The organism is Empedobacter stercoris, from assembly GCF_025244765.1.
GTDB classification, from domain to species: Bacteria; Bacteroidota; Bacteroidia; order Flavobacteriales; family Weeksellaceae; genus Empedobacter; species Empedobacter stercoris.
In genome coordinates this window covers 2953598-3011268 of sequence record NZ_CP104209.1, presented here as the reverse complement: position 1 = coordinate 3011268, position 57671 = coordinate 2953598, and the positions used below count along the sequence as shown (strand labels likewise).

Here is a 57671-nt window from a genome sequence, read left to right as displayed (position 1 = left end):
ACACCTTGATTATTATCGCCAAAACTAATGTGCGACATTAGATTAATATCCAAATGACGTTCTGAATTTGAATTTAAATTATAAACCACCGATGGCTCTAAAGCAATACCTTCAGCAACATTCCATTTGTATCCTAAATTAATGTAATACCACGTTGGTAAAGGCTCTACATTATTCACATAATACACATTTTGACTCAATGGAATATCCAAAATTGAAACTCCTGCAAAGAAACCTGCGTATTTGAAAGATAGTCCTAAATTGGCGAAATAGGTCGAATATTTATCTTCTTGCAAAGCTGGATCATAAGGATCTTCTGCAATGATTTTAGAATAATCAAAACGTTGCGAAACATTCGACGCTCCTACTCCAAAAGAAAACACATTGATTTCATCACCGTCATAACCTCTGTCATCAATTGGAATGTGATAAGCTGCATTAATTCCAAATCCAGTCATTTTAACTGCTCCATTTCTATCGTTAAAAAACTGCATTCCCACCGCCAAACGATCGACAATAATTCCGTGTGCGCTTACCGTTTGTGTACTTGGACTTTCAGGTAAATCGTCCCACTGATTGCGATGTGTCCCTGTAATCGAAATAACATTTGGATCTTGTCCTGCATAAGAAGAGTTGATTAACATTCTATCACTCACTAAATAATGGTTATAAAATGGTAAACCTTGTTGTGCTTCTACTTTAGCAAGTGAAAATAGCGTTAATATGAATAGTGTTATTTTTTTCATAAATATGTTTCAATCAATTAATTGATTTTACGTTTAACTAATATACTACCAGAATACAAAACTTGCAAATCCTCTGATTGTTTAGAGAATTCTAACAAATACCAATAAGTTCCGTCTGCAACTGGTTTTCCGTTATGCGTTCCGTCCCATTCTATTATACCAATTCCTTCTTGTGATAAAATATGTTTTCCGTAACGGTCAAAAATAATCAATTTATACGAATTTGAGGTATCGTTAACTTTACCATTCTTGGTCATTGGTTGCCAAACATTATTAAACCTATCATTATTTGGCGTCACAACATTTGGTAACGCAAGGTAAATAACTTCTTTTCTTTCAGAAACGCCACAATTATTCAGCTTTACTCTTACGGTAAAATTATTATCTTTAATTTCATTTGGGATAATTAACTCGTTGTTCGTTTGCCAATCTACAATTACATTTCCAGTAGAATCAAACAATGCATATTCTAATTTACCATTTCCTTTTGCCGAAACAATTATACTTTTTTCGTTAATAGTTATTTTGTTGATTGTTGGAGGTATTGTATTTTTAATCTCTAAAGTTTTTACAACTGAACAACCAGAATTTTTATCTTCAATTGTAATTTTATAATTTTCTGCATCAAGATCAAAAGTATATATTCCTGAAACTCCGGTTCCATCTTCTTTTTCTACATGATAGTTATAATTCTCATAACCTGTTTGTGTTGTAAAATCTAACTTATATATTTCTCCTGCACACAATGGATCTGGATTTTTAACCTCAATATTAGGTAAAGCATTTTTCTGATAGTTTAATTGAAAAGTAATTAAACCACAATAACTCGAATTATAAAAATCAACATCAACTGAACTTTGAGCTGAATTAAATTCAGCAAAAATTTCTTCTTTTCTTTTAGAACTTATTAAAGAATAATTAGTTTGAATATAATCTAAAATAGCTTGTATTTGATTTTTCGCATCTTCATCTTCTCCTTCGCAAAAAACAATTGGATTCGCTTGAATATATGCCTCTAATGAAGGATCATTAACATTTAAATCATCTTTTTTATTAACAGTTAAATCTACAATCGTTGAACACGTATCACTCAATCTGTTTTTAAACTCAATCGGAATATTCAAAGAAGGATTACCTTCAAAACCTAATACTTTTGGGATTGGATTTCCTTGAATATATTCTGTTCCATCAATAAAAATTTTATAATCAGATACATTTGCCCCGAAATAATCTCTCAATAAATGATCATCAATTGTTAAGGTTTCCCCTTCACAGAATTTATCTGAATAGGTTGCAGACGAAACATTTGGTTGATTAATAGTTTGAAAATCTAAAGTCATCAATTCTGAAAAACAGCTTTCACCAACTTTTTTTACTTTAAATATTAACGTTTCATTCGAATTCGCTAATATATTTACAGGTTGAATCGGCGATTTATCTAAGTTAAAAATATCAAAATCAGCAATATTTACAAATCCTAACTCTCCTTTGATGTGTTCTTTTATTTCGTTTACTGAAAAAGTATAATCTTCATTAACACCTAAACAACCCGGATTGAATAAAACATCAAAAGATTCTGTAGGAACAGAAGAATTATTTAACGTTATTTTTAAAGGCACTGTAGTTTCACAAAAACCCGCTTTATTTCCTGTAATGGAAAAGTCAAAATCTCTTTGTGTAGTCGTACTTATAATTAAATCATATAAACTTTGCAATTGACTGTATGCATAGTTTGTTCCATTATAATTAATCTCTAAAGTAATGTCATTATCATTTTTTACTTCATCTATCTTATGTCTAAAATCCTCAAAAGTAAATTCATTACGACAATCAACAAAATCTGGTAAAGTATTAAGCGAAACATTAGATTTCTTTTTAACTGTAAATTCAACTTCATTACTTACACAAGTATCATCTGTTCTATCTACAATTTGAACGTTGAATTTAGCTTCATTTCCAACAAAAACGTAAGGAGTAGCTGGCATATTAACTAATTTAAAATTAGTCATATCAACTCCTAAAGCAGCTAGAATTTGTGCTTCAGTTAAAGTTTCATCATTACAAACTTCTCCAAATTTTCCATCTGGTAGAGTAGGATTAGAACTAATTAATTTTAAATCAACTTCATCAGAAAATTGAGTTGTTGCACAAAATTCTGTTCCAATATATTCTAATTTCACTTTATATGTTGTAGAATTTTGTAAATCGACGAATCCATTAACCTTTACATCATCAACATATACTTCGTAATCTGCATATTTAGCTGGATCAACATTACTGGAAGATATTTTTGAAATCAAATAGTCTTTTATAAATCTTTTTTGAGGTGCACAAAATTGTTCTATAGCATTTTGAATTGTATAAATCAATTCAGGAATAAACTTGAATTTTATAGGTTTATAGATATAAACTAATTTACCAGAATTGTCATAAACTCTTGCATACAAAATTTGCTCTACTCCGTTAGCATAACTTATATTATCGTTTGTAGATGTATTGTCTGGTTTATAAAACTGTATATTTCCTACATTTATACTTGGATCTGAAACTCTAATATCATTTATAATTTTGGTCTTCACATCTGATAATAAATAATCATCTGTATAACAATGATCGTCAAAGACAAGGTTATCTACTGTTTTTGCTATTTTCAAATGTAGATTAAAGAGAGGGGTAGTCCCTGCTATCGGACTTGCCTGTATTGCAATTACCACATAATTATTTGCTTCAAACTCTAAACTTTTTACTTTTCCATCAGAAGTGCCATAATCTCCATAAAACTCACACAAATCTGTGCTATTTTCTTCTAAACTTTTTGTTGTATGTGTAGAATAAATAGATCGTAAAGCTGTAATTGTTGTATTAGTTTGAAAAACTTCATTTGGAATTCCATCTCCATTTGTATCTTTAACCTTATAAACTATTATTGCATAATCACTACTTAATTGACCTATTAAATCAAACTTTAAATCCAAATCGTAATCTGCTTTAAAATATAACATAGCGGCATGAGTTCTCCCATCATTTCTCCCTCCACAACTTGTTGTTGTTTTTAAGTCAACAGTTTTAAGAGTTAATGGAATATTATAAAAATTCAATTCATTAGGATCTATTCGAGTTAATGGATGTTGCCCCCAAACAAACCCACTTAACATCAACAGTAAAAAGTAAAATATCTTTTTCATAATTCTTTCGTCAACTATTTTTAGAATAACGCAATTTAGGTTAGAATATTCTATTGTTCATAATGTTTCTAATTTTCGCGAGATAAACTATCTTTGCAACCTGAAAATTTGATTAAGATGTCTTTAGAACAAGAAATAAATAAAAGAAAAACCTTTGGTATTATTGCCCATCCCGATGCTGGTAAAACGACTTTAACAGAAAAACTGTTGTTATTTGGTGGAGCTATTCAGGAAGCTGGGGCTGTAAAAAGTAACAAAATTAAAAAGGGAGCTACATCCGATTTCATGGAAATTGAGCGTCAACGTGGGATTTCTGTCGCTACTTCGGTTTTAGCATTCGAGTACAAAGGAAAAAAAATTAATATCTTAGATACGCCTGGTCACAAGGATTTCGCTGAAGACACTTTCCGTACCTTAACTGCCGTAGATTCTGCAATTGTTGTAATTGACGTTGCAAAAGGGGTTGAGGAACAGACAATCAAATTGGTAGAAGTTTGTCGTATGCGTAAAATTCCGTTATTGGTTTTCATTAATAAAATGGACCGTGAAGGAAAAGATGCGTTTGATTTGATGGACGAAGTAGAACAAAAATTAGATCTACAAGTAACACCACTTTCATGGCCAATTGGTATTGGAGCAACATTTAAAGGAATTTATAATATTTGGGAGAAAAACATCAATATTTTCTCTGGAGATAATAAACAAAAAGTTTCTGAAACAACGAAAGTTGAAGACTTATCAAGTCCAGAATTAGACACATTAATCGGAACAACTTACGCCGAGAATCTTCGTAATGAAATCGATTTAATAGACGGTGTTTACCCAGAATTTGATATGCAAGAATATATGGACGGAAATTTACAACCTGTATTTTTTGGTTCAGCTTTAAATAATTTTGGTGTCCGCGAATTGTTAGATGCTTTCGTTGATATTGCACCTACTCCACAATCAAAAGAAACAGATTTGAGAATTGTTGAGCCTTATGAAAACAAGTTTTCTGGTTTCGTTTTCAAAATTCACGCAAATATGGATCCAAAACACCGCGACCGTTTAGCGTTTATTAAAATTGTATCTGGAAAATTTGAGCGTAACAAAAACTATTTTCACGTACGTCAAGGTAAAAACATGAAGTTTGCCGCACCAAACGCATTCTTTGCAGATAAAAAAGAAATTGTTGACGAATCGTTCGCAGGAGATATTGTCGGTTTACACGATACAGGAAATTTCAGAATTGGAGATACGTTAACAGAAGGAGAAAAATTCAGTTTCAAAGGAATTCCTTCATTCTCACCAGAACATTTCCGTTACATTAACAATGATGATCCAATGAAAGCAAAACAATTGGAAAAAGGAATTGATCAATTAATGGACGAAGGTGTTGCGCAATTATTTACGTTAGAAATGAACAACCGTAAAGTAATTGGAACTGTTGGTGCATTACAATACGAGGTTATTCAATATCGTTTGGAACACGAATATGGAGCAAAAGCAACTTACGAAAATTTCTCTGTACACAAAGCATGTTGGGTAGAAGTTGAAAACGATAAATCAGAAGAATTCTTAGAATTTAAACGCGTTAAACAACGTTATTTAGCAAGAGATAAATTTAATCAATTGGTATTCTTAGCGGATTCTGCTTTTACAATTCAAATGACACAAGAAAAATTCCCATCAGTAAAATTACATTTTGTAAGTGAATTTTAAAGTTTGGTCAGAAAATTGAATAACGACTGAGATAATATAGAAAAACCAAATGAAAAAAATCATTTTAAGCGTAACACTGATTTCTGCTTTTACTGTACAAGCAAGTGCTCAAGATTTGAAATCAATTTTTGGAACTTTAAAGAAAGAGGTCGAAAAAACGAACTCTCAAACTACGTCGAAAGAGAATAACTCAACTGTAAAAGTTGACTCAATAAAAGTGGTAAATGGACCAACAGAAACAAAAACTATTTCTGCTGAATCCTTGACAAAATTAAATGGTTTATCAAACTCAACCGTAGCTTCTGGATTAAAAGAAGCCTTATCGATTGGGTTAACGGATGGAATTAAATCGTTGAGTTAAAAGAATGGTTTCTATAATAATTCAGTTGCAAAAATTTTGATGCCAGAAGAATTACAAAACGTAGAAAAAACATTGCGTTCATTGGGAATGGGAAGTTTAGCGGACAAAGGAATCAAATTATTGAATTCAGCCGCTGAAGATGCTGTTTCTGAAGCAGCGCCTATCTTTGTAAATGCTTTAACATCGATGACAATTACCGATGCAAAAGATATTTTGTTGGGTGGAAATAATTCGGCTACAAATTATTTAAAACTGAAAACAAATACCGATTTAACAAACGCTTTTCAACCAAAAGTAGAAGCGTCTTTAGGTAAAGTTGGTGCGGATAAAGTTTGGAACAATTTGATCACAAAATACAATACCTTAACAGGAAACGAGATAGAACCAAACCTGAATGCGTATGTTACACAACAAACATTAAATGGTGTATTTAATATGGTTGCTGAAAAAGAAAATGAAATTAGAAATAATTCAGCTTTGCAAACAACCTCTATCTTACAGCAGGTTTTCGGATCTCTTTCTAAAAAAATAACACACAAAAAAATCGCTACAATTTGTAGCGATTTTTTTGTGTGTTATTGTATTAACAAATGTTTTTATAAGTTTAAAAATAATAATTTTATAAAGAATGTCGAGCTCCATAAGACTCCACAGTACTTTGAAAAAAAAAGCTGAGATTACTCACAGCTCTTTTAAAATTATTGATTGAATTGATTATTTAATTTCAACACGAATCCCTTCGCTTTGCGCACTCAATTCTGGTGCATACATATTTTGCATTGATGTAATTCCGTTCGAGAAATTACCAGCATTATTCGCTTTCAAATCATATTCGAAAACATACGTTCCTTTGCGCATATAATCCGAAAAGAAATTAGTTGCCGCATCGCGCGTACTTTCATAATACCCAAATTCACCTTTCCATTTGTATCCAGAAAGCACATTCACCGGCTCGAAACCACTTGCTCGCATATCTTTGATGTGAACAAATTGCATATTACGATCGATAGAAATTTCTAAACGAACTGTTACAATATCGCCTACTTTTATCGGTGTAGACGTTGTAATTTCTTTTAGAACTGGACCATTTGCTGAATTTGTTTTAACGAATAATTTCTTATTAAACTGAATTCCAGTTTCAGCAGATTTTATTTTATCCAAATCTTCAAAATATTGCCAATACATCGCTCCCCAAGCTACACCTGGAGAAGTTTTAGCAACTTCAACTTTACCCATTTCTGGTTTAATCTCTTCTTTGTTCCAAGAAGTTTTCACATAACCAGAACCAGCTTGCGAGTTTTTGTCTAAATCGAAATTTGTATTACCAATTTTTACAGTAATTCCTTTGTCAGCATCTATCCATGATTTTCCGAAATTCATTAATGCATAAACTGCTTTTGTTGTTGCTTTTGTTGAATTCCACTGATTTGTTTGACGATTTTTCAATAACCAAACTTTCATTTCTTCGACTGATTTTTCATCTTTCGAAACTTCATCAAATGCTTCAATCAAAAAAGCTTGCGTTTCTACAGGTGCTTGATACCAAAACCAACCCGGTTGATTTTCTTTCCAATACATACCCATTTCATCTGATTCCACCGCTTTTTCTTTGATTGAATTGACCACAATTTTAGCCGCAGATTGCATTCCAAAACGATTCATTACAATTGCAGCCATTGCTTTTTGTTGCAACGACAACTCTAATTTTGTATCATTTAAATTCTTTAACATCGCTGTTTTCATTTCTTCTAAATTTTTCGACATCGGATAATCTTCTAAGAAAAACGAACGCGCATATAAATAATGTAAACCGTCTGAATAAACGATATTCTTGAATGATTTTTGATCTTTCTTGAATTCTTTGAAACGATTTAAATTCTCGTTATCAATATACTGAATTGCTTTTTTGATTAATGGATTTACATCAATTTCAAATGCTTTGAAGTTTACATCCATTTTCTTCATATTCCCGAATCCTGAAACGATATGAGTTGTAATATATTCGTTTGGACGGCCTCCATCAAACCAAGCAAAACCTCCATTTGATTGTTGTTTATCTGATAATTTTTGGAAAGCCGATTTCATTTCCGTTTGCATTTGATTCAATTGAAATAAAACCGCAATTTGTTTCCTTTGCTCTTCTTCGCTTTCCGCATTTTTTACCCAAGGTGTTTCTTCTAAAATGATATTTTTCAATTCTTGGTTCAATTGTAATTTTGATTTCAATTCACCCTTTTTGTTCCAATCATCAAAAACAGCTTTAATCTTTGGATTCGAATTAATCACTTTTTCCGAAATCATATTCCCATATAAACGTGAGAACACTTGCTCTGCACATTCGTAAGGATATTCGCGCAAATAAGGCAACGAGAAAACGGCATACCAAATTGGATTGGTTGTCATCTCAAACGTTAATTTGAAATGATCCAACGAAGTCGATTTATTGTTGATCATATTCTCAAATTGGAACGATTTATTTTGACCTTCTTTGACGTAAATTGGTAACGTTTCTGTTACCATCATACGATTTGTTAAAATTGGTAAAGCCGATTCTTCTCCATCCGAGAAATCTCCAGCAGAAGCAACCACACGATAAACAACCGCTTGTACATTTTTCGGAACATCAATTGTCCATGTCACTTGATCCGAACTTCCTTTTGCAACAGAGAAATTCTGAGTAGCATTTGTCAACTTAAATTGCGCATCTATTGGTTGATTGGTAAACGCATCAAATAACATCAATTTCGCAGAACCGTTTAATACCTTATCTGATAAATTATTGATTTTTGATGAAACCGAAATTTTATCTCCTTCTCGTAAAAAACGAGGCATATTTGGTACCACCATCAAATCTTTTTGCGTACGAACATTTTGTTCTAAATAACCTGTTTTTAGATCTGGTGTATGTGCAATCGCCATAAACTTCCATTCTGTTAAACTTTCTGGCGTTGTAAATTCTATAATTACACTTCCTTTTGCATCCGTTTTTAAGTTTGGATAAAAGAAGGCTGTTTCATTTAGGTTTGTACGTGCTTTTACTTGATCTAAAGCTGCGTTTGCTCCTTTTTTCGTCGTAATAATTATTACTCCATTTGCTCCTCTTGCGCCATACAAAGCTGTTGCTTGTTCACCTTTCAACACATTGATTGATTGAACATCATCTGAATTAAGCTCTGGAGCTTTATCATAAACAACTCCATCTACAACGTAAAGTGCGTTTGGATTATCAGAAGATGAAATTCCTCTGATTGAAATTGAATCAGAAGATGCATATCCCAAAGATTTTTTATCTCTTGTAATTCCTAAAGCTGTTACAACAGAACCTTCTAAACTTACATCAGCAGCAGGTTCCATTTGAATTCCTTCAACTCTTTCTGTGATTGTAGAAGGCTGATTTGGTGCAGCAGATTTTCTCATCATTCGATTCATTCGGTATTGATTGAAACCAAAATCAAATAAATTAAGATCTAATCCTGCATATCCTCTTGCATAAAAATCATAATTTGTACGATAATAAATTGCTCGAGAAGGATTTGTTGAATAAAATTGATAGAGATTAAATGGATTATTTCTTCTTGAATTTGTGAAATTATATACATTAAAATCTAAAGAATTCGACGCAAATTGATCCAACGAAGCATCGTACATACTTGCTAAAACTTCAGCCGAAACTTTGTCTTTATTTGGACCTTCGATTTTTAATTGCCATTTTTCTTTTGCGCCTGGCGTCAATTTATCACGTAAAACTTCAGCCGAAACTTTCAGTTGTTTATTGGTAAACGGAACTGCCAAATTAAGACTTCCTGTTCGTACATCATTGAATTTCGTCATCGCATAATTCACATAAATTCCGCCACGATATTCTTCTTTAATCGGAATTTCTACCACTGATTTTTCACTTAAATCCAAGAAACCTTTCTCAATAATTGTTTGATTCGCTTCTACTTCATAATACACATACGTATCTTTTGAACCAGATTTAAATTCAATTTTTGCAACATCTTTTGGAGCATAAGTCGATTTATTAGGCGAAACAGCTAAAAGTGTTTTAATTTCATTTGCTTTCTTTTCATTCGAAACATAAATCAATTTATCCACCTCAACTTTTTGTGTTCCATCCATCACAAAACCTTTGATGACATAATAACCTTCTTCTAAATTTGAAGCTTGATTGAATTTAATTTCATCTGAAATTTTTGTATCAAAATCACTTTCGAAAACCTTTTGGTTTGTTGTCCATGTTTTTGGATTCATTTCGTCACCGTAAGGTTCATTCGGAAAGATTTTTTTGAATTCTTCTTTCGAATAAAAATTGTAATCTGTTGTAAATTTTTGACGACGAACTATTTCTTTTGGCGCGTTTAACGAATAAATTTCGATATGTCCTTTACCATCTAATTTTTCATCATTCAAATTCTTCACTTCAACGTTGAACGAATTTAATTCATCTGCTTTCGTTTTCTCAGAAATAGCAATAGTTAAAGTCATTCTTGTGTCACCAACTTTAACAGAAGAAGATTCTGATTGCGTTTCTCCATTGATATCCGTAGCATTAACTTCGATAAAATAATTGTAGGTTCTTACCTCATCTTTCTTTTTCTCCGAAGCTGGTTTTGCGACAAACTCAAAGTTAAATTTCCCTTCTGCGTCGGTTGTTGTATCTCCAAATGTCATTTCTTCGCGTTCGCCACGACCAACTGGAATTGAACGATACCAAGGCCAAAATGTAAAAATTTCTTGTCTATAAACGCGGTACGAAACTTTAGCATTATCGATAGTTGCTCCCGAGAAAGCAATTGCTTTTCCTTCTACTTTTACCTTGTCATTTAAACTATAAACACCTTTATTTTTCTCAATTTCTACTTTAAATTTTGGACGTTTATATTCTTCAACTTTGAATGAATGAGAACCAAGTTCATCTACATCATCATTTTCTGCATAAATTCTGAAATCTCCTGTTAATCCATTGGCAGGTAAAACGAAATTTCCATTTACAGAACCAAATTCGTTCGTTGTTAATTCTATTTCTGTAATATCTTTCCCATTAACATCTTCTAAGAAAATTGTAACTTTTTTCTTCGGTAAAACTTGGCGTTCTTTTCCTTTGTTCGTAAAATAAATTCCTTTGAAATAAACTGTTTGCCCAGGACGATAAATCGCGCGATCAGTAAAAATTTGAACTGAAAAATCTTCGTCGTCCTCATCATAACGATCATAATCGTAATAATAAGTCGAATAAATGGTATGCTCATCTTTTACTCGATACTGAAAATTTCTCCAACCAGATGGAATTTGAATCATTCCATTTTTGTCAGAAACCAATGTTTTGAATTCCTTTTTATTGTAATTTGTTAAATTAGAAAACTCTACAGAAATAGTACTTTCTGGTTTTCCAGTTTCGCGATTGACAACTGATAGTTTATCATTCAACGAATTAATCGCATATTTAGAAACCATGATATCTAAATAGTCGATGTCATCTTTTGTGTTAATTTTGAATTCAGAATTATTCGAAAAAAGGACAATATAACGAGCAGATTTTAGTGGATTTAATTTAACAATTGTCGAATGATTTTGAAAATCCTCAAACGATTTGACATCAATTGTATAATGATCAACAACTTTTAGACTATTTAGAAAATTCTGGGCTTCTGTAATTCGATTTTCGTTGTAAACATTTAATATTTGCGATTTTTGTTTATCATCAAAACCTGCATTATAAGCCAATACTTTTACATAAACTTTGTCTATATTTTTATGCGTTAATTGAATGGGCGTATTCTGATTATCGTTGATATATTTCTCTGCTAACACATTTAATTCTTGCGCTTTTATCTTCGAAACCAAATTGTCAACAACTCTTTTTTCTTCAGAATTAGGATATTGTTTTGCAATCTTTTCCTGTACATCAAATATCTTTTTAACATTCGCCAATTTATCTTCTTCCAAACCATAATAATCTGTCGCTAAAGTTGCGTACACATAAGATGAATACCACGCTTTTGGATATTTAGTTGCTAAAATTTCTTTTTGTTTAATAATTTCTTGAACCGAAGTCGAACCACGTTTTGAATCAATTAAAATCAATTCATTATACAAAACTGCATTTTCGTTATTTTTTTGTGTATTCAATTGAACCAAATCATTAAGCAATTGATTTGCTTTGTCTTTTTCATCATTTTGATTCAGATAATTGATGTATTTTTTGACTAAAATATCATACAATGTTGGCGTTAAATCCAATTGTTCTTGTGCATTTTTCTTGTCATCTGCAAGGTTCAAAATCATTTTATACTCTTGCGATTTTGCATTGATTAATTCATTTTTTGGTTGAATTGATTTCGAAAAATAATTATTAATCGTTTTATTGAACGTTTCTTCTGTCCAAAATCTAACATCATTTGTTGCTTGATTTTCGATAGTTGTACGACTATTGATTTTCCAACGGTTTTCGTTGAAATACAATTGATACAAATCGGCCAAATACGAATTGGTAATGGCATTATTAACGTTTGATTTTTCGTTTAATTCTTTCTTAAACAAATCAAAAACGAAGTTAACATCGTCTTTTTCATCAGAAGTTGCAACTTTAATTTTTGATTCGTAAAACAAGGCTTTCAAATAACTTTGTTGATTGTTCCCCTTTTTTGATAAAGTTTTTAATTCATCAATTTTTTGTTGGAGAGATTTGAATTGACCATTCTGCATTTGTTGATCAATTTCTTTCCACTTTTGATCAATCGTTGGGGATTGAGCCATAAGCATCGAGTTGGTTAAAATTAATAGTAAAAACAAGAATTGTTTCATAGAGTTTTTCTTTTATGAGTAGATGCAAGTTACGGAAAAATGGTTGGTTGAAGAAGTAAAATAATCAGCAATCGTTTGATAGATAGCACAAAAAAAAATCTGAATGTTTCCATTCAGATTTTTTGATATATAAGTCGATTTATTACTTTTTATAAATCGTCTACGTCTAAATCATCGTCGATTTGTAAATCATTCAATTCAGCATCCTCTGCAAAATCAATCTCATCTTCGTCATCTAAATCAACTAACATGTCTTTTTTAGGCGCTTTAAGAGGCATTGACCCAAAACGGTAAACAGTTAATGGGTAATTAAGTACAGCTGGTTTTTCTTCTACTGAAATTAATTCTGCAACAAATGTCCACATTTCCATAAAATCATATACAAAAGCCATACGATCACCTTGATTAATAAAAGCTTCTTTGATATAGAAATCTGCCATTGTTTCGTCTGTCCCATCATCAGACATATCCTCTAAAGGAATTTCTTTTGTTTGGTTTCCATCTTCATCTAATTCATAGAATGATGCCAACTCCTCACCTTGTAAACTAAAGGCACTTATGATCCCTTTGTACAATGTAAATAATGTTTGCTTCTCCTTAATTTCTATGTCTCTAAAAACATCCTCTTTTGAATCAAGGAATACTCGAATTTTATATATCACTTTCTAAATATTTTTCGGTTCCAAATTTAAATCTTTTCCCATATTAATTACAAATTCTAAGGCAGAATTATAATTATTTTCGACTTCGCCTTCTAAGATTGCTTCTTTGATGGCATTTTTAAGTATTCCAATTTCTTTTCCTGGCTGAATATTAAATATTTCCATGATTTGCTCTCCAGAAATTGGCGGTTGAAAATTACGAACTCTATCGCGTTCTTCAACATCTTTAATTTTTTGTTCTACAACTTCAAAATTTTGTTTAAAACGTTTTTGTTTACGTTCATTTTTTGTTGTAATGTCTGCTTTGCAAAGCGTTATTAAATCGTCAAAATCTTCTCCTGCATCAAACAATAATCTGCGCAATGCTGAATCTGTTGCGTCATCTGTTACAACTGCAATTGGTCGAGAGCTCATCATGACCAATTTTTGAACATATTTAACTTGTGGTCCTAATGGTAATTTTAATCGTCTGAATAATTTTAGGACCATTTTAGAGCCAACAAATTCGTGTGAATGAAATGTCCAACCTACATTCTTATCAAAACGTTTTGTAACTGCTTTTCCAATATCATGCAATAAAGCTGCCCAACGCAACCAGACATTGTCGGTGTGTATAGAAATATTATCTACCACTTCTAACGTATGGTAAAAATTATCTTTATGTTTTTGTCCTTCTACTTCTTCAATTCCTTTTAACGCAACCAATTCTGGTAAAATATGTTGCATTAAACCTGATTGTTCCAATAACAATAATCCAACAGATGGTTTCTCTGTCATCATAATTTTCTGAAACTCATCCATCACACGCTCAAAAGACACGATACTAATACGTTCAGCATTATCAATTATTGCCTGAAAAGATTTTTTTTCTATTTCGAACCCTAACTGTGCAGCAAAACGAATTGCACGCATCATACGCAATGGGTCATCAGAATAGGTAATATTAGGTTCTAATGGAGTCTTGATTATTTTGTTATTCAAATCTTCTACTCCATTAAAGGGATCAATCAATTCGCCAAAGTTTTCTTTGTTCATTGAAATTGCCAGCGTATTAATTGTAAAATCACGACGTTTTTGATCATCTTCTAATGTACCATCCTCCACATGAGGTTTACGGCTATCTTCAGAATAACTCTCTTTACGCGCACCTACAAATTCTAAATCAATTTCTTTGTATTTGAACATTGCTGTTCCAAATCGTTTAAAAACTGAAACGGGTGATGTATTTCCTAATGCTTTGGCCAATTCTTTGGCTAATAGTATTCCGTTTCCAACAGTAACAAAATCGATGTCTTTTTTTTGACCACGATTCAACAAATAATCGCGTACAAATCCTCCTACAACATAAGTTTCTTGATTAATTTCATCAGCAACTTCTGCTACATTTTTAAAAATAGGATTGGATACGGCTTCTAAGATTTTCATTTTGCAAAAGTATAAGTTTTGAAATAAAAAACTACTCTCTAATAACTTTTACTTCGTTATCTAGACCTAATTTAATTATTGTTGACGCAGTAAACTGAGGCACAAAGGTTTTGGTTTCTTCGGGATAAAAGTCAACCTGTTCTAAAATTGTTGGATTCACTTCTGAAAAGACTTTTGGCGAAGGTTCACTTGATAAATTAGCAGATGTAGACACAATTGGCCCACCTAATTTTCCGATTATTTTTTTACAAAACAAGTCTTCTGTCAAACGAATAGCAATTGTATTGTCTTCTGCAATTAATGACTGAGGTAAACCTTTTGGATTATCGTAAATAATGGTAATTGGTTTTTCATTCAAATCAATCAAATCCCACGCTAATTCAGGCACCTCCACAATTTCTTGTAACATTTTAGGCGAATCAACCAAAATGATCAATGATTTTGAAGAAGGACGATTTTTTATCTGATAAATCTTTTCGATTGCAGCTTCATTCTTCGCATCACAACCTAATCCAAGAATCGTATCCGTTGGATAAAGCATTGTTTCTCCTTGTTTTAGCTTCGCTACAATTTCGTTTATATCTGACATATTAATTGTTTTATAAATTTGTTTGCAAAGGTATTGTAGGAATTTATAATTAGGAACTATTCTATAAATTTTTTCCAAAACTGATAAGGTATTGGTTGGTTAAATCTATGACAAGCCATTGGTAAACGTCCTATATTCAATTTCATTGCCTTTTTAGGCTTTCTATCCATACAGAAATCCAATGCTTCTTTCCAATTAGGAATTTTAAAGTTTGGATATTTTTTAGGCACATATAACGACCAAAATACGTCTTCTATATGATAATCTGAGTCAGATTTTGTATCTAAAAATAAATGTATTTGTTTGGATTCTTCTTTTGAAATTTCTACAAATTTTTGCACTTTTCTCAGAGAAAAACCTCCATTCCCTACTTTAAAAAGACGTTCGGTATTTTTAAGTTTTTTACCCTTTAAAGAACGAATTATTTCATTTATTTTTTCGAATGTTAAATTTATAAAATTGCGTTCACTACCAATCCATGGGGCTCCTACATAATCATAATTTTTATTACACCATTCAATTAAACTATTTTTAAAAACATAAACATCTAGCTGGCAAATTAAAATAAATTCAAATGCAGTAAATACTTGGTAAAATTTTTCGTCTAATAATAATTGATTATAAGCATCGATTGATTTAAAACAATCAGATCCAAAATAGATAAAACTGTAATGATTTATTCTATTTAAATAAGGAGAATAACTTGAAATAGTCATTCCTTCAGGAGCAGCAAAAATTATTTCAAAATCATTGAAATGACGAAGAATACTTTCTAAAGATTTTTTCTCGAATTCATCCAAAAAATCTCTATAAATTGGAATAACCACTGCTACTTTCTTCAAATTATTCATAGTATTAAAAACACTTTTCAACAAAATTAAACATATCTTTGACAGATTAAAATGAAATATAGTTTTATTCTATATTAATTACAAGATTTTATAAAATGACACAAAAAATTGTCGTAAATAATAATTATCAAACCACATCAAAAGAAATCAAATCTATTATAAACAGTTATGATTTGATTGATGATTATATTGCAAAAGGAACACGAAATTCTATCAAAAAAACCAGATTAGAATCGGGAAAAATTGCCACTATAAAATCTTTCAAAATTCCGAATATTGTCAACAAATTTGTCTATCGTTTTTTTAGAGAATCAAAAGCAAAACGTTCGTACGACTATGCGAATAAATTAATCGATTTAGGTTTTTTGACGCCCTACCCAATTGCGTTTATTGAGAATACATCAACACTTAGTTTTAGAGAAAGTTATTATTTTTGTGAATTAGTTGATGCGGATTTAACTTATCGCGAATTGGTACATGACGAAAAATGGCCAAATAGAACAGAAATTCTAAAACAATTTACTCGTTTTACGTTCAAATTACACGAAGCTGGAATTGAATTTTTGGATCATTCGCCTGGAAATACATTAATTAAACAAATCGGAGATAATCAATACGAATTTTATTTAGTTGATTTGAATCGAATGAATTTTCATGATTCAATGAATTTTGAAACAAGAATGAAAAACTTTTCTCGCCTTACACCACACAAAGAAATGGTTGAAATAATGGCGAAAGAATATGCAATACTCGTTCATAAACCAGAACAGAAGGTAATAAATGCGATGTGGAGCAAAACGGAAGAGTTTCAATTTAAATTTCATCGAAAACAAGCTCGAAAAAAGAAATTAAAAGCCTTAATAGGCAAATAATACAGATAAAAAATATAATCTTGTTCATCTTTTTTGGTCAGGTTTTGTCCACTTCTGTCCTTCATTTTTATAACAAAAAACACTTAAATCAAAATTTACAGAATAACATCAGCTAATAACTAAGCTTTCGTCATGTCTGGAAGACAAAAGATATATTAAAAAGCATTGAAGTAAAGCTTGTTGAACCCTTCCATAAACTCAGGACAGGCTCACCGAAGTTTTTTTTTTATTCCTAATAAAGTTATCGAAGTTTAGTTTTAAGCTACACAAGCAGTATTTTATATGATTACTATATAATTAAAAATAAGTAACATTTCCCCACAAGTTATATTATACTGTATTTTTTCTTAAATTTACTAAAAGCTCTTAACTATTTAAATAATAAAAAATCAAGAATTATGGACAATTTAAACAATCAAATAATTATTGTAACAGGTGGTGCTGCTGGCATTGGTGGTGGAATTACCAGTGAACTTGTAAAAAGAGGTGCATCTGTTATCGCAGTTGATGTTAATGAAGAAGCTGGGTTAGCGATTGAAAAGAAAAACGAAGGAAAGGTGATGTTTCTCAAGAAGCTGTTGCACAGAAAGCTGTTGAATTAGCTTTAACTAAATTTGGTAAACTTACGGGTTTAGTGAATAATGCCCATGTTTCGAGACAGAAACCATTGATGGAACTTACTGAAGATGATTGGTCAATTTCGTTTGATACAGGTTTTAGAGCCACACTTAATTTTATGAAAGCTGCCTACAACGAATTAAAGAAATCAGAAGGTGCTATCGTTAATTTTGGTTCTGGTGCCGCTTTGCAAGGAAGTAGATTTCAAGCAAGTTATGCAGCTGCAAAAGAAGCTATTCGAGGATTAAGTCGTGTTGCAGCAAATGAATGGGCTGCTGATAATATTCGTGTCAATGTAGTTTGTCCTCTTGCCTTAACTGCAGGCGTTGAGAAATGGAAAGAGAACTTCCCTGAAGATTATAATCACGTAGTAGAAAAAATTCCTTTAGGACGTTTTGGTGATCCTCAAAGTGATGTTGCTCCAATCGTGGCTTTTTTACTTAGTGAAGACAGCAAATATATGACTGGACAGACCTTAATGGCAGATGGTGGCGACATTAAACTTCGCTAAAAACTGTTTAAGTTAAATAAATAATAAAGGAGAAATAATTTAATTTCTCCTTTATTTTTATACTGTATTTTAGAAATATTAAAAAAATAATTTTAAGAATTCTGAATCATTTCAGAAAATGGAATAATCGTGTCATATCCTTTTTCTTTAAAATACTCTTTCATCCCTTCTCTATAAGTAACCAAAACAAAATCGCCACCCCAAGCTCCAAGACTTTTTACAATTCCTTCGTAGTCCGAGAAATACAATTCTTTCGCTTTTGGAATTTGCATAAAAGCACCTAATCGATCTTGATATTCAACCATAATAGATTCTAAATCTGTTAAATTATCAACCTTTGTCGCCTGAACAACCAAATCAGAAAGCTCATTAATCATTTGCCAGTCTTTTGGTTTATTCTTGTAATGGTTTCCTACAACCGCCTGTGTATCTTGTTTTTGATTTAGATAAACAAAATATAATTTATCTTTAAAATCCCAATTCAGCTCCAATTCTTCCACCTCTATTCGGGGTTTATTCTGAAACAAAATTGGTTTATTATGATGTGCACAAGCGATATCATAACCACTTGTATTGAAAGTCAACTTATTCAATTCAAACGGATTAACATCTATCCATTGACTAATTAAATCGATTAAAGTAGAGCTACTTCCTAAACCCCATTCTTGCGGATATTCTAACTTTGTTAAACATTGATAACTTTTATTAGAATTAAAAAAATCAGAATTTAATGTTTGCGCTTGCTTGAGAATTGTTTGCAAAGATTGACTTAATTGATCATTTGTTGAAGAAATAATATCTAAGTGATCTAAACTCAATTCAGCTTCAAACCATAACGAGTCATCGTATTTAGTTGCTTTCCAACTTATCGTATTTGTATTTTTAGCCGAATCTTCTACAAACAAACATTGCCCATATTTTGTGGGCAATGCAAATGCTTTCGCTCCATCTATTACAATATATTCCCCGATAAGGAATAATTTTCCATTGGAACGGTATGTTTTCATTTTTATTAGATTTGTGCAGAAGAAGTTGACACCTCTCTATTAATTTTCTTCACTAAACCTTGTAAAGTGTTACCTGGTCCTACCTCAATAAACTCAGTTGCACCGTCAGCTATCATCTGTTGAACAGATTGAGTCCATTTTACAGGGGCTGTTAATTGAGCAATTAAATTTTTCTTAATTGCTGCTGGATCGGTAATTGCTGTTGTTGTCACATTTTGATAAACTGGACAAATAGGCGTATTGAATGTCGTTTCCTCAATTGCCTTTGCTAATTCTTCTTCTGCAGATTTCATTAAAGGTGAATGAAAAGCTCCACCAACAGGTAAAACCAAAGCACGCTTAGCACCTAATTCTTTTAATTTTTCACAAGCTAAATTAACTGCTTCAATCTCTCCAGAAATCACTAATTGACCTGGACAATTGTAATTTGCTGCTACCACTACTCCTTCGATTTCTTTACAAGTATCTTCGACAATTTTATCTTCTAAACCTAAAATTGCAGCCATTGTAGAAGGATTTGCTTCACAAGCATCTTGCATGGCTAATGCACGTTTGTACACTAATTTTAATCCCGATTCAAAATCTAAGGTTTCATTAGCAACTAATGCAGAAATTTCACCTAAAGAATGACCTGCAACCATTTCTGGTTTAAAATCAGTTAAGGTTTTTGCTAAAATTACAGAATGTAAAAATACTGCTGGTTGAGTAACTTTTGTTTGTTTTAGATCTTCAGCAGAACCTTCGAACATGATCATTTTTATATCAAATCCTAAGATTTCATTTGCTTGGTCAAATAATTCTTTTGCTATTTCAGAATTTTCGTACAAGTCTTTACCCATTCCAGAGAATTGAGCACCTTGTCCTGGAAAAACATATGCTTTCATTGTGTTATTTTATAATCTATCGCAAATGTATAATAAAATCTTCAACTTCTTTGCTGAACTACGCTTTATAGCTTCTCATTTCTATAAATTTCGTCTAAATATTTGTATCGATTCGCAACAGAAATTGCGTGTAGTTTTGCAATTGTATAACCATCTTTTCCATCTAAAAAACCAAATCTCATCACGAAATAATTAAAAAAACGATAAGCTGGTTTTATTTTGTAATGAAAAAAATTAGGTTTGAGTTCTTTTTTTCTTAATTCTTGCGCTCTTAATCTTGAATAGCTATTTAATTTAACAAGATATTCCTTTTCATTATCATAAGTAAAATGATCCAATTTATTCTTAAAACAACCAACATTTCCTTGACATTCAATTATTTCATGTACCATGCGCTCAGATTTGTACTGCGATTTCGACTTTCTGAATAAGCGTATCACTTTATCATTTTGCATTCCAGAATATTTGATGTGTTTATTTCTAAAAAAGAATTTTCTATAAACATAATACGCATCAAATTTTGGCTGATTTTTAATAGTAGAAACCATCTCTTTTATCAATTCTGAAGGAATCCCTTCGTCGGCATCAAAAAAGGTAACCCATTCGTTATTTGCCAGTGAAATGGAATAGTTTCGTTGACTCGTAAAATTATCAAACTTACGTTTTACAAATTTTACTTTAGGATTTTGCAACGCTATTTCCTCTGTTTTATCAGTGCTATAAGAATCTACTATAATTATTTCTTCAGCATATTGTCCAACATGATTTAAATATCGTTGGATGTTTTTCTCTTCATTATAAGTTATTAGTAAAGCTGTAATTTTAGTAGACATTGATTCTATAGAATAATCTTTTTGAGTTTCTAATTCAACGCTTTTATCTGATTTAAATTGTCGTTCAATTTCATTCTGATTAAGAAATTTTTGTAATTTGTCTTTAAACAATTCAAAATCAAAGAATGAATAGAATTCATTAACTCGTTTTTTTATTCTTCGGTTATTTAGATCTGCAAACTTTTCGGGAAAATAATCTTTCAGATGAACACTTGTATGATTTATTCCATCTTCAAAAGTTGCCCATACATTTTTATCAATCCAAGGAGAAAAAATAATAAATGATTTTTTTCCTACCGCTTTTGTCATGTTTATGGCACCTCCATCATTTCCTACAATCAAATCACATTGATTTGTAATCGCAATAAACTCGCGCAAATCATTACCCAATAGTTCAAAATAAACTTTTGATTGTGTTTCTTTAGACAATTGATTATAAACTTCTTTGGCTTGATCTATTTGTTTTGGAAAATAATTGAATAATAGATTAACATTGAAATGTTGACCAATAAAATCAACCATTTTTGCCATTTTATTCAATGGAAAGGTTTTGGAAGGATCAGAGCCAAGCAAACTAATCATCATTGTTTTTCGAGAAGAATCTACTCCATGTTTTAGGAACAATGATTTCGCGTTCTGAATTTCTGCTTCTGTTAAGTACAACGTTGGTGCCGTAGCCAAAGGAGTTTCAATACCAAGAGGTTTTAACAATGACAAACGATGTTCTATTGCCAAACCAAGATATGATTTTGGTTCGTTGTGTTTGACCACATTATCGGTATACAAAAATGTTCGACCTGGTTTTTTGTAGGATATTTTTTTGGGTGCGTTGTTAATGAACACATTTATCCAACTTTGTAGTTTTGAATAAGCGTCTATGACAACGTCATATTTATTTTGATTAATTTTTTTAGAAAATCGAATCAATTTCTTTAATCCTTTGTTTTCTTTCTCGTCAAAAATAATTTTATGATCGATGTAAGGATTGTTTTCTAAAACTGGTAATGTGTTACTGTTAATTAAATAATCAATAGTTGCGTGTGGATAAGCTTTTTTGATATTTTCGCACAACAATGAAGTGATTAAAACATCGCCAATCATTTTGTGTTGGATAATCAAAACTTTCATAAAACATAGTTATACAGCAAAACTACTAAATAATGTTTGATTGAAATAAAAAAATCCTCATCAAACTGATGAGGATTGCTATTTTTTTTAAAAAATTGCTTTTAAATTATACTGCTACATTGTGCTCACGTAAAGCATCATTTAGAGAAGTCTTTTTATCCGTAGATTCTTTACGTTGTCCGATGATTAATGCACAAGGAACTTGGTATTCGCCTGCAGCAAATTTTTTCGTGTAAGAACCAGGAATAACCACAGAACGTGCAGGAACAAATCCTTTCATTTCTACTGGCTGATCACCTGTAACATCAATAATTTTTGTAGATGCAGTTAACACTACATTTGCACCTAAAACCGCTTCTTTACCAACATGTACACCTTCTACGACTATACAACGAGAACCGATAAATGCATTATCTTCGATAATTACAGGAGCGGCTTGCAATGGCTCTAAAACACCTCCAATACCAACACCACCAGATAAGTGTACATTTTTACCAATTTGTGCACAAGAACCTACAGTTGCCCATGTATCCACCATTGTTCCTTCGTCAACATACGCTCCAATATTTACATAAGAAGGCATTAAAATAACTCCAGAAGAAATATACGCACCATAGCGAGCAACAGCATTTGGCACAACACGAATTCCTTTTTCAGCATAGTTACGTTTCAATTCCATTTTATCATGGTATTCAAAAATTCCTGCTTCTAACGTTTCCATTTTTTGAATAGGGAAATACATAACAACTGCTTTTTTCACCCATTCATTCACTTGCCAACCATCTGCTACTGGTTCTGCACAACGCAATTGTCCATTATCAATCAACTCAATTACCTCTCTAATTGCTGCTTGTGTTGCATCTTCTTGTAACAATTCTCTATTGTCCCAAGCTTTCTCTATGATTTGTTTTAAATTCTCCATCTTTATTAATAATAGCCACAAATATAAAAATTATAATCAAGGGATTTCATAGAGATTATTTATTATTGAATCGTTTTTATAAATTTGCCAAATGTCAAGAATATTAGCGTTAGATTACGGAGGAAAAAGAACAGGCGTTGCCGTAACCGATGAATTGCAAATTATAGCTTCGCCTTTGGATACCATTGAAACCTCAAAATTGATGGATTTCTTGAAACAATATATCGAGAAAGAAAACGTTTCTGACCTTGTCGTTGGATTATCTGTTCGCTTTTCAGGAGAATTAAATGAGATTGAAAATCAAATACAACCTTTTTTAAAAAAGTTTTCAGCACAATTTCCATTGATTAAAATTCATCGTGAAAATGAGATGTTTACTTCTAAAATGGCTTCGCGAGCTATGTTCGAAGGTGGAATGAAAAAGAAAAAACGTCAAGAAAAGGGTATGGTAGATAAAGTGAGTGCTGTAATAATTTTACAATCATTTTTATCACATAAACTATAACAAATCGTATCTTTGCCGATAAATTAATAAAAAAAGATCAGAAAATGGTATTACCAGTTGTAGCTTACGGAGATCCTGTCTTACGTAAAGTTTCACAAGATATAGATCAAGATTATAAAAATCTACACGAACTGATCGAAAACATGTTCGATACAATGTACGACTCGAATGGAGTTGGTATCGCAGCACCGCAGATCGGAAAAAATATACGTTTATTTGTCGTTGATTGTTCACCTTTCGAAGAGGATGAAGATTATGATGATGTAAAAGAAGAATTGAAAAATTTTAAACGCGTTTTCATCAATCCTAAAAAAATCAGCAGTTCTGAAGGAGATGAATGGGCATTTACAGAAGGATGTTTGAGTATTCCTCACATCCATGAAGATGTTACACGTCCAGAATCGGTAACATTAGAATTTTTTGATGAAAATTGGGTAAAACATACCGAAACTTTTTCGGATATTCGTGCTCGTGTTATTCAACATGAATACGACCATTTGGAAGGAAAGCTTTTTATTGACTATATTTCGAGCTTTAAAAAGAAATTAATAAGTAATAAATTAAAAAATATAACAAAAGGGAAAGTAAACACGAGTTACAAAATGAAATTCCCTTCATAGACCCTTAAACATAATAGAATATGGATTTATCAAGAGTTATCGCAATTTCAGGAAAACCAGGATTATACCGTTTAATTTCTCAAACAAGAGGAGGTTTCGTTGTTGAAGATTTAGAAAAAGGTAAAAAAATCTCAATCGCATCTAACTACAATGTTAGTTTATTAGACAATGTAGCAATTTACGGTGTATCACAAGAGTTTCCTTTAGCAGAAGTTTTCTTCAGAATTTACAAGAAAGAAAACGGTGGAGAAACAATCGATCACAAATCTTCTGGAACAGAATTGCGTAAATATATGGAAGAAGTTTTACCAGAATATGACGATTCAAGAGTTTATGATTCTGATTTGAAAAAATTATTTCAATGGTATAATATCTTACACAAAAATGGATTATTAAACATCGACTTAGCTGCTGTAGAAGCTGCAATGGCTGCTCAACAAGCACAAGAAGCTCCTGTTGCTGAAGTAATAGAAGAAGCTAAAGAAGAAGTTGCTGTTGAAGAAAAACCAAAAAAGAAAGCTCCTGCTAAAAAGGCTGCTGACAAAAAAGACGCTGAAGAAAAACCAGCTAAAAAAACTGCTGCTAAAAAAACAACAGCTAAAAAAGATAAAGACGCTGAATAATTAGAAATGAATACACGTAAAGATCAATTACGAGCTTTCGAAAGATTGTTAGATATAATGGATAAATTACGTGAAAAGTGTCCATGGGATCGTAAACAAACGATGGAAACGTTGCGTACGTTATCTATAGAAGAAATTTATGAGCTTTCGGATGCCATTATCGAAAAAGATTCGGATGAAATAAAAAAAGAACTAGGTGATGTTTTTCTTCACCTGGTTTTTTATTCTAAAATAGCATCAGAGCAACAAAACTTCGACGTAGCTGATGTTTTAAATGGTATTTGTGACAAATTAATTCATCGTCATCCGCATATCTATGGAGATGTAGAAGCAAATACTGAAGAAAAAGTACTTCAAAATTGGGAACAAATCAAATTAAAAGAAGGAAACAAATCTGTCCTTTCTGGTGTTCCTACTTCTCTCCCAGCAATGGTAAAAGCCTATCGAATTCAAGACAAAGTAAAAGGTGTTGGATTTGAATTTGAAAATTCTGAACAAGTTTTTGATAAAATTGTAGAAGAAATTAACGAATTTAAAAACGAAGAAAATCCTTTGGATAAAGAGATGGAATTTGGCGATATTTTATTTTCTTTAATTAATTATGGACGATTCAATGGAATTAATTCAGAAGATGCATTAGAACGATCGAACAAAAAATTTATCCGTCGTTTTCAAAAGTTAGAAGAAATCGCAAAAGAAAATAATCAAAACATTGCCGATTTGACGATTTCTGAATTAGAAAACTTATGGAATTTAGCGAAAATTCGCTAGTGTAAAATTGACACTACTAAATGTATTTGATTTTACGAAAACGTTGTAATCAGACGTTTTAACATTATTATAGATATCTTTTATCGACACCAATAAAACAAAGTATTATCATTTATTGTGCACGCACAAAAAACCGACCTATATTTGCAATGGTTATAGCGGGCAATAGCTTGTAATAATGGAAGGAAGTTTGTTTACTAAGTAAACAGTTTTCTCATTTTTTTGTGGTTTTGATGAAAAGGTGACTTAAAGTCGCCTTTTTATTTTTTTTATCCGTTTCTTCTTTTAAAACCAACATTTCTCAACACTCATTTTTAACTGAATTATTTGTAAATTTGTAGAATGCAATTTCAATTAAATTCTGAATTCAAGCCTACAGGTGATCAGCCAAAAGCTATCGAAGAATTATCAAGAGGTATTCTTAGTCATGATCGTTATCAAACACTTTTAGGTGTCACTGGTTCTGGTAAAACATTTACGATTGCCAATGTTGTACAAGATGTTCAACGCCCTACCTTGGTTTTAGCGCATAACAAAACGTTAGCAGCTCAATTGTACATGGAATTCAAAGAGTTTTTTCCGAATAACGCAGTCGAATATTTTGTATCCTATTACGATTACTATCAACCCGAAGCTTATATCCCTTCTTCAGGAACCTATATCGAAAAGGATTTATCAATTAACGAAGAAATCGAAAAATTACGATTAAGTACAACTTCTTCTCTACTCTCTGGTCGTCGTGACATTTTAGTAGTCGCTTCGGTTTCGTGTTTATATGGAATTGGAAATCCAACAGAATTTCATAAAAATGTAATTCAGATTGAAACTGGACAAATTATTTCCCGAACAGCTTTTTTACATAAATTGGTTCAGGCATTATATTCGAGAACTGAAGGACTTTTTCAACGCGGAAATTTCAGAATTAAAGGCGATACGTTAGATATTTTTCCAGCTTACGCAGATGACGGAATTCGAATTAATTTCTTTGGAGATGAGATCGAAGAAATTTCAGTTTTTAATGTTGAAACAGGTAAAACTTCTACCAAATTAGATAAAATTAATATTTATCCTGCTAATTTATTTGTAACTTCTAAAGATACCTTAAATGGCGCTATTGCTGATATTCAAATTGATTTAAGAAAACAAGTTGATTATTACAAAGAAATTGGAAAACATCTCGAAGCTAAACGTCTGCAAGAACGCACAGAATTTGATTTGGAGATGATCAAAGAATTAGGATACTGTTCTGGAATAGAAAATTATTCAAGATACTTAGATGGTCGCGAACCTGGAACTCGTCCCTTCTGTTTGTTAGATTATTTCCCTGAAGATTATTTGATGGTCATCGACGAATCTCACGTTACAGTTTCTCAAGTTCATGCCATGTACGGAGGAGACCGTTCTCGTAAAGAGAATTTGGTCGAATATGGTTTTAGACTTCCAGCTGCAATGGACAATCGTCCTTTAAAATTTGAAGAATTTGAAGCTTTACAAAATCAAGTGATTTATGTATCGGCTACGCCAGCAAATTACGAGTTAGAAAAATCAGAAGGAATTGTTGTGGAACAAGTCATTCGTCCAACAGGATTATTAGATCCAATTATCGAAATTCGTCCTACACAAAACCAAGTAGATGATTTGATGGAAGAAATCAATAAACGTGTTGAGTTAGACGAACGTGTTTTGGTGACAACTTTAACCAAACGAATGGCAGAAGAATTAACGAAATACTTAACAAAATACGGCGTTCGTTGTCGCTACATTCACTCTGATGTTGACACTTTAGAACGTGTTCAAATTATGGCTGATTTGCGTACAGGACTATTTGATGTATTGGTTGGTGTTAATCTTTTGAGAGAAGGTTTAGATTTACCCGAAGTTTCTTTAGTTGCAATATTAGATGCTGATAAAGAAGGGTTCTTAAGAAGTCATCGTTCGTTAACACAAACAGTTGGTCGTGCAGCGAGAAATATCAACGGTTTGGCGATTATGTACGCAGATCGTATAACAGACAGTATGCAATTAACGATAGACGAAACTAATCGTCGTCGTGAAATACAAATGCAATACAACAAAGAACACAATAAAGTTCCACAAGCACTAAACAAAAAAATTACAAAGCTAAGTTTAGCGGCAGCAGAATTTGAAGAAAATCCATACGAACAAAAACATTTGATTCAGCAAGCTGCGGAAATTAATGAAAACTATTCAACCGAAGATAAAGATAAGTTGGTACAAAAATTGCAGAAGGAAATGGAAAAAGCTGCAAAAAATTTAGATTTTATAAAAGCAGCCGAGTTGAGAGATCAAATTCAACTCTTAACCAAAGAATAGCACGTTTTTTTTCTGTTTCAATGAAATTTTTAAGTTTTATATTAATATTTACTCTTTTCACCTCTTGTAATACACATATTCTAAAATCTTCTACGAATAATGAATTAATAGAAAATGAAGAGTATAGTATCATTCATCCTCGTGAATTGAAGATTTTTAAACGTTTTGATACGCCTCCAAATTTCTTAAGAAATCAAAATTATAATAACTTTGGAAAATGGTTAAATAATATTTCGCTTAAAAATAGTAATACCCCCGTTTATACTTTTGACGGTCAAAAAAAACCTAATCCTAATATTTATGTTGGAGTTTTAGATTTAGAACAACCCAAAAAAAATGTTCAGTTTAATGCAAATGCAGTTATGAGCTTGCGCTTGGAATATTTTTATCGTTCCAAAAAATATCTTGAAATGGATAAATTGGCAAAAGTTTCAACTCAACCAATTCCTTATTCAAAATATGTAGATGGCGATCATTCTTATTCAAAATACATTGAATATTTACAATATTACTTAGAAAACACCAATTCGAATACCATGTCTGAGTTAATGAAGCCTATCAACCTCAAAGATTTACAAATAGGCGATGTTTTCTTGCAAAAAGGAAGTATAAAAAATCATGCTGTTATCGTGATGGATCTTGCTGAAGATAACTTAGGAAACAAACTCTTTATTCTGTCGCAAAGCTATTATCCAAGCCAAGATTTACAAATTATCACGAATCCAAGCAATGATTTAATATCTCCTTGGTATATGGCAAAAGAAGGCGTTCTATTAACGCCTGAATGGCGATTTTTAACTTCGGATCTAATGCGTTTTAAATAACAATTTACTTTTTCAATCGTTTCATTTTACTTAAATTTGTTGATCAAAACCCAATAATTAATTAATACAGTAAAATAATCGATAATGCAAAGAGTATATTTAGACAATGCAGCAACAACAGCAATTCGTCCAGAAGTAGTAGACGAAATGGCTCATGTGATGAAAAACGTTTTTGGTAACCCATCTTCTACTCACGTTTTTGGTAGAGAAGCCAAAGCATTGATCGAAATGTCAAGGAAAAATATTGCGCAACGATTAAACGTTTCTCCTGCCGAAATTTATTTCACTTCTTGTGGAACAGAATCTAACAACACAATTATTCGTTCTTGTATTAATGATTTGGGCGTTACTCGAATCATTACATCTGATATGGAGCACAAATGTGTGCAAGAAAGCGTAAAAGACGTTGAAAATAGAGCCAATATTGAAGTCGTTAAATTGAATATTTTAAAAGACGGAAATATCGATTATGCTCAATTAGAAGAAGTATTAAAAGATCAATCTAAAAAAACATTGGTTTCATTAATGCATGCAAACAACGAAATTGGAAACTTAACAGACGTGAAAGCAATTTCTAAAATGTGTCAAGAAAATAATACATTATTCCATACCGACACAGTACAAACTGTTGGTCATTATGATTTAGATTTTCAAGATTTGGGAATGGATTTCGCTTCTTGCTCTGCTCATAAAATTCATGGTCCAAAAGGTGCTGGGTTCTTGTATGCTAAAAAAGCATCACATATCAAACCATTGATTGCTGGTGGTGGACAAGAAAGAGGTTTACGTTCTGGAACAGAAAATGTGTACGGAATTGTTGGTCTTTCAAAATCATTAGACTTGGCTTTAGATGAATTAGAAGCACATGTAAAACACATCAAAGAAATCAAACAATATACGATTGATCAATTAAAAAAAGCAATTCCAGGTGTCGCTTTTAACGGACTTTCTGAAGATTTAGACAAAAGTTTATACGCTTTATTAAGCATCAAATTACCATTTCACGACACATTAATTGGTTTCGAATTAGAATTGGCAGGTATCGCAGTTTCTCAAGGAAGTGCATGCAGTTCTGGTGCAGCTAAAGTTTCATTAGTCATGCAAACATTATATACAGAAGAAGAAATCGATCAAATGACACCTTTACGTGTTTCGTATTCGTATGAAACAACTAAAGAGGAGATTGATATTCTAATCGGTACCTTGAAAAAAATCGCTGAAAAGCATCAATTACAAAACGCTTAATGTCAGATTTTAATCAACTTGATATCCTCATCCTAATTGCATTAGCTTTGGGGTTTATCAATGGATTTTTCAAAGGATTTATTTCACAATTAATTGGTTTAGTCGGATTTTTTGTCGCAATTTGGTTAAGTTTTAAATTTTATCAAATCATTGAAATTTATGTCGATGCTTACAATATCGTCGCTGATAGTTTAACTTCAATAGTTGCCTTAATAATCACCTTTGCGTTAGCTTTTTTCACCATAAAGTTAGCCTCAAGTATCACGCAAAAAACCGTCGAAGCAATTGGTTTAGGAATCATAAATCGATTTGGTGGAGCAGCTTTAGGATTAATTATTTCATTATTATTATCCGCAAGTGTTTTGTATTACGCAGATCCAATTTTAGAATTAGGTTTTAAAGAAACAAAAGACGAAAGTCAAATTTTACCTATTCTAAATGAAAGTTCTCAAATCATCAAAAACTCCATCTTCGAGACAAAAGATAATCTACGAAACGTATCAAACGATTCTATAAAATAACATAATTAAAAACAAGAAGCTTCTTATCAGCTAACAAGAAGCTTCTCGTTTTGCAACGAGAGGCTTCTTATTTTATAATTAGAAAGTCTTTTTAAGTTAAATAAAATCTACTAACGACATCTTATGTCGGATAAAATCGTTCCTTTGTTCTAAATTTATCATCCATGAACAGCGCAATTATCTTAACAGCCCTTCTTTTTTTTATCATTGGTGCTGTAATCAGTTTTTTATATGCTAAATCTAAAGCAAATTCAGCCATAATTGGAAATGAAATAAAATACCAAGAACTTCAGAAACAATATGAATCGTTAAAAAGTGAGTTTATCGAAATAAAAGATGATGCCAATTTCAATTTGGATCAATGGCAAAAAGAACGCGAAAAAAATACGGAATTAACCGTCCGTCATCAAGAAGCGATAAAAGCAGTTGAAGAACAGAAATCATTTATGCTTGAAACAAACGAACGATTAAAAGAGCAATTCGAAGCACTATCAGCTCAAGTTTTGAGAAGTAATAATGAACAATTTCTTGATTTAGCAAAAACGACGTTAGACAAACACTTTTCTGATTCGAAGAATGATTTGGAAAAACGTCAACAAGCCATTGATTCTTTGATCAAACCTTTGAATGAAAGCTTGAATAAATTTGATGGAAAAATTTCTGAAATTGAAAAGGCACGTGAAGGTGCATATTCAGAAATAAAAGTTTTCTTAGATTCGATGCGTGGCACAACGGATAAATTACAAAAAGAAACCAACACCTTAGTTTCTGCACTTAAAACTTCGCACACAAGAGGTAAATATGGTGAAATAGGTTTGCGTCGTGTTGTTGAATTTGCTGGCATGTCATCTTTTTGTGATTTCGAAGAACAAACTTCTGTACAATCTGAAAATGGTTTACTTCGTCCCGATTTAATTGTTAATCTTCCAGGAAATCGTAAAGTAATCGTGGACTCTAAAGTTCCATTGAACCAGTATATGATGGCTTTTGAAACGGAAGATGAAACCCAAAGGAAACATCATTTGCAACTACATGCAAAAGCAGTGCGCGAACATCTAAAGAATTTAAGCTCTAAAGCCTATTGGAATCAATATACCGAAGCACCAGATTATGTGGTGATGTATCTACAAATTGAAAGTTCTTTTGGTGCAGCCTTAGAATTGGAGCGAACTTTGATAGAAGATGCTCTAAACAATAGAATAATTATTGCAACACCCACTACTTTGATTACAATGCTTCGTACAATTGCGTTTAGCTGGCAACAATTAAATGTTGCAGAAAATATATATCAAATGCGCGATGCTGGAATCGAATTATACAATCGTGTAAACGTTTTAATTCAACATTTAGCCACAGTTGGTCATAATTTAAATCAGGCAACACAAAGTTATAATAAAGCGATCGGATCGCTTGAAAACCGCTTTATTCCTCAGGTGAAAAAGCTGAAAGAAATAGGTGGTACTTTGATGGAAAAAGAAATTTCAGAAACTAAGCCTGTCGACACAATGATTCGTGCAATAAATAACGTAGATATTCAATAATCATTCTATATTTGTACAACTATTGAAGAGAATGAAAACAAGTCTATTTACCTTGATTTTACTATATTCTCCTGCTATTTTTGGGCAGGTAAATTTTGAAGAGAAATCTGTTCAGGTAAAACCAAATTTAGAACTAAATAAAGTATACAACTATTCATTTACAGATCGTAACTTCTCGATTTCTGTAAATGATACTGTGTCTAAAGTTGTCAACCAATCATACAAATCGGTTGAACTGATGGATAAAAATGAATTTGCCAACAAGTACACATTTATCAATGGTAAAAATCATTCGAATGATCCTGATGATTTCTACCGCGATTTCATCAATAATTCTGAAGGATTGGAATATCAATTTACGACAAATCCTTCTGGTGAATTTTTAGAATTATTGAATACTCCTCAGATTGAAGAAAAATTGCTTAAAATAACAGATCGACTTTCTAAACAACGTAAAAAATCTGAAGATTATAAAGCTAACATTGCACACATCGAAGAAATGATCAAATCAAAAACCTATGTACCCTACGTTTTTGAACAAGAAGTGCATGTTTTCAGTTATTTCAATGGGCAATATTTTCGTTTAGGCGAAAATTATGAAGGAAGATCTGTCCAAGAAAATATTTTTGGTTTCCCTATTTCATCAACAACCAACACTTATCTAAAGGATCTTAACAAAGAGCAAGGGACTTATACCATTGTTTCTGACCAAAATTTGAGCAAGGATGATTTTGAAAAATTATGGGAAGAAATGGCGTATTATATGCTAAATGATGCCAAATTGAATTTATCTCAAGAACAAGTAAAAAAAGAGATTAAAAAATATTCGGAAACGGTAGAACTGAAAGTAAAGTATGAGAATACCTACAACTTGAATTCTATTCTTTTAAAATCTGAATATTTATTCAGTTTAAATATTGGTGCTAAAAAAACGGTTAATCACTTAAGCATTAAATTATTGAATGATTAAACTTTTATTTTTTAGTGATTTAAAGAACCTTTTAAAATAATTTGGTTTATTTTTGACTTAGACTTGATACTTTTTAATGAAAATTAATTTTACATATTATCTGTTTTTTCTATTTTTTTCGATAAAAATTTTCGCTCAGAATCCTGTTCAAGATAGTATTTCACCGATAATAAATGATTCGATTTCTGATAAAACAGAAGAAACAGTCATTTTTCCGAAAACTTATTGGAATGTAGGTGATGAAAAAAGATACAATGTAACAGCAAGCGAAGTGAAATTGGAAGATGATACCATTGCGCATCAAGAACAATATACTTATAACGTTATTGTTCAAGTTGAGAATATTTATCAAAATGAAACAATTGTAAAATGGAATTTTAGAAATGTACAATTCAATTCTAAATCCTATTTAAACAATCCTTTTTCGTTGGTTAATAATGTTTCTATTTCATTTAAAATAGATCAAGACGGAAGATTTTTAGAGTTTACAAATCTTGATAAAACGTTAAAAGAATTAATCTTATCTGCTGAAGATTTAGAAAATAAATACTTGGATAATCCATCTGCAATAGCGATTATTAAAAAGAATTTACAATATTATTCGACCGATGAAAACATCGTCAAATTATTTGATAAAGATATTCGTCAATTTCATCATTTTTATGGAAAGAGTACTTTTACTTTAGAGAGTGCTCCTTTTGTGTATCAATCGTACATGGACAATTTATTTAGCGCTTCTCCTACTCCAGCTTCTACGGAATTAAAGTTAAATGAAATTGGAATTTCTCAAACAAATTACATTATGTCGAGTTTTCAGGAAGCAGACAAAGAATGGCTTGCAAATTCTTGGTACACCTATCTAAAAGAATTGGCTACAAAATTAGGAACTGAGCAACCATCAGAAGATCGATTAAAAGACGATATCAAATATTACGTTAAAATGACGTCGCGTATCAAGGATAATGGTTGGCTTTCGTACAGTATCGAAACCAAAAAAGTAAAATTCCAAGATACAGATTATACCTTAGAGCGTCGTTTTGAGCTTGTCAACTAAAACATGCATCAATACTGATATTTCTTACCCTTATTAAATCATAAAAACTACGTGAATCAGGATTATTTTTCATAATTTTGCTTTCATTTTATATAAATTATATTCACTATGCAATTGTCTGAACAAGAAATTATTCGTAGAGAAAAACTACAACAATTAAGAGACTTAGGCGTTGAGCCTTACCCTGCCGAAGAATTCGTGGTAACTTCTAATTCGAAAGAAATTAAGGAAAAGTACGAAGAAGGAAAGGTAGTCAAGCTTGCCGGACGATTGATGAGTGTTCGTGTAATGGGAAAAGCATCTTTCGCAGAATTACAAGATAGCGAAGGTCGTATTCAGCTGTATGTATCAAGAGATGACATCTCTTCATCAGAAGAAGGAATCGAATACAATACTATTTTCAAGAAATTGATGGACATAGGAGATTTCATTGGAATCGAAGGATACGAATTCAAAACTAAAGTGGGTGAAATTTCTGTTCATGTAACAAAATTAACATTGTTATCAAAAACTTTACGTCCATTACCAATCGTTAAAACAGACGATGAAGGTCACATTTTTGATGCTTTTACAGATCCAGAATTACGTTACCGTATGCGTTATGTAGATTTGGTTGTAAACCCTCATGTCAAAGAAATTTTCTTAAAACGTACACGTTTATTCAATGCTATGCGTAATTTCTTCAACGATCGTGGATACATGGAAGTAGAAACTCCAGTTTTACAATCAATTCCTGGAGGAGCAGCAGCTCGTCCGTTTATTACGCATCACAATGCTTTGGACATTCCATTATATTTAAGAATCGCAAACGAATTATACTTAAAAAGATTAATCGTTGGTGGTTTTGATGGTGTTTACGAATTTTCTAAAAACTTCCGTAACGAAGGAATGGACCGTACACACAATCCAGAATTTACAGCAATGGAAATTTATGTTGCTTACAAAGATTACAACTGGATGATGGATTTCACAGAACAACTATTAGAGCACTGTGCTATCGCTGTCAATGGAACTTCTGAAGCTACTTTTGGAGAACATAAAATCAATTTTAAAGCGCCTTACAAACGAGTAACAATGCGTCAAGCAATTATTGATTTTACAGGTTTTGACATCGATGGTAAATCTGAAGCTGAATTATTTGAAGCAGCAAAAAGTATGGGAATCGAGGTTGATGATACAATGGGTAAAGGAAAACTAATTGATGAAATTTTCGGTGAAAAATGTGAAGGAAATTACATTCAACCAACTTTCATTACCGATTATCCAAAAGAAATGTCGCCATTGACAAAACAACACCGCGATAATCCTGAATTAACTGAACGTTTCGAATTAATGGTTTGTGGAAAAGAAATTGCAAACTCATATTCAGAATTAAATGATCCAATCGATCAACGTGAACGTTTCGAAGAACAATTAAAATTATCTGCAAAAGGTGACGACGAAGCAGGAGAATTTATTGACGAAGATTTCTTACGTGCTTTAGAATTCGGAATGCCGCCTACAGGTGGTTTAGGAATCGGTATGGACCGTTTGATTATGTTCTTAACAAACAATCCATCTATTCAAGAAGTTTTATTCTTCCCTCAAATGCGTCCAGAAAAAGCTGCACCAGCCTACGAATTGACAGAAGAAGAAACTAAAATTATTGAAATCTTAAAAGCTAACGAAAACATTGATTTAAATGAATTAAAGTCTCAAGCTGCTTTGAGCGGTAAAAAATGGGACAAATCAATGAAAAATTTAGCAAAATATAACTTGACTAAAGTTACTGTTGAAGGAGATTCTAAGACAGTTTCATATTTAGGCGAGTAAATTATTACCCTTTCATCTATATTTAAAAGCTCAACTTCGGTTGGGCTTTTTTTATGGCGTTCCCTCGCCAACCATCATCCTCTTAAATAATATGAATCCCTTAGCGCTCGGTCGGGCTATCCGTTGCAATCTTTTGTTTGGAGTAACATAGCACCTAAAAACAAAATCCTTCGTCAAACAAAAGGATTTCCACTACTATCCCTAACGCGTTTAGCGTTTAGCGTTTAGCGTTTAGCGTTTAGCGTTTAGCGTTTAGCAAAATTACAAAACATATAAACACAAAAAAAGCCTCAAGAAATAATCTTGAGGCTTTTGATAAAAACTGGCGACGACCTACTCTCCCGCAATAGCAGTACCATCGGCGCAGGCAGGCTTAACTTCTCTGTTCGGAATGGGAAGAGGTGAGCCCTGCAGCTATAGTCACCCTAATATTTTTAATTAGGTATTAGTTCCTAATATTTCTTGACACTATTAGATGTTGTATTAAGTCTTATGTTTTATTGTATTAAGTGATTACTTAATACTTTTACATAATACATTTTACAAACTTTTACAATCTGGTATTACATGTTTAATCCAAATAAGATTAACTAACCTTCTCTATGACGATTAAATCAATCTTAGTATTTAATCTTTTTATTGTTGTTGGTATCGCTACCAACTATCTTTGATTCGTTGTACTTTTAAGAAAAAGTCTATGGGTAATTAGTACTACTCGACTATGACATCGCTGCCTTTACATCTATAGCCTATCAACGTTGTAGTCTACAACGACCCTTTAAAGAAGTCTAATCTTGCGGCGAGTTTCGCACTTATATGCTTTCAGTGCTTATCTCTTCCAAACGTAGCTACTCAGCGGTGCACCTGGCGGCACAACTGATACACCAGAGGTTTGTTCAACACGGTCCTCTCGTACTAGAGTCAAGTCCGCTCAAACTTCTAACGATCACAACAGATAGAGACCGAACTGTCTCACGACGTTCTGAACCCAGCTCGCGTGCCACTTTAATGGGCGAACAGCCCAACCCTTGGGACCTTCTCCAGCCCCAGGATGTGACGAGCCGACATCGAGGTGCCGAACCTCCCCGTCGATGTGAGCTCTTGGGGGAGACTAGCCTGTTATCCCCGGAGTACCTTTTATCCTTTGAGCGATGGCCCTTCCATACGGAACCACCGGATCACTATGTCCTGCTTTCGCACCTGATCGACTTGTTGGTCTCACAGTCAAGCACCCTTATGCCATTACACTCTACGCACGGTTACCAAGCGTGCTGAGGGTACCTTTGAAAGCCTCCGTTACTCTTTTGGAGGCGACCACCCCAGTCAAACTACCCACCATGCACTGTCCTTCCAAAAGGAAGTTAGGCTCCAAGTAAATAAAGGGTGGTATTTCAACAATGACTCCACAATACCTAGCGATACTGATTCATAGTCTCCCACCTATCCTACACATTATTTACCCGAAGTCAATACAAAGCTATAGTAAAGGTTCACAGGGTCTTTTCGTCCCGTTGCGATTAACCGGCATCTTCACCGATACTACAATTTCACCGAGATCATGGTTGAGACAGTGCCCAGATCGTTACACCATTCGTGCAGGTCGGAACTTACCCGACAAGGAATTTCGCTACCTTAGGACCGTTATAGTTACGGCCGCCGTTTACTGGGGCTTCAGTCAAAACCTTCGAGTTGCCTCTAAGCTCCTTCCTTAACCTTCCAGCACCGGGCAGGTGTCAGACCCTATACGTCATATTTCTATTTTGCAGAGTCCTGTGTTTTTGATAAACAGTCGCCTGGGCCTTTTTACTGAGGCTGTCATTGCTGACAGCGACCTTTCTCCCGAAGTTACAGGTCTATTTTGCCTAATTCCTTAACCATGAATCGCTCGAGCGCCTTAGGATACTCTCCTCGACCACCTGTGTCGGTTTACGGTACGGGCTGCACATCTCGCTATTTCTTGGAACAATTTTCAGAGGATTATCACTCCAGCCGAAACCTTCGTGTACTATCCCTACTTTACGTAGGTTCAACGTACTATTCCGTCAGTACGCACCTCCTACAATCATTCGTCACTTTTATTGAGTGCAGGTACGGGAATATTAACCCGTTTGCCATCCACTTCCCCCAAAGGGTGCGTGTTAGGTCCCGACTAACCCTCAGCTGATTAGCATAGCTGAGGAATCCTTAGTCTTACGGCGAATAAGTTTCTCACTTATTTTATCGTTACTCATGCCTACATTTTCTTTTCTAAAAGCTCCACCACCCATTACCAGGTGACTTCTGCGCCGTTAGAATGCTCCCCTACCAGTCATACATAAGTATGAATCCATAGCTTCGGTAATATGCTTATGCCCGATTATTATCCATGCCGGATCGCTCGACTAGTGAGCTGTTACGCACTCGTTAAATGAATAGCTGCTTCCAAGCTAACATCCTAGCTGTCAATGCAATCCAACCGCGTTTTCTCAACTTAGCATATATTTGGGGACCTTAGCTGATGGTCTGGGTTCTTTCCCTCTCGGACATGGACCTTAGCACCCATGCCCTCACTGCCTAGAAACATATATTAGCATTCGGAGTTTGTCAGGAATTGGTAGGCGGTGAAGCCCCCGCATCCAATCAGTAGCTCTACCTCTAATATACTTAACTAAACGCTGCACCTAAATGCATTTCGGGGAGTACGAGCTATTTCCCAGTTTGATTGGCCTTTCACCCCTACCCACAGGTCATCCGAAGACTTTTCAACGTCAACCGGTTCGGTCCTCCACTTTGTGTTACCAAAGCTTCAACCTGCCCATGGGTAGATCACAAGGTTTCGCGTCTAATACTACTGACTATAGCGCCCTATTCAGACTCGCTTTCGCTACGGCTCCGGACCTGAAGTCCTTAACCTTGCCAGCAACATTAACTCGTAGGCTCATTATGCAAAAGGCACGCCGTCACACTTTAGTGCTCCGACCGCTTGTAGGCGTACGGTTTCAGGTTCTATTTCAACTTTCTATTCGAAATGCTTTTCACCTTTCCTTCACAGTACTAGTTCACTATCGGTCTTTGAGGAGTATTTAGCCTTGGAAGATGGTCCTCCCATATTCGGACAGAATTTCTCGTGTTCCGCCTTACTCGTTATCAACCTTATAACCTTTTCGCTTACGGGACTATCACCCTCTTCGGTTAACCTTTCCAGGTTATTCTACTAAAATTATAAAGTCTTTAGGGCTAATCCGCGTTCGCTCGCCACTACTTACGGAATCTCAATTGATTTCTTTTCCTATTGGTACTTAGATGTTTCAGTTCCCAACGTTCGCTCTGCTTGCGCAGTGACATGTCTTCAACATGCCGGGTTGTCCCATTCGGAAATCTTCGGATATAATGTGTATGTGCCACTCCCCGAAGCTTATCGCAGCTTATCACGTCCTTCATCGCCTCTCAAAGCCTAGGCATCCGCCGTACGCCCTTTGTAACTTTTTTCTCGATTTAACCGTCATATTATTGAGCGGTTATGTTAATCTTACTCGTTTTATTGATTAATTGTATACCTTTTTAAAACTTTTGTATTTATTTCTAAATCTGTTTGTTTTTGATTGTATGCGATTATAATTATTATATTATAATCTGTTTCTAATAATGTCAATGAACTCTTCTGTTAATTCGGAAATGTGATAATTTGCTAATTAGCTAATTAAATAATTCTCAAATTAAAATCGTGGAGAATATCGGAGTCGAACCGATGACCTCTTGCGTGCAAGGCAAGCGCTCTAGCCAGCTGAGCTAATCCCCCTCTTTATGTTATCTAGTAGTCTCAGGCAGACTCGAACTGCCGACCTCTACATTATCAGTGTAGCGCTCTAACCAGCTGAGCTATGAGACTCTTTAATACTCTTAAAGAGTGGTCTATATTTATAGTTTATACAGAATAAAAAGCCGAATCAAAATCAATCTTCTAATTAATAGAAGAAAATTCGTCGTTCTCTAAATATGAGATGTTCCAGCCGCACCTTCCGGTACGGCTACCTTGTTACGACTTAGCCCTAGTTACCAGTTTTACCCTAGGCAGCTCCTGTTACGGTCACCGACTTCAGGTACCCCCAGCTTCCATGGCTTGACGGGCGGTGTGTACAAGGCCCGGGAACGTATTCACCGCATCATGGCTGATATGCGATTACTAGCGATTCCAGCTTCATAGAGTCGAGTTGCAGACTCCAATCCGAACTGAGATAAGTTTTCGAGATTCGCATCTTGTTGCCAAGTAGCTGCCCTCTGTACTTACCATTGTAGCACGTGTGTAGCCCAAGACGTAAGGGCCGTGATGACTTGACGTCGTCCCCACCTTCCTCGCGGTTTGCACCGGCAGTCTCATTAGAGTCCCCGTCTTTAAACGCTGGCAACTAATGATAGGGGTTGCGCTCGTTGCAGGACTTAACCTAACACCTCACGGCACGAGCTGACGACAGCCATGCAGCACCTTGCATTCTGTCCGAAGAAAAAACTATTTCTAGTCCTGTCATTATGCATTTAAGCCTTGGTAAGGTTCCTCGCGTATCATCGAATTAAACCACATGCTCCACCGCTTGTGCGGGCCCCCGTCAATTCCTTTGAGTTTCATTCTTGCGAACGTACTCCCCAGGTGGGATACTTATAACTTTCGCTTAGCCACTGAATCCGAAAATCCAACAGCAAGTATCCATCGTTTACGGCGTGGACTACCAGGGTATCTAATCCTGTTCGCTCCCCACGCTTTCGTCCATCAGCGTCAGTTAATGTTTAGTCACCTGCCTTCGCAATTGGTGTTCTGCGTAATATCTAAGCATTTCACCGCTACACTACACATTCCAGCAACTTCAACATTACTCAAGACTAACAGTATCAATGGCAGTTTCATAGTTAAGCTATGAGATTTCACCACTGACTGATTAATCCGCCTACGGACCCTTTAAACCCAATAAATCCGGATAACGCTTGCACCCTCCGTATTACCGCGGCTGCTGGCACGGAGTTAGCCGGTGCTTATTCTTCTGGTACCTTCAGCTATCTACTCGTAGATAGGTTTATCCCCAGATAAAAGTAGTTTACAACCCATAAGGCCGTCTTCCTACACGCGGGATGGCTGGATCAGGCTTCCACCCATTGTCCAATATTCCTCACTGCTGCCTCCCGTAGGAGTCTGGTCCGTGTCTCAGTACCAGTGTGGGGGTTCACCCTCTCAGGCCCCCTAAAGATCGTCGACTTGGTGAGCCGTTACCTCACCAACTATCTAATCTTACGCATGCCTATCCTACTGCGATAAATCTTTCAAAACTCCATAATGCTATGAAATCTATTATAAAGTATTAATCCTCCTTTCGAAGGGCTATCCTTTTCAGTAGGGCAAGTTGCATACGCGTTACTCACCCGTGCGCCGGTCTCTAATTCCCGAAAGAATTATACCCCTCGGCTTGCATGTGTTAGGCCTCCCGCTAGCGTTCATCCTGAGCCAGGATCAAACTCTCCATTGTAAATTATTTTGTTTAGTCTATAAGACTTATGTTTTTACAACTTCGAATTTCCTTAAGCTCCATTATTCAAGGATTGACTTCGTTATTATTCGGCTTATTTTTTCTTCTGTATATATTATAATTTCAAATGAACTTCTCTGTTTATAACTTACAAAACATCGCTGTTTCTGTAAGCGGTTGCAAAGGTAAAACTTATTTCTTAACTACCAAATTTTATTTTAAAAAATTTAAAGTTTTTATTTCAACAAATCAATTTACTTCGCAGCAAAATCACTCTCGTGATTTGCGGTTGCAAAGGTAAAACTTATTTCTAATTCAACAAAATTTATTTTTTAAAATTTTTGTCGCTTGTTTTACTTTATGTCAACTACAATACTACTCGTCTTTCGTATTGGGATTGCAAATATACAACCCATTTTTCCGAACTTCCAAACGCATTTTACATTTATTTTACTTTCTATCCCTAACTGACTGTTATGACGGGAAATATTTTTTGAGATTTTTAGATTTGAGAAACTAGATAGTAGATTTCTGACCCAAAAACATCGTTTTTACTACAGAAAATGAGTAGATATACACTGCCCCCAAAAAGTTAGACACTTTTGGGGGCATTTTTTATGGCAAGAAAAGTAAAATATGATGTAACATACAAGTTGCGATGTGTCAAAGAAGTTTTAAAAAAACATCATTCAGTTCATTCTATATCACATCAAGAAGGTATTTCAGGAAGTTTATTGCGTAAGTGGATTACTGATTATCATAATCAAGGAGCTTTAGGTTTAGAACCTAAGAAAAACCAAACGTATAGCGTTGAATTTAAGTTGAAAGTTATTAAGTCTATAACCAAACAGTTTCTTAGTTTTCGTGAAGCACGCTTGAAATTTAATATTCCAAGTGAATCGGTTATTATAAAATGGCAAAAAGATTTTGCTACCTTTGGAATAGACGGATTAAAACCCAAACCAAAAGGCCGTCCCAAGACTATGAGCACATCTAAAGGTAGACCTAAAAAATCGAAACAACCGTTAACAAGAGAAGAAGAACTATTGTTGGAGATTGAACGTTTACGTTGTGAAAATGCACTCTTAAAAAAGTTCAATGCCTTAATTCAAGCCGAGGAAGAAAAACAAAAGAAACTTGGACACAAGCCATAAATGAATTAAGGCCAGAATTTCATCTAAATTTACTTTTAGATTGTACACATATGGCTAGAAGCAGCTTTTACTATCATATTTCACGTAGTAAAACAGATAAATACGAGGAATTAAAACTTAAGATAAAATCCATTTATCATCAGCATAAAGGGCGATATGGCTATCGACGAATTACCGATGAATTAAGAAAATCAGGAACTATCATCAATCATAAAACTGTTCTTAAACTGATGAATAGCTTAGGATTAAAGAGTTTGATTCGAAGAAAAAAATACAAATCTTACAAAGGAGAACAAGGAAAGATTGCACCAAACATCTTGCAAAGAGCATTTAAGGCTGATAAACCCAACCAAAAATGGGTAACAGATGTTACCGAGTTTAAAGTAAAAGATAAAAAACTATATTTATCACCAATAATGGATCTGTACAATCAAGAAATTATCAGCTATGAGTTAAGCGAACGACCTGTTTTTAATCAAGTAACTCAAATGCTTAAAAAGGCATTTAAAATAACGAAAGACACTAAAGATTTGATATTACATTCAGATCAAGGATGGCAATATCAAATGAAACAATATCAGGCTTTATTAAATGAAAAAGGAATCATACAAAGTATGAGTAGAAAAGGAAATTGCTTAGATAATGCTATTATCGAGAATTTCTTCGGAATACTGAAATCGGAACTATTTTATTTACAAAAATTTAATTCTATTGAAGAGCTAAAAAAAGAAATAAAACAATACATTTACTATTACAATAACGATAGAATAAAATCGAACTTAAATAAAATGAGCCCGATACAATATCGAACTCATTTTTATAATTATTAATTTTTAATCTGTCCAAACTTTTGGGTGCAGTCTAATATTATAAGCAGTTTTTTATTCATCGCTTCCAATGTAGCTCAAATCTTTGTTTTTTTTGTCTAACTGAAATCGAAAATGATATGTACCGTTTTCTATTTTGTTATTTGTCCAATATTCCCTTTCAAAATAATTATTTGTTTCAAAAATCAACTGTGTCAGAGGTTTTGTATGCTGGAAGCGGAAGCTCGGTATAATCTGTAAAATGTTCTTTATAATTTTTAGATGTCTTTATTGTTTGACAAATACGGTTAAAATCATTGTCGGACAGTTTTAACGTAAATGTTTCATAGTAGTCTCTGAAACCTCTTGCTTCGTTCTTTAAAATTTTGAAATCGTCTTTTAATTCTATATTATGATAGCTGAGAATTTTTGTAGCATCTTTCTTACTAAATGTCCAGTCTGAAATCCAAGGTTGCATTATGAGAAGAAAAAATCCTACAATCAGAATTGTCGATATTACAAGTCCTATTTTCTTAAAAGCAGTAAAAATCCAATAAGAAATGAAAATTATTTGGAACATAATAATCACAAGCCAAATAAAATTTACTAGAAAGTCTAAATTTCCGATTAGTGTCAGAGTTATTATTACTGCTAAAGTTCCTCCAGCGATATATCCAGCCAGACATTGTCCTTTTTTAAACGGAATAAAAAAGCATAGAAATGTCAATCCATAAAGTATTAAGGTTGCTGTAATCGTAAAGGCATTCATTTCTTGCATTGTGTCGTCTAAAAATTGCTGGTAACATCAGTCTGTGAAAAAAGTACACAACTCCCTTTCAAATATAGTTAGTATTTCTGAAATTCATAAGGTATTCATAATTCACGGTTTTATACCTATAATCAATGGTTTAGACAGACAAAAACGCTAAATTAACTATAAAAAAAGCAGTAATCGTAAAATTACTGCTCGTATATCTTAAAAGTACACAGTGATTATTAGTTCATCTACCTCATGCATTCTATTTGTTTTTGTATTCGGTGACCCTAAGGGTTTCGTGCCCTCCGGGCAAGACGACTCGAGGGCTTTTCCCGAACAGAGCGAAGCTAAAGCTTAGTTATTATAGCCAGTGTTTCTGTCGTTTCTCATTTGATTAATAGTGTTTTTCAATTCCTAAAATGTCGATTAATACAAAAAACAGGTCGTTGAAAATTATTCCTAAAATTCCTGTCAGTCCAATACTAATTAATACCAAATTCGCAAAGTATTTCAATTTTTGATTGTTATTTGTCTTGTTAAATAAGTAAAAACCAAAAGGTACAAAAACCATAAAAATTGGAATTCTAAATGCCGGACTTAATCCCCAGGCTTTACCTTCTAATAAGTATGATAAGCAAATAAGTCCAAATATTGAGACTGAAATAACAAGTCCGAAAATGATTTCTTTAAAGTTGATTTCCTTATTTCTCAAGAGTCTAACAGTATGAATTATTGCAAATACTGAAAGTCCTAATGCACCAAGCAAAAAAGGCAGAATAATTATTCCCATTATTTTTCTATTTCGTTAACCAATTTCCTATGTTAAATTTTCGGTTCTATTTAAAAATTACCAAATGCCATTTCTTTAATGTCAAAGACAGCTCTGACGATTTTTTTTCGTGGTCGTCATTTTAACATTGGTTATAACGGCAGTCTGTGAAAAAAGCACACAAACTCCTTTCAAATATAGTTAATATTTCATAAATTTATAAGGTATTAATAACGTAATGTTTTAGCCTATCATCAATAGTTTAGACAGACAAAAATGCTAAATTAACTATAAAAAAAGCAGTAATCGTAAAATTACTGCTTGTATATCTTAAAACTAAACTTCGATAACTCCATAAGAATTAAAAGCTAACTCCGGTGAACCTGTCCTGAGTTTATGGAAGGGTTCAACAGGCTTTACTTCACATTTTAATGATTTGTTTTGGTGTTCAGTGATTATTAGTTCATCTACCTCATGCATTCTATTTGTTTTTGTATTCGGTGAACCTAAAGGTTTCGTGTCTTCCAGACAAGACGACCCAAGGGCTTTGCCCGAACAGAGCGAAGCTAAAGCTTAGTTATTGCAGCATCACCGCAGAAGTGATGCTGTATTGTATCAGACGTAGTCGAGGCACAATAACTAACAAAATATTGGTTTTTAGATTGAATTAAGAACAGCGATTATATCATCTCCGTATTTTGTAATTTTTTGTCCACCACTAACAAAGCCCTTTACTTTTGAAAGTTCATCTACTGATTGAGGTTTTATTTTAGTTATGGTCATAAGCTCTGTGTTATGAGCAACTACATAACTAGGAACATTTAATTCACTCGCTTTGTCTTGTCGCCATTCTCTCAAAACATCATAAATATTTTTCTCTTCTTCTGTAAGTTCTGTTTCCGAAATTACAGCATTTTTTTCAGAGTTTCTGTCTTGTCTGTTTGTTTTTTGCTCCTCATAAAAAACTAAAATTGACCAAAAGTTAGGCTGTCCATTTATGAGCTCTGTTACTGTTTTCTTGACAACTACATTGTCCAAAAAACTATTTAAAGTGTCTTGGTCTATTTGTAAATTTTCTTTGTTCAGCCGTATGTAAAAGTGCTTTATTTTCATTTTTATACTGTTAAATTGTCAAGTTACGGTTGTCCCAAGCGGTTGCTGCTAACGTCAGTCTGTGAAAAAAGTACACAAACTCCTTTCAAATATAGTTAATATTTCTAAAAATCATAAGGTATTAATAACGTAATGTTTTAGCCTATCATCAATAGTTTAGACAGACAAAAATGCTAAATTAACTATAAAAAAAAAGCAGTAATTGTAAAATTACTGCTCATGTATCTTAAAGCTGCACAGTGATTATTAATTCATCTACCTTATGCATTCTATTTGTTTTTGTATTCGGTAAACCTAAAGATTTCGTGCACTCCGGACAAGACGACCCGAGGGCTCTGCCCGAACAGAGCGAAGCTAAAGTTTAGTTATTAGCTGTAGTCTCTTATATTTTATTCACCACTTGTAGTTGATTGGCTTTGATTCGATTTTATAAACAGCATTATAGTAAATGAGCTTCGAAACAATAACAGGTTTCTGATATTTGAAAAAATAGATTTCTGCTTCCATATCTTTAAAATCGTTTTTTAGTACAAACTCTTTTAAATCTGAAAGGCTTTTAATGATAAGCTGTATAATAGCTTCTATCCGTTGTATAGAACAATCGCCTTTAATCTCTAATTCATTGATTGCAATTTCCAACTCAGACATTATTTTGTTGTAGAATTTATCCATTGAGTTGTCTTAAAATAATCATACATTAATAAATATAAGTTTGCATAAACGTGCCAATTAGGAGCTATTTAGTTTATTTGAATACACTACTTGGGGATTATTATTAGGGGGATTACCAGCTTCGCTTTCCATCCCCATTTACTATATAATCTGCCCTGTCACAAATGAACTATCATTTATAACATCCTTCCTTAAATATTTATTTTCACAGAAACAGACATTATGGACTAATACAAAAAGTAACTTATTTTACCTATTACTCTTACTAATCTTCACGCTCAATTTCTTCATAATATTCTTTTTTCAACACCTCTATTTTTTCATTAAGCTCTTTTCTGATTTTAGAAGGTAGAGCTTTTAGTTTCTTTAGTTGAAAACCTAAAACAATTCCCGTAATACCAGAAAAAATGAAGGCTAAAGCTGTCATTACCACTAATGATATTCCTGTGAAAATTGGGTTGAATAATAGAATAATGGAAAACACAAGTCCCAAAATACTTGCTATGGCAAGATTCCCCCATTTTAAAGAGCCATAATTTTTAAGCTCAAAAGAGAACCCCAATCCTTGTATCGAACGAAACATAAGTGTAAAGCCAACAACAAGTGGTAATGTAAATGCTGATATTTCAGGTCTGGATAATAGCATCAGACCGATAACCGAATTAAAAATACCTCCCGTCAAATACCAACCCCATCCCTCTATTATTTTTCTGTTCTGTACAGAAAAGAAAGTTTCAGCAATACCTGAGAACAAAAATGAAAGGCTGAATAGCATCGTTAATGTGGCATAGGTTTCGAGCGGTGTTGTGAAAATGTAAATTCCAAATACGATTAGAAGTCCCCCAATAATTGCAGGTACGTACCAATGTTTTACTGTTTTTTTGATTGTTTTTAAAAATGTAGCCCTAATACTTAGTTTTTACTGTTATTAAATTATATATTCTTTTGTTTTTTTAACTCGTAATTTCTATTTCTGAAGGTTTTTCAAATGATTGTCTATACCATTTATGTTTTTGTAATCTGCGAATCGTTGGATTTATAAGCAAAAGGAAAAATAGCGATGTAAATGTATTACTCACCGTAAATGCCATAGCTACTTGTAATGCAGGTATATCGCTGAATGAGAGTGCTATATTTTTCAGAACACCGAAAAATGGTAACATAATAATAACCCCAACAATATTAAAAACCGATGCCGACCATGCTACCAATTTTGATAAAGATGAAAATTTTAAACTAACAAGCAGTGCAGTGGAAGTAGTACCTATATTAGCTCCGATTACTATAGGAATAGCAACTTCAATATCAATAGTACCTTGCGAAAGTAAGACAATGACTAATCCGACAACTACAGAACTGGATTGAATTATTATTGTAATGATGATGCCGTAGATAATGCCTAATAAAGGATTCGATGCCTTAGATAAAATATCTACCAATAAAGGGTCGTTCTTTATTGGCTCCATAGCTTGACTGATAAATGATAATGAAAAAAATATAAAACCAAAGTAAAATACAGATTTACCTGCAACGGCAATTTTAGTGGGTATCATACTAATTACTGTTCCTAAAACAATAAAAAACGGCCCGAGGAAAGACGAGTTCATAGATACAATCCAAGCTGTTGATGTATTACCGATATTTGTACCAAGCATAATTAGAATACTATCACGGAAAGTAATAACACCTGTATTAACCAATGAAACCGTCAGTGTTGATACCAAGGTACTTGATTGTACAATAGAAGTAAACAGCCCTCCCAATAAAAATCCACCCAATGGTAATTTGGTTATTTTGCCAATCCATTTTGATAGCTTTTCGGTGCCAAGACTTTCTATTTCTTTACTGAAACTCTGCAATCCAAATACAAACAGAGCTATCGATGCTATTATGATTATAAACGTTTGAAAATTCTCTAACATTCTTTTTGCTTATTCTTCCTATTGATAAATGATTTTCTTTTTCGATGACCTCTTTTAAAATACTGTGATCCAAACTCAAATCCGCATACATCTTCTTCAAGCGTGCATTTTCTCGCTCCAATTCTTTGTATTGACGCAACATTTCTTGATCCATGCCACCATACTTGCGCTTCCACAAATAAAAGGTATTTGGACTGATGGATAATTCTCGACATATATCGGATGCCTTTTTTCCAGCTTCATGCTCCTTGAGTACTTGGCTGATTTGTGTTTCTGTAAATCTTGACTTTTTCATCTCTAATAACAGTTTAAATTTATAAATTTTTCTAATCTTTTAAACTGTCGGAGTTTTTGGGGGATTTACATATATAGCAAGACCATTCAGTGCGATGGCAAACCCCATGTGCTTGTTGCACAACTCAAAAATAAAAAAAATTCGGATCTTGTAGTATGCAAGGACGAAAAGAATTTACCCCACAATTATTTTACGAACTAAGCTGAGAGCGGTTAGTTCAACCGATAACTTTTATCGCCGTGTAAATCAAGCATTAGATTTACATTTTTTGTACAAATCCACTCAAAAATATTACGACAGCCAAAGTCAAGAGAGCATTCACAAACCTTTGTACGATAAAATGCACGAAAAACTCACCCAAAACAAAGCATATCACCGCAGGTTAGTAAAACGACGAAGTGCTACGGTAGAACCCGTTTTAGGAACGTTGATTAACTTTTTTAACCTAAAACGAATCAACAGCAGAGGAATGGCACAAGCCAATAAACACGTTTTGATGTCAAGTTTATCTTACAACTTGAAGAAATATCTACGTTTTATTTTCAAAACCCCGAGTGTTTTAGCCCAAGTTGTTTCCCTAAAACAAGGGAAATACAGCTTTTTACAAAATTACTCCTTCACGACTTAAAAAAGTGCGTTTTTAAACCCCTATAATTTTACAATTTAATATATTTCTCTAAAAATAAACCTCGCTTAAAATGGCTTAAACGAGGTCAAATATTTTAAATTTTTATAAAAATTGGAGTTGTGCAACAGTTACCCATGTTATGTGGCGTTTTGTTTGTTATTACCATTCGTCAAACTCGTGAAATTCAAAGTCTTTTTCTTTTATTGATTTTTCATAGTCTGACGCTTCTTTGTATGCTTCTTCTACAATGTTTTTGTTGTCATACCAAATGTCGTCTGCTGGATAACAACAAACACCATTTGTTAACTCTGTCAGTATAGCACTTGTCATAGATGCAAATCGGAGTTCAAATGTGTCGCCTGAATGCCAAACAAAAGTCACTACTTTATTGCAATCTTTAAGTCGATTTTCAATTTCAGGTTTTGCAAATTCAACGTCAGGTTGTTTCTTCCCAAGTAATTTGTCAAAGAACGAAAGCTTTGGTTTTAAATCGTCCTTGGCCTTCTGCAAATCAAAGTCGTCGATATAAATTTCAAAACCACTTTTAAATTCCTTATCTTTTAATTTGTCGAAGTAAGGATTTTTTAAACGGAATTTAAAAGGTATAAAACCTGTATCGTCGTTTTGGTCTAGTTTAAAGTCTGGGTGAACTTCAACGACCATATCAAATTCGTTAAGTCGTTTTACAATTTTCGGAACCAAGTCAGCCGAAAGATTTTTACAATATACATTAAGGTCTAAACTCATTTTCTGTTTGTCGTTTCGGGTGTCTTCTTAAAATGCCACATAACTCTCAAATATACGCAACTTTCTATAAAACCAAATAAAAAGTTAAAATAAACATTACTTGTTGTAAATAAGCTAATTAAATATGATAATTAATTGCGTATTTAGAATTGTTTGTGGATTTTTTTTGTGTGATTTTAAATTCAAATAAAGTTTTATGTTAACAAATAAGAGTATTCTGAAATTATAATTGCCCATAAAAACATATAAAAATCGAGTGAATTTTCTTTTATATTTTTTAGACTATCAAACATATTTTTCCAACCTTGAGTTCCAGTCAATATTGAAATGAAAGTAAAATACCCTACGCTACTTAAAAATAGAACTAATATTTTTAGTCATAATTTTGATTTAAGTTTCGTGAAAATCAGCTATATCCTCAATTCGTACTTGCAGCTTACTCCCTACTTAAAGGCAGGATGAAGGCAAGATGAAGGCAACATAGTGGCAGTAGAGAGGCAGTAGAGTGTATACAATACTTTTTTTTGGACGGTTGAAGGTTGATGGAAATTCGTCTAAGTTCTCTATACAAAAATCACAGATTTTCACGCGAACTGACGAAAGGTACAATTGGTTTTCAAGAGTTTAAATTTTGTTGACGGTTTATAGTTTAAAAAAAGGAAACTCATTGCGCGCGAGGTTTGTATTTTCACTGCATGGAATGATTAGGCGGTGACGATTTGCTGAATCAAGCAAATGGGCAGCGGCTACTTTTGGGTTATGAACTCGGGAAAGGTTTCGCGAAGCGAAATAAATTAGTCAAAAAAAAAAGAAGGAAAACATCACTATTTTCCTTCTATCTATTGTTTAATGGCTATTTTTAATGCGGTCCATTTCCGTTTTTATCTTTTTCTAAATCGGTATTCCAAATTTTTATTTTATCTGATTTGTTAAGACCTGATTTCACTTGTACATTTACTCCATCTGTAATTCCTAATGTAATGTATTTTTTCTCGTACTTCGCATCTTGTCCTTTGCCAGAAGTTAGAATTTCGACATACGGCTTTTGGTTTTCATCATAGCGCACATGAGCAGATTTTACCAACAAAACATTTTTTGCTTCCTGCGTCACTACCTCAGCATTTGCAGAGTAACCTGCACGAATAAAATTATTAGAATCCAATTGTACTGGCGCTTTGATTTCGAACTGCACTACTCCATTATTCGCTACTCCTTGAGGCGAGATAAAATCTAAGATTGCTGTAAACGTTTTATTTGGAATTGCCCCAATCGACACGTTAATTTTCATGCCTTCTTTTAGTTTCCCGACCTCCGCTTCGTCAACTTTTCCTTCGAAAATCATTTTCTTAACATCTGCCATTGTAGCGATCGTCGTTCCTGTAGAGAAATTATTGATTTCTTGAACCATATTCCCTACCTCAACAGGAATGTCGAGAATCATTCCAGAAGTTGTTGCTAAAATACGTGTCGTCGCATACGCTTCCAAACCTGGAGCAATACCTGTTTGTGCGACTTTATAATCATTTTCAGCAGCTTTTAATTGTTGTTGAGCCGACTTATAAATTGCATTTGCGTTGTCGTAATCGGCACGAGGTAAAACGCCTTGATTATATAAAGTAGATGTTCGATTGAAATTACGACGTTCCTGATCGACTGTAATCTGTGCAGCTTGAATAGCTTGACGCGCCGCATTTAGCGATTGAACATTTGGGACAACTTTTAGTTCGCAAATTAATTGTCCTTTTTCTACATATTGACCTTCGGATACATTGATTGATTTTATAACCCCCGAAATATTGGGTTTAATTTCTATCGTTTCTAACGGTTTCACTTCGCCTGTTGCAACAGCTTTTACTTCGATATTTCCCATAAAAGGCGTTGTTGTTTCATAAACTTCGTTGTCTTGGCTATTCTTTTTACCGAAATACGCAATCACACCGATTACAGCGCCGATAAAAATGACAATCATCAAAATCTTTAGAATTTTTTTCATTCTTTTCTATTTGTTAAGTTTTAGTTATTCGTCTCTTAAAGCATCAATTGGCTTGATTTGTATTGCGCGTTGTGCAGGAATTAATCCCGCCAAAGTTGCCATAACAACCATAACAGCTAAAGCTGTAAATAAGGTAATCAAATCGATTGAGGCATTATATAAAGGTATGTTTTTATTGGATGGAATGATCACTTCGTTAAGAACCATTAATAATAATGCAGCAAAAATAATTCCGCCTAATCCTGCAATTAAAGTCAACACAACAGACTCTAATAAAATTTGACCTCGAATTTGAGCTGGAATTGCACCTAAAGCTCTTCGAATTCCGAATTCTTTTGTACGCTCTGAAACCGTAATCAATAGAATACTTGCAATTGCAATAACACCGGAAAAAAGAGTCATTCCGCCTACAACGATTGCTAAAAATTGCATTCCTTTTACAAACTTCATAATTTTACCCAGCATTTCACCTAAATTAAAACCACCTATTCCTTGATCATCTTCGGGTGCAATGTTTTTGATTTGTTTGAGAAACGTTTTCAATTCTTTTTCAAAAGCTACAATATTATAATTATTGGGTAAACTCAAGCTCAAATATTGAATTGTTTCTCCTTGATTGTATATTTTTTGGAATGTTGTAAATGGAATAAATACCTGATCTTTGCTTTCTACGGGTGAAGAAGGCGTGTCGTAAACCCCTACAATTGTGTAATAACTATCACTTATACGAATTGATTTTCCCAAAGGATGTGCGTTTTTTCCGAAGAATTGTTCGGCAACTTCTATTCCAATAACACAAATTTTAGCTTCAGTTTTGATATCATCTTCGTTGATAAAGCGACCTTGAATGATGTCTTTTCCAAACATTCGGTTTTGATCTGGATAATCTCCATTAACTGTATATTTGTTATACTTTGTACCGTAAGTTAAAAGAGAATTTGGTTTTGAATTTCGCGGTGCCAGCAACGAAATTTGAGGAAATCGGGCCTGAATTTGTCGAACGTCACTCATTTTCAATTCAATTGTGCGTCCTTTCTGAAAACCTTGGTACGGCATTGAAGTAGTACCTCCCCAAACAAATAAAGAATTGGTTGCGGCATTTGCCAAATTGCGATCAAAACCATTTTGTAAACCACGTGTCACTCCTAACAAAAGAACAAACAAGAACATTCCCCAGGCTACACCTATCATCGTCAAAATAGTGCGCAACTTATTTTTGCGAATCGCCGCGTAGACTTCGCTCCAAGCATCTGGATCAAAAACAAATTTTACAAAGTTCATTATTCGTCTCTTAAAGCATCAATTGGTTTTATACGTGCTGCATTCAAAGCTGGAATTAATCCAGAAACTGTTCCTGCAACAAACAAAATAATACAAGCCATTACCAACGAATTGGTTTCAACACCTGGATTATAAATAAAATATTCTTCTAAACTATCGCCAATATTCTCTACTAATAAAGCAGCAAAAGCAATTCCTATGGCTCCAAAAATAAGTGTAATTATAATAGCTTCTTGCAAAATAAGCGACAAAACATTGGCTGGTGTTGCACCTAAAGCCTTGCGAACACCAATTTCTTTGGTACGTTCTTTTACGCTAAACACCATTATGTTTCCGATACTTACAATTCCTGCAATTAAACTTCCTCCTCCAATTATAAAGACAATTATTGTTAAGATTACAAAAAACTGATTGGTATCTTCCATTGTTTCGGCAGCGTTACGCACCCACATACCACCATAATCTGAAGGCGCAACATTGTGTCGAGCTCTCATATTATATTCGATTGCATTTGCTAATTTAGAAATATCAGTCAAGGACATGCCATCTTTTGGCGTTACAATAATAGATGAAACCTTATCTGTCGCATAAATTGTTCTGAATGTTGTGAATGGTGCATACAACGCTCGTTCGGCATTATCGCCACCATCTTTACTTTCGAAAACACCTACAATTTGGTACATGCTCGCTCCTATTTGTAAGTATTTACCAATCGCAATTTGATTGGGATAAAAGTCTTGTGCAACTAATCGTCCTACTACAATAGATTTGGTCTGATTGTCCATATCTTTTTGATTGATAAATCGACCAAGAGTTACTTTTTCATTGATCATTCCCTCATAAGCAGGATAAACTCCAGTAATCGAATAACTACCAGAATTGGCTTCGTTTCGAATCGTATCTACTTTGGCAATTGTACTTACAACTGATTTGATTTCTTCAGGATAAGAATGTTGAATAAAATTGAAGTCTTTGACATCCAACTCAATTTTTCGTCCTTGCTTAAATCCCTTATAAGGTTCTGTTGTTGTTCCTCCGTTAATAGTTATATTTAACGAATTTGCCTGAAAAAATTCTTGTTGAAAACCATTTTGCAAACCATTTCCCAATCCATACAATGTAATAAACACAAAAAGCGCCAAAGCAATTGTCAATCCAGACAATGCTGTACGCAATTTATTACTTGCAATAGACGACCAAATTTCTCGCCAACGGTCTGTATCAAACATATTCTATATTTACGATTTTTGATTTAAAATTTCCGAAATTTGAAACTCGAAAATCATTAAACTCTTATTTGTTCTACATGTTCATCGCTCACGATAATACCATCTTTTAGACGAACAATACGTTTGCACATATTCGCAATATCGTCTTCGTGCGTTACCATCACAATTGTTTTTCCTTCGTCATTAATTTCTTGAATTAGATGCATGACTTCTTGTGAAGTTTTGGTATCCAATGCTCCAGTAGGCTCATCTGCTAATAACAATTTAGGTTTTGCTGCCAAAGCTCGTGCTATTGCCACACGCTGCTTTTGTCCTCCCGAGAGTTCGTTAGGCATATGAGAAGCCCAAGGTTCCAATCCTACTCTTTCGAGGTAACTAAGTGCTATTTTATTTCGGTCTGAACGTTTTACTTTTTGATAATACAGCGGTAAGGCTACGTTCTCCAATACATTTTTGAAACTAATTAAGTTATAGGATTGAAAAATAAAACCTAAGAATTTGTTCCGATAATTAGCCGCTTTTGTCTCGTTTAATTTTTCAATTCTAACACCATCCAGTTCATAAACACCTGTATCATGTTCATCCAACATTCCAATGATATTCAATAAAGTTGATTTACCCGAACCCGAAGATCCCATAATCGCAACAAACTCGCCTTCCGCTATTTCAAGGTTGATTCCTTTTAATACGTGAAGTTTATTTTTCCCCATTATGTAGGATTTATTTAAATCTCGAATAGATATCATAGATTGTTGTAAAATTTCAATAAAGATAACAGATAAGTCGAAATTATTGGAAAAATGTTACACTCACTTTTGAAGAATTCTGTTGAATAGATTTAATCTTAGCTGTATCGAATTAAATCGTTAAGTAATTTTGAAGTATAACATCAACTAAAAAACTCTCAAAACCTAAGGTTTTGAGAGTTTATATTTTTAAACTGGATCTACATCTACATCAATTCGTACCGAACGAAAAGCTGCAATTGTATGCAATTGATCTATTTTTGATTGAATTAAATCTTTTACTTTTTGAGGCGATTGATTTGGTCGAATTTTAATCATCACATCTGTAATATATAAATTATTGATTCGTCCAATCGACGGCGCTTCTGGTCCAAGCAAACATTTAGTCTCGAAACTTGGTTGAAGTAAAGTAACCAATTGAGCTGCTGTTTTATCTAATCGTTCTTTATTTTTATGTTTAAAACGAAGTTTGATTAAGCGTGCATAAGGAGGATACAAAAACTCTTTGCGTTCGTACAAAATATCCTTCATCGTTGGCGCATAACTATACGTTGTGACATTTTGCAAAATCTGATGTTCGGGCTGAAAAGATTGAATCAATACTTTCCCTTGTTCTTGTCTTCTCCCTGCTCGTCCAGAAACTTGCGTCAACAATTGAAATGCTTTTTCATGTGCTCTAAAATCAGGGAAATTCAACAAAGAATCGGCTCGAATCACACCAACAAAATTTACATTTCCAAAATCAAACCCTTTAGTAATCATTTGTGTACCGATCAAAATATCAATTTCTTTGTTTTCAAAATCTTCAATTAATTTTTCGTAGGCAAACTTTCCTCTCATCGCATCTACATCTATTCTTCTGACCTTCGCTTCTGGAAAAATAGCCTGCACTTGATGTTCTATTTGTTCTGTACCGATACCTTTTGTATTCAATTCATGCGAACCACAACTTGGACAACGTAATGGCTTAGCTTGGGCATAACCACAATAATGACATTTTAATTGATTTGAGAATTTATGATAAGTTAAACTCACATCACAATTCGAACATTCGGGTGTATGACCACAGGTATTACATTCCATAATCGGTGCATATCCACGACGATTCTGAAACAGAATGACTTGTTTCTTTAGGTTTAATTGCTCAAAAATTTCGTCTCGAAGTGTGTGCGAAATATCTTCTGTTATTTCCTTTTCTTTTTGTGCTTTTTTTAGATCAATCAACTTAATTTCTGGCAATTGTATATTTCCAAAACGCTCTTTTAACTCAACATAACCATATTTATTTTGTTTTGCATTAAAATAACTTTCAGCAGAAGGCGTAGCAGAACCTAATAAGATTTTCGCATTCATCATTCCTCCTAACAACATCGCCATATCGCGTGCATGAAAAAAAGGTTTAACATCCATTTGTTTGTAAGACGATTCGTGTTCTTCGTCAACGATAATCATTCCCAAATGATCAAAAGGTAAATACAGCGCCGTTCGCGGACCGATAATAATGTCAAAATCTCCGTTCAAGGTCTTTTGCCACAATTCGACACGTTCATTTTGATTGAATTTAGAATGATAAACCCCTACCTTTTCACCAAAATGCTTTTTGATACGATGAACAATTTGCGTGGTAACAGAAATTTCAGGCAATAAATACAACACCTTATTTCCTTTTGCAATCACTTGCTCCATCAATTTGAGGTAAATTTCCGTTTTACCGCTTGACGTTACACCATGCAACAAAACAGTGGATTTTTCTCTAAAATATTCTTTAATTTGGTTTAAAGCTTCAGTTTGTTTCAACGTTAATTCCGCAATCGCAGCAACATCTTTTTCTTCTTCTTCTACGCGAGATGTTTGATGCTGATAAATCTCAACAGCTCCTTTCTCTGCCAACGATTTCAACACTGCATTTGTAGCACCTTGTTTTACAAAATCAGCAACTTTGAGCGGTTTTTCTTGCAATTGCGTTTCTAACGTAATTAATTGTAACAAGGTTTCACGTTGTTTTGGTGCTTTATTTAATTGACTTAAAATTTCGATAAAAGCCGTTTCATTTCCTTTTAAATTGGGATGTAATCTGACATAATTATCAATTTTTGGTGTATACTTTTCGTTCAGTTTTTCATCTAACCGAATAATTCCTTT

At 33.4% G+C, this 57671-nt stretch carries 41 protein-coding genes, 2 tRNA genes, 3 rRNA genes and 2 pseudogenes (2 of these 48 running past the window's edge); 19 read left to right on the top strand and 29 right to left on the bottom strand.

The annotated features are described in order from the left end of the window. Both NZD85_RS14350 and NZD85_RS14345 read right to left on the bottom strand, forming a co-directional pair. Positions 1–746 carry the 5' portion of a PorP/SprF family type IX secretion system membrane protein gene (locus tag NZD85_RS14350; protein ID WP_260542551.1) on the bottom strand. It extends 214 nt beyond the left edge of the window, so only the first 746 of its 960 coding nucleotides appear in the window; it begins with the start codon at positions 744–746; its stop codon lies off the left edge, out of view. Positions 747–763: 17 nt separating this feature from the next. Continuing rightward, a complete protein-coding gene (locus tag NZD85_RS14345; protein WP_260542549.1) occupies positions 764–3931 on the bottom strand; it encodes a T9SS type B sorting domain-containing protein in 3168 nt (1055 codons plus the stop codon). A gap of 117 nt (positions 3932–4048) precedes the next feature. Between NZD85_RS14345 and NZD85_RS14340 the strand changes: the two genes are divergently transcribed. Genes NZD85_RS14340 through NZD85_RS14330 form a run of 3 tightly spaced genes read left to right on the top strand, consistent with a single transcriptional unit; the run spans position 4049 to position 6671 of the window. Beyond that, positions 4049–5635, top strand: coding sequence for a peptide chain release factor 3 (locus NZD85_RS14340; protein ID WP_260542547.1), 1587 nt, complete (start codon positions 4049–4051; stop codon positions 5633–5635). A 49-nt stretch (positions 5636–5684) separates the two neighbouring features. Beyond that, positions 5685–5996, top strand: coding sequence for a DUF4197 domain-containing protein (locus NZD85_RS14335; RefSeq protein WP_260542546.1), 312 nt, complete (start codon positions 5685–5687; stop codon positions 5994–5996). A 39-nt stretch (positions 5997–6035) separates the two neighbouring features. Then, the gene (locus tag NZD85_RS14330; protein ID WP_260542544.1) at positions 6036–6671 is read left to right on the top strand and encodes a DUF4197 domain-containing protein; all 636 of its coding nucleotides are present in this window, start codon (positions 6036–6038) and stop codon (positions 6669–6671) included. A gap of 39 nt (positions 6672–6710) precedes the next feature. Here NZD85_RS14330 and NZD85_RS14325 read toward each other — a convergent pair whose 3' ends face one another. From NZD85_RS14325 to NZD85_RS14305, 5 genes are all read right to left on the bottom strand, one after another. Then, a complete protein-coding gene (locus tag NZD85_RS14325) occupies positions 6711–12803 on the bottom strand; it encodes an alpha-2-macroglobulin family protein (RefSeq protein ID WP_260542542.1) in 6093 nt (2030 codons plus the stop codon). Between the two features lie 149 nt (positions 12804–12952). Beyond that, positions 12953–13465 carry an IS1096 element passenger TnpR family protein gene (locus tag NZD85_RS14320; RefSeq protein WP_171623319.1) on the bottom strand — a complete coding sequence of 171 codons (513 nt, stop codon included), beginning with the start codon at positions 13463–13465 and terminating at the stop codon, positions 12953–12955. A gap of 3 nt (positions 13466–13468) precedes the next feature. Beyond that, positions 13469–14890, bottom strand: coding sequence for a CCA tRNA nucleotidyltransferase (locus NZD85_RS14315; RefSeq protein ID WP_260542540.1), 1422 nt, complete (start codon positions 14888–14890; stop codon positions 13469–13471). 31 nt (positions 14891–14921) lie between these two features. Continuing rightward, a complete protein-coding gene (locus NZD85_RS14310; RefSeq protein ID WP_260544602.1) occupies positions 14922–15470 on the bottom strand; it encodes an L-threonylcarbamoyladenylate synthase in 549 nt (182 codons plus the stop codon). 65 nt (positions 15471–15535) lie between these two features. After that, positions 15536–16330, bottom strand: coding sequence for a DUF5672 family protein (locus NZD85_RS14305; RefSeq protein ID WP_260542538.1), 795 nt, complete (start codon positions 16328–16330; stop codon positions 15536–15538). Positions 16331–16425: 95 nt separating this feature from the next. On the opposite strand from NZD85_RS14305, the gene NZD85_RS14300 reads away from it, so the two are divergent. Continuing rightward, a complete protein-coding gene (locus tag NZD85_RS14300) occupies positions 16426–17202 on the top strand; it encodes a lipopolysaccharide kinase InaA family protein (protein WP_188319010.1) in 777 nt (258 codons plus the stop codon). A gap of 398 nt (positions 17203–17600) precedes the next feature. Further along, positions 17601–18331 (top strand): annotated as a pseudogene (locus NZD85_RS14295) (SDR family NAD(P)-dependent oxidoreductase). Between the two features lie 92 nt (positions 18332–18423). On the opposite strand, the gene NZD85_RS14290 reads toward NZD85_RS14295, so the two are convergent. The 4 genes from NZD85_RS14290 to NZD85_RS14275 form a co-directional block, all read right to left on the bottom strand. After that, positions 18424–19338 carry a GYDIA family GHMP kinase gene (locus NZD85_RS14290; protein ID WP_171623314.1) on the bottom strand — a complete coding sequence of 305 codons (915 nt, stop codon included), beginning with the start codon at positions 19336–19338 and terminating at the stop codon, positions 18424–18426. A 5-nt stretch (positions 19339–19343) separates the two neighbouring features. Then, complete coding sequence (fabD, locus tag NZD85_RS14285; RefSeq protein WP_260542534.1) at positions 19344–20222, bottom strand: ACP S-malonyltransferase; 879 nt, start codon at positions 20220–20222, stop codon at positions 19344–19346. 65 nt (positions 20223–20287) lie between these two features. After that, on the bottom strand, positions 20288–22183 hold the full coding sequence (locus NZD85_RS14280; RefSeq protein ID WP_260542532.1) for a glycosyltransferase: 1896 nt from the start codon (positions 22181–22183) through the stop codon (positions 20288–20290). Between the two features lie 106 nt (positions 22184–22289). Then, positions 22290–23105, bottom strand: coding sequence for a 2,3,4,5-tetrahydropyridine-2,6-dicarboxylate N-succinyltransferase (locus tag NZD85_RS14275; RefSeq protein WP_171623311.1), 816 nt, complete (start codon positions 23103–23105; stop codon positions 22290–22292). A 91-nt stretch (positions 23106–23196) separates the two neighbouring features. Between NZD85_RS14275 and ruvX the strand changes: the two genes are divergently transcribed. From ruvX to lysS, 12 genes are all read left to right on the top strand, one after another. Further along, a complete protein-coding gene (ruvX, locus tag NZD85_RS14270) occupies positions 23197–23610 on the top strand; it encodes a Holliday junction resolvase RuvX (protein WP_171623310.1) in 414 nt (137 codons plus the stop codon). Positions 23611–23654: 44 nt separating this feature from the next. Then, positions 23655–24230 carry a peptide deformylase gene (gene def, locus NZD85_RS14265; protein WP_171623309.1) on the top strand — a complete coding sequence of 192 codons (576 nt, stop codon included), beginning with the start codon at positions 23655–23657 and terminating at the stop codon, positions 24228–24230. Between the two features lie 20 nt (positions 24231–24250). After that, the gene (locus tag NZD85_RS14260) at positions 24251–24853 is read left to right on the top strand and encodes a DUF5606 family protein (protein ID WP_260542525.1); all 603 of its coding nucleotides are present in this window, start codon (positions 24251–24253) and stop codon (positions 24851–24853) included. Positions 24854–24859: 6 nt separating this feature from the next. After that, positions 24860–25624 (top strand): nucleoside triphosphate pyrophosphohydrolase, encoded by a 765-nt coding sequence (mazG, locus tag NZD85_RS14255; RefSeq protein ID WP_260542523.1) that lies wholly within the window; start codon positions 24860–24862, stop codon positions 25622–25624. Positions 25625–25966: 342 nt separating this feature from the next. Next, positions 25967–27958 carry an excinuclease ABC subunit UvrB gene (gene uvrB, locus NZD85_RS14250; RefSeq protein ID WP_260542521.1) on the top strand — a complete coding sequence of 664 codons (1992 nt, stop codon included), beginning with the start codon at positions 25967–25969 and terminating at the stop codon, positions 27956–27958. Between the two features lie 20 nt (positions 27959–27978). Next, positions 27979–28782 carry a DUF4846 domain-containing protein gene (locus NZD85_RS14245; protein ID WP_260542520.1) on the top strand — a complete coding sequence of 268 codons (804 nt, stop codon included), beginning with the start codon at positions 27979–27981 and terminating at the stop codon, positions 28780–28782. 84 nt (positions 28783–28866) lie between these two features. Next, the gene (locus NZD85_RS14240; protein ID WP_260542519.1) at positions 28867–30027 is read left to right on the top strand and encodes a cysteine desulfurase family protein; all 1161 of its coding nucleotides are present in this window, start codon (positions 28867–28869) and stop codon (positions 30025–30027) included. Continuing rightward, positions 30027–30548 carry a CvpA family protein gene (locus tag NZD85_RS14235; RefSeq protein ID WP_260542517.1) on the top strand — a complete coding sequence of 174 codons (522 nt, stop codon included), beginning with the start codon at positions 30027–30029 and terminating at the stop codon, positions 30546–30548. The genes NZD85_RS14240 and NZD85_RS14235 overlap by 1 nt, the downstream gene beginning before the upstream one ends. A gap of 164 nt (positions 30549–30712) precedes the next feature. Next, a complete protein-coding gene (rmuC, locus tag NZD85_RS14230) occupies positions 30713–32089 on the top strand; it encodes a DNA recombination protein RmuC (protein WP_225540311.1) in 1377 nt (458 codons plus the stop codon). A 31-nt stretch (positions 32090–32120) separates the two neighbouring features. After that, positions 32121–33059: a hypothetical protein gene (locus NZD85_RS14225; RefSeq protein WP_171623301.1), complete on the top strand. Its 939-nt coding sequence runs from the start codon at positions 32121–32123 to the stop codon at positions 33057–33059. Positions 33060–33135: 76 nt separating this feature from the next. After that, the gene (locus NZD85_RS14220; protein WP_188319014.1) at positions 33136–34113 is read left to right on the top strand and encodes a hypothetical protein; all 978 of its coding nucleotides are present in this window, start codon (positions 33136–33138) and stop codon (positions 34111–34113) included. A gap of 108 nt (positions 34114–34221) precedes the next feature. Continuing rightward, positions 34222–35925 carry a lysine--tRNA ligase gene (lysS, locus tag NZD85_RS14215; RefSeq protein ID WP_260542515.1) on the top strand — a complete coding sequence of 568 codons (1704 nt, stop codon included), beginning with the start codon at positions 34222–34224 and terminating at the stop codon, positions 35923–35925. A 320-nt stretch (positions 35926–36245) separates the two neighbouring features. Here lysS and rrf read toward each other — a convergent pair. From rrf to NZD85_RS14190, 5 genes are all read right to left on the bottom strand, one after another. After that, positions 36246–36353 (bottom strand): 5S ribosomal RNA (gene rrf / locus NZD85_RS14210). A 257-nt stretch (positions 36354–36610) separates the two neighbouring features. After that, a 23S ribosomal RNA gene (locus NZD85_RS14205) occupies positions 36611–39393 on the bottom strand. A gap of 236 nt (positions 39394–39629) precedes the next feature. Further along, positions 39630–39703, bottom strand: a tRNA-Ala gene (locus tag NZD85_RS14200). 16 nt (positions 39704–39719) lie between these two features. Next, a tRNA-Ile gene (locus NZD85_RS14195) sits at positions 39720–39793 on the bottom strand. A gap of 105 nt (positions 39794–39898) precedes the next feature. After that, positions 39899–41417: ribosomal RNA gene (locus NZD85_RS14190) — 16S ribosomal RNA — on the bottom strand. The 16S, 23S and 5S rRNA genes sit together here with 2 tRNA genes alongside, the layout of an rRNA operon. Before the next feature lie 617 nt (positions 41418–42034). Here NZD85_RS14190 and NZD85_RS14825 point away from each other — a divergent pair. Then, positions 42035–43401 (top strand): IS3 family transposase gene (locus tag NZD85_RS14825; protein ID WP_396127070.1). Its coding sequence is split into 2 segments (ribosomal slippage): positions 42035–42497 and positions 42497–43401, totalling 1368 coding nucleotides; the frame shifts between segments, so codons are not numbered across the junction. Between the two features lie 175 nt (positions 43402–43576). Here the strand turns inward: NZD85_RS14825 and NZD85_RS14175 are convergent. From NZD85_RS14175 to NZD85_RS14145, 7 genes are all read right to left on the bottom strand, one after another. Continuing rightward, the gene (locus NZD85_RS14175; RefSeq protein ID WP_260542511.1) at positions 43577–44155 is read right to left on the bottom strand and encodes a hypothetical protein; all 579 of its coding nucleotides are present in this window, start codon (positions 44153–44155) and stop codon (positions 43577–43579) included. A gap of 373 nt (positions 44156–44528) precedes the next feature. Then, positions 44529–44924 (bottom strand): hypothetical protein, encoded by a 396-nt coding sequence (locus NZD85_RS14170; protein ID WP_260542509.1) that lies wholly within the window; start codon positions 44922–44924, stop codon positions 44529–44531. 636 nt (positions 44925–45560) lie between these two features. Continuing rightward, on the bottom strand, positions 45561–46016 hold the full coding sequence (locus tag NZD85_RS14165; protein WP_225542449.1) for an HRDC domain-containing protein: 456 nt from the start codon (positions 46014–46016) through the stop codon (positions 45561–45563). A gap of 393 nt (positions 46017–46409) precedes the next feature. Then, positions 46410–46688 (bottom strand): RteC domain-containing protein, encoded by a 279-nt coding sequence (locus tag NZD85_RS14160; protein ID WP_260542507.1) that lies wholly within the window; start codon positions 46686–46688, stop codon positions 46410–46412. A gap of 265 nt (positions 46689–46953) precedes the next feature. Next, on the bottom strand, positions 46954–47535 hold the full coding sequence (locus NZD85_RS14155; protein ID WP_317619466.1) for an HdeD family acid-resistance protein: 582 nt from the start codon (positions 47533–47535) through the stop codon (positions 46954–46956). Between the two features lie 106 nt (positions 47536–47641). Beyond that, a complete protein-coding gene (locus NZD85_RS14150; RefSeq protein WP_260542504.1) occupies positions 47642–48610 on the bottom strand; it encodes a Na/Pi cotransporter family protein in 969 nt (322 codons plus the stop codon). Next, positions 48531–48905, bottom strand: a complete 375-nt coding sequence (locus NZD85_RS14145) for a transposase (RefSeq protein WP_260542502.1) — start codon at positions 48903–48905, stop codon at positions 48531–48533. The genes NZD85_RS14150 and NZD85_RS14145 overlap by 80 nt, the downstream gene beginning before the upstream one ends. Positions 48906–49212: 307 nt before the next feature. Here NZD85_RS14145 and NZD85_RS14140 point away from each other — a divergent pair. Beyond that, a pseudogene (locus NZD85_RS14140) lies at positions 49213–49533 on the top strand (transposase); the annotation flags it as partial. Positions 49534–49692: 159 nt separating this feature from the next. Here the strand turns inward: NZD85_RS14140 and NZD85_RS14135 are convergent. The 6 genes from NZD85_RS14135 to priA all read right to left on the bottom strand — a co-directional run. After that, on the bottom strand, positions 49693–50280 hold the full coding sequence (locus NZD85_RS14135) for a hypothetical protein (RefSeq protein WP_260542498.1): 588 nt from the start codon (positions 50278–50280) through the stop codon (positions 49693–49695). A gap of 859 nt (positions 50281–51139) precedes the next feature. Further along, positions 51140–52273 carry an efflux RND transporter periplasmic adaptor subunit gene (locus NZD85_RS14130; RefSeq protein WP_260542496.1) on the bottom strand — a complete coding sequence of 378 codons (1134 nt, stop codon included), beginning with the start codon at positions 52271–52273 and terminating at the stop codon, positions 51140–51142. 24 nt (positions 52274–52297) lie between these two features. Beyond that, entirely contained in the window at positions 52298–53554 is a 1257-nt protein-coding gene (locus NZD85_RS14125; RefSeq protein WP_260542494.1) for an ABC transporter permease, read from the bottom strand. Next, positions 53554–54783 carry an ABC transporter permease gene (locus tag NZD85_RS14120; RefSeq protein WP_260542492.1) on the bottom strand — a complete coding sequence of 410 codons (1230 nt, stop codon included), beginning with the start codon at positions 54781–54783 and terminating at the stop codon, positions 53554–53556. The genes NZD85_RS14125 and NZD85_RS14120 overlap by 1 nt, the downstream gene beginning before the upstream one ends. Before the next feature lie 56 nt (positions 54784–54839). Beyond that, complete coding sequence (locus NZD85_RS14115; protein ID WP_171623678.1) at positions 54840–55529, bottom strand: ABC transporter ATP-binding protein; 690 nt, start codon at positions 55527–55529, stop codon at positions 54840–54842. A gap of 189 nt (positions 55530–55718) precedes the next feature. Continuing rightward, on the bottom strand, positions 55719–57671 hold the 3' portion of the coding sequence (gene priA / locus NZD85_RS14110; protein WP_260542491.1) for a replication restart helicase PriA. 507 nt of this gene lie beyond the right edge of the window; only the last 1953 of its 2460 coding nucleotides appear in the window; the start codon falls outside the window, past its right edge; it ends in the stop codon at positions 55719–55721.

Bases quoted from the DNA above. Each gene is read 5' to 3' on its own strand.
- NZD85_RS14345 (WP_260542549.1), bottom strand. From the start codon at position 3,931: ATGAAAAAGATATTTTACTTTTTACTGTTGATGTTAAGTGGGTTTGTT.
- NZD85_RS14340 (WP_260542547.1), top strand. From the start codon at position 4,049: ATGTCTTTAGAACAAGAAATAAATAAAAGAAAAACCTTTGGTATTATT.
- NZD85_RS14335 (WP_260542546.1), top strand. From the start codon at position 5,685: ATGAAAAAAATCATTTTAAGCGTAACACTGATTTCTGCTTTTACTGTA.
- NZD85_RS14330 (WP_260542544.1), top strand. From the start codon at position 6,036: ATGCCAGAAGAATTACAAAACGTAGAAAAAACATTGCGTTCATTGGGA.
- NZD85_RS14325 (WP_260542542.1), bottom strand. From the start codon at position 12,803: ATGAAACAATTCTTGTTTTTACTATTAATTTTAACCAACTCGATGCTT.
- NZD85_RS14315 (WP_260542540.1), bottom strand. From the start codon at position 14,890: ATGAAAATCTTAGAAGCCGTATCCAATCCTATTTTTAAAAATGTAGCA.
- NZD85_RS14305 (WP_260542538.1), bottom strand. From the start codon at position 16,330: ATGAATAATTTGAAGAAAGTAGCAGTGGTTATTCCAATTTATAGAGAT.
- NZD85_RS14300 (WP_188319010.1), top strand. From the start codon at position 16,426: ATGACACAAAAAATTGTCGTAAATAATAATTATCAAACCACATCAAAA.
- NZD85_RS14290 (WP_171623314.1), bottom strand. From the start codon at position 19,338: ATGAAAACATACCGTTCCAATGGAAAATTATTCCTTATCGGGGAATAT.
- fabD (WP_260542534.1), bottom strand. From the start codon at position 20,222: ATGAAAGCATATGTTTTTCCAGGACAAGGTGCTCAATTCTCTGGAATG.
- NZD85_RS14280 (WP_260542532.1), bottom strand. From the start codon at position 22,183: ATGAAAGTTTTGATTATCCAACACAAAATGATTGGCGATGTTTTAATC.
- NZD85_RS14275 (WP_171623311.1), bottom strand. From the start codon at position 23,105: ATGGAGAATTTAAAACAAATCATAGAGAAAGCTTGGGACAATAGAGAA.
- ruvX (WP_171623310.1), top strand. From the start codon at position 23,197: ATGTCAAGAATATTAGCGTTAGATTACGGAGGAAAAAGAACAGGCGTT.
- def (WP_171623309.1), top strand. From the start codon at position 23,655: ATGGTATTACCAGTTGTAGCTTACGGAGATCCTGTCTTACGTAAAGTT.
- NZD85_RS14260 (WP_260542525.1), top strand. From the start codon at position 24,251: ATGGATTTATCAAGAGTTATCGCAATTTCAGGAAAACCAGGATTATAC.
- mazG (WP_260542523.1), top strand. From the start codon at position 24,860: ATGAATACACGTAAAGATCAATTACGAGCTTTCGAAAGATTGTTAGAT.
- uvrB (WP_260542521.1), top strand. From the start codon at position 25,967: ATGCAATTTCAATTAAATTCTGAATTCAAGCCTACAGGTGATCAGCCA.
- NZD85_RS14245 (WP_260542520.1), top strand. From the start codon at position 27,979: ATGAAATTTTTAAGTTTTATATTAATATTTACTCTTTTCACCTCTTGT.
- NZD85_RS14240 (WP_260542519.1), top strand. From the start codon at position 28,867: ATGCAAAGAGTATATTTAGACAATGCAGCAACAACAGCAATTCGTCCA.
- NZD85_RS14235 (WP_260542517.1), top strand. From the start codon at position 30,027: ATGTCAGATTTTAATCAACTTGATATCCTCATCCTAATTGCATTAGCT.
- rmuC (WP_225540311.1), top strand. From the start codon at position 30,713: ATGAACAGCGCAATTATCTTAACAGCCCTTCTTTTTTTTATCATTGGT.
- NZD85_RS14225 (WP_171623301.1), top strand. From the start codon at position 32,121: ATGAAAACAAGTCTATTTACCTTGATTTTACTATATTCTCCTGCTATT.
- NZD85_RS14220 (WP_188319014.1), top strand. From the start codon at position 33,136: ATGAAAATTAATTTTACATATTATCTGTTTTTTCTATTTTTTTCGATA.
- lysS (WP_260542515.1), top strand. From the start codon at position 34,222: ATGCAATTGTCTGAACAAGAAATTATTCGTAGAGAAAAACTACAACAA.
- NZD85_RS14175 (WP_260542511.1), bottom strand. From the start codon at position 44,155: ATGCAAGAAATGAATGCCTTTACGATTACAGCAACCTTAATACTTTAT.
- NZD85_RS14170 (WP_260542509.1), bottom strand. From the start codon at position 44,924: ATGGGAATAATTATTCTGCCTTTTTTGCTTGGTGCATTAGGACTTTCA.
- NZD85_RS14165 (WP_225542449.1), bottom strand. From the start codon at position 46,016: ATGAAAATAAAGCACTTTTACATACGGCTGAACAAAGAAAATTTACAA.
- NZD85_RS14160 (WP_260542507.1), bottom strand. From the start codon at position 46,688: ATGGATAAATTCTACAACAAAATAATGTCTGAGTTGGAAATTGCAATC.
- NZD85_RS14150 (WP_260542504.1), bottom strand. From the start codon at position 48,610: ATGTTAGAGAATTTTCAAACGTTTATAATCATAATAGCATCGATAGCT.
- NZD85_RS14145 (WP_260542502.1), bottom strand. From the start codon at position 48,905: ATGAAAAAGTCAAGATTTACAGAAACACAAATCAGCCAAGTACTCAAG.
- NZD85_RS14135 (WP_260542498.1), bottom strand. From the start codon at position 50,280: ATGAGTTTAGACCTTAATGTATATTGTAAAAATCTTTCGGCTGACTTG.
- NZD85_RS14130 (WP_260542496.1), bottom strand. From the start codon at position 52,273: ATGAAAAAAATTCTAAAGATTTTGATGATTGTCATTTTTATCGGCGCT.
- NZD85_RS14125 (WP_260542494.1), bottom strand. From the start codon at position 53,554: ATGAACTTTGTAAAATTTGTTTTTGATCCAGATGCTTGGAGCGAAGTC.
- NZD85_RS14120 (WP_260542492.1), bottom strand. From the start codon at position 54,783: ATGTTTGATACAGACCGTTGGCGAGAAATTTGGTCGTCTATTGCAAGT.
- NZD85_RS14115 (WP_171623678.1), bottom strand. From the start codon at position 55,529: ATGATATCTATTCGAGATTTAAATAAATCCTACATAATGGGGAAAAAT.